Genomic DNA, 57,671 nt, shown 5'->3' on the forward strand with positions numbered 1-57,671 from the left:
TAAATTTTCCTTGGCATAATACTGAGACTGGCTGCGCAAAAATAACGGAGTTGAATACAGACTCGGATGAACGACAACTTGTTCAGCGCCGATTTTTGCACTCCATGCCAGCGATTGCTTATAGATCTCAAAAGAATAATTACGTACAACTTCATAGCGTGCTGAGGCTAGGTTGAGCTCCCATATAGGCGAATGCACGCTGATCGGTCCAGTATGATGCTGAAACCGTTCGAATTCAACGGTCCAATTAATAGGATCGGTCCAATTCGGACCGTCCATTGCAATTTCCAATCCACCCTGCCAACAGTCTAGTAATTCCTTGCTATCGTCAATTCGGTCCATGTAGGGTAGCAGATTAATAAAAATAGCCAATTGAGTGACCTCCCGAATAAATTGTGCTTAAATACCGATTAGGCATGTTCGAGGTTAGCAGCTCGCGACTCGATTTGCTTGCGAATCTCCAGGGCAGGCACCAGATCGTTAACGGTCATCAGCTTAATCCCGCAGCCCAGCGAATAATAAACCTGCTGATCGGTATCAGGGCAATACGACCAAGTCCGTATTCCCATATCGTCAAACTCCTTCACCAGCTCTGGTGTTAATATCTTCATATTAAAACCTACTGACCACATCTTGGAATACGTTCCATTGGGGCCGGGCACAAAATTACTCATCTGGTTGGAAGGGAAGCCCTGTATTTTCAGCTGGTAGACATCATGCAGATAACCCAAAAGCTCAGCATCAAAGCAGACAAACGCACAACGGGCAAGGTAACCATATTCCTTAAGCATGGCAACTGCCTGATCGGCAACCTCCTTGGCATCAGGACTCGTTTTAATTTCGACAAGTAACAACACTTCCGGATAGGCTTTAAGCATCTGGCACATCTCATCGAAGGAAGGAATCTTAAGCCCCTCGAACACGCTGCCGAACCATCCGCCCGCATCCAGTTGCTTCAGTTCAGCCAATGTATAATCACTCACTTTGCCGGAACCATTCGTTGTACGGTCCAGGGTCTCATCGTGAATCACTACTACTTCATGATCCTTGGAAAACCTAAGATCAAATTCCAGCATATCCGCCCCAAATTCCAGTGCCTCCTGGAATGCCAGAAGCGTGTTCTCCGGATATTTGGATTTCCAGCCTCTATGCGCAGAGACAATAAAGGAAGTACTGTTTTCGATTCGATCAACCATTCTGCATCCATCCTAACCTATTTTTTTAGAAGTCGCTCTGCTTCTTTCTTTAAGGTACCCAGAGTGGCCTCAATATCTTTGTCATCGTACATGATCGCCTCAATGCTCTTGAAAAACTCCTGCATAACCTGCGGCCATGCTGCGTTCTTATTCGTGTCAATGGAGTACTGCAGCTGCTCATAGGCCACCTTACGATTCGGTTGTTTGGCCCACTGATCTTTTATTTCCTGAGATTCAACCATTTTTTTGGTGAACGGCAGATAACCGGAATCCAGCACGAACTTCAGGCCGCCCTTCGGGTCTGTCATCAACCAGTTCATAAACTCCCATGCCGCATCTTTATTTTTTGAACCCGACATCATGGAAACGTTGCCTCCCCCGGTAGGGTTCGCATAAACTTGATCCATTGGCAGGTAAGCTGTTACGTAATCAAATTTGACATTATCCATCAAACCGCCGATAGAGCCGGTAGACTGCATCATCATGCCGACCTTACCGCTGATAAACATCTGATTCACGATCGTTCCTGAGTCTTTAGCCGGCGGGTAATACAAAGCCCCGGTGCTTTGTTGCTCTTTGAGGAATTTAAACATTTTGACGCCTTCCCCGTTACTGAATCCGATGGAAGTGCCTTCATCATTAAAAAACTTGCCCTTAGCCTGGGTAATCATGGCCAACATATACCATGTATCATATGGCATTGTATAGCCGTAGCGCTTATACTCACCATTTTCTTTAACGACCAGCGCATTCGCAACCTTTTTTAACTCATCCCATGTTTTTGGTATGGCAAGCCCTTTTTCATCCAGCATCGTTTTGTTGACGTGCAGAATTGGGGTAGAACGGTTAAATGGCAAAGCTACCAGTTTTTTATTATAGATAGAGTCTCCCATTAATCCAGGATTAAATTCTTCTATGTTCAAATTCGACTTCTTCAAATGTGGAGTCAGGTCTTCTAAGACATCGGCATCTGCAAACATTTTGACGAATGCGCGTTCTAGCATAGCGATGTCCGGTGAGGTTTTAGCGGCAACAGCCTGCTGCAGTTTGGTAACCGTTTCATCATAGCCACCCTGATAGGTAGCAACAACCTCGATTTTGGCTTGGGATTCATTGAAGGATTTGACTACTCCTTCAACGTAATCTTTATTTTTTCCACCCATGGAGTGCCAGAACTGCACTTTTGTTTTCTCTCCTCCACCAGTTGGAGCAGCTGCAGGTGCGGCTGCGGGCTGGGTGGCCGCTTTGGGCTCTGTGGACTGCGGCTGATTTCCAGCGCTTGGCTGTGGTTGACTGCTTGAGCAGGCAGCAAGCAAGCCTGACAGCATCGTCGTTGTAAGTACAATCCCCGTTACTTTTTTCTTCATTGTAATACCTCCATTTAATAGATGTGATTAGGATAAAGGGATTAAACTTTTGCTATTTGATCCCTGAATACACGAATGCTTTGACAATTTGCTTGGAGCAAAAAAAGTAAACGATAAGAATCGGCATGACCAAGACGACGTTTCCTGCCATGATGATGTGCCAGTTCGTGACACCTTCTGTCTGTCTCAGCATGGCGATTCCAATCGTAAGCGGACGAACCCAAGTCGAATCCGTCATGACCAGAGGCCAGAAATAATCGTTCCAATGGCCCACAAAACTAAAAAGCGAGATTGTGGCCAATGCCGGCAAAGACATCGGAATCATGATTTTCAGAACAATATTGAACTCGCTAGCGTTATCCAGTCTGGCTGATTCGATGATTTCCTGTGGAATCTGCATGAAAGACTGACGCAGCAGAAAGATCCCAAAGGCGCTGGTCATAAAAGGAATAATTTGCGGCAGGAGCGAATCGATCAACCCCCACTCCGCCAACATTAGATAAACAGGGATGAAGGTAACCTGCCCCGGAATCATGAACGCGAGCAGGATCAAAGCGAACAGGATTTCTCTCCCCACAAATTTGTATTTGGCAAATGAAAATGCGGCCGGGATCATCACACACAATTGCACAAGGATGATGGAAAAGGTAATAATGATCGAATTTTTAGCATAGTTGAGAAAAGGCCCGGCATTCATAGCCACCTCAAAATTGACCCACTGAAGCGCTGCTGGTATCAATGTAGGCGGGAACGTCAATGTTTCCTCAATGGTTTGCAGCGAGGTTGAGATCATCCAGAGAAAGGGAAAAATAAAAATGATGATCATGGCTACTTTCAACAAAAAGCCCAAGGTCCATTTCACGTATTTAAGTTCAAATGTCATCGCTTGCAGTGCTCCTTTCTATTCCTCCGGGCTGCTTATTGATAATGTACTTTTCTGGACAACAACCGGAAGTAGACAAATGTCAGCACCGCAATGATCGCCATCAAGACAACCCCTGTAGCAGAAGCATAACCGATACTATTTGTCCTAAACGCATAAATATAATAAACAATGGTCGCAGTTGAACCGTTCGGACCGCCTCCGGTCATGATATTCACGGTATCAAAAACCTTGAAGGAGCCTATCGTCATAATGATCAATATAAAAAACAACTGCGGTGAGATGAGCGGCAACGTTATTTTGTAAAACACCTTGAACTTGCTTGCGTTATCCAGTGCCGCAGCCTCATAGATGCTGGCCGGTATGCCTTGGAGTGCAGCCACGATAATTAAGGTGTAGTAACCGATATTATGCCATACAGATACGATAATCACCGATATCATAGAGCTATTAGAGCTTTGCAGCCACTTGGATGGCGGTAAACCGACAGCCTTTAACACGAAGTTTAGCAAACCGTGATTAGGCTCCATCAGCAGCATCCACACCATCGCAATAGAGACGATGGAAATGATATGCGGCGTAAAAAGGCTGGCTTGCACAAGCGCATTGAATCTCGTTTTTTTATTAAGCCATACGGCAATCACCAGTGATATAAGCAGCGTCAGCACGACGACCCCTACGGTGTAAACCACTGTGTTCGTGAGAGCCGTATAAAAATCCCCACGACTAAAAATTTGCGTATAATTGTCAGTTCCGATGAATTGACTTTTGTCTTTATTCATTAAGTTGTATTTATAGAAACTTAACTTAATTAAATAGCCAACTGGGTAGACGACAAACAGAATGACGCCGATCATGGCAGGCAGCACCAGGGCATACGGACGAATCGCTTCCCAAATTCTGCTTCTATCCATGACGCTGTCCTCCCAGTACCTTCAAATAGTCAGTGAAACGGTTATCGTTCCTGTCTATGCGATTTTCATCCGCTCCAAAGAAAAATATTTTGGCAGCATCAACCCCGAGGTAGATATGCTGATCGACGGAAAACAAGTCCTCCACGCATTTAATCATGAAGGAATGACGATCACTTTTCACTTGGTAGATCGTTTCGGAGCCAAGCATTTCCCTCGTGGCGATGACCCCACGGATAGTAAAATGAGACTCGCTCGGTTCGACCGACAAGACGGCACTCTCCGGACGGAAACCGAATTTCACCCCATCCACTCCCAAATCGCCTACATTCATCGGTGGCATACCGACAAATTGTGCAGTGAACAAGTTGTTCGGCTGACGATAGATACCATCTGGTGGAGCCTCTTGCTGAATCTTTCCTTTATTCATCAACACGATCGTGTCGGCCATTGACATCGCTTCCACTTGATCGTGAGTAACATAAACAAAGGTTGACCCCAGCTTTTTATGCATTTCAATCAATTCGATCCGCATCTGCACTCTAAGCTTGGCATCCAGATTAGACAATGGCTCATCCATCAGAAATACGGATGGTTTTTTCACCATGGCGCGGGCTAAAGCAACACGCTGACGCTGTCCACCAGATAGGGTAGACGGCTTGCGGTCCAGATATTCATTGAGTCCAACTGTGGCACTGATGCTCTCCACCAGCTGGGTTCTTTCCTCTTTGGGCACTTTATTATTCTTCAATCCGAATTCAATGTTCTCCCTCACCGACATCGTCGGGTAGATCGCATAGTTTTGAAACACCATGGCCACACCTCTTTGGCCTGGTGCAATACGCGTCACATCCTTACCATCGATGAGTACCGATCCCGATGTCTGAGGGTCAAGTCCCGCAATCATCCGTAGCAGCGTCGTTTTCCCACAGCCTGATGGACCTACCAATACAGTGAATTTGCCATCTTCAATCTTTAAACTCAAATCCTTGATGACAACGCTATCACCAAACGACTTTGTCACTTGTACGAATTCAATGGATGCCAAGAGCAATCCTCCTCCTCAAATCAATAGGTTCATTCAGCAATTGCCCATTTTCCTCTCTTCTTAAGACGGTTTTCAAAACTCCCCTGATACATGTGTCTGTACATCATTCATATTTCGAATGATGGGCCATCCAACCGCTCACCTCCCTTAATCACTAAAACCGGTTACTTTTGCCCGTAATAAGCCCCGACACCATGCTTGCGCAAATAATGTTTATCTAATAGCGCTTGATTAAAAACATTCTCACTCTGGTTTAATTGAGTGGTGTGGTAGGCCATTTTGGCGACCTCTTCCAGAACAACAGCATTGTGCAATGCTGAATGGGCATTGTCGCCCCAGCAGAAGGGAGCGTGATGATGCACTAATACCCCCGGCACTTCCATAGGATCTTTTCCGGCAAAGGTTTCGATAATGACATTGCCTGTCTCAGCCTCATAGTCATTTTTGATTTCGGCATCAGTCATAGGCCTTGTGCAGGGTACCGGCCCATAATAATAATCGGCGTGAGTCGTACCCATAGGAGCAATAGACCTCGCAGCTTGTGCCCAAATAGTAGCCCAAGGTGAATGGGTATGAACAATGCCTCCAATATTGGCAAATGCCCGATACAATGCCAAATGCGTCGGAAAGTCGGAAGATGGCCGCAGACTTCCTTCAATCTGCTTTCCCTCCATATCCATAACTACCAAATCAATCGCTTTCATTTTGTCATACGGAACCCCGCTTGGCTTTATGACAATAAGACCTGCTTCTCTATCGATGCCGCTTACATTTCCCCAGGTGAAGGTGACCAGTCCATATTTCGGTAAATCCAAATTTGCTTCCAGCACTTCTTCTTTCAACTGCTTTAACATGCTCATGCTCCCTTTCCTTCACTTCGTACTTTTATAATTTCCTGAGTGAGCATGCAGGAAGGGCTGTAAATGGATCTACCCTATTCGCTGCAGCTCAGGTTAAAAAATCAGGCACTCTGCGCTTTCTGTTGATCAATTACATCATCTATATATCGATCCAGCTCACCTTGGCCAAACAAAAAGTCTAAAATCGTATACCGGTGCCGCAGCTCCTTGGCATGTATGAAGGTTTCCCGCAATATCGCTTCATCCACCCCAATAAATCCGATTTCCCATGGAATGCCCATAGCAGTAATCGCCTGCTTCACTTGTTCAAAGAGCTCAATCTCAGGCTGTAAATACGCCAGCAGCTTCTCGGTAGTCGGTTCGTTCGTTTTCCAGTGCACCCGGTTAGCTTCCATCCATTCCTGTTTTCTCAACTGGGCATCTATCACTTCATTCGCTGATGCTTCATAAAACTTCTGAGTTTCCTGCTTCCACGTTTCAGAAAGTGTATAGGGTACAGGATCCTTAATCGCTTTTAATTGGGAAATGTTTTTATAAAATTCAATGATCCAATGTGTCGCGAATCCAACTTGAATACCGTGCGGCGCATACTCTCGCAAATGCTTGCTTGCAAAGAAATCCCATATGTGTGAGCAATGATGCTCGCTGCCACTAGCCGGACGGGGGCTTCCAGCCATCGCGATGGCAATACCGGATTGAACAAGCCCCATAAACAAAGTGCTCACCGCTTGCACGTCCCTCTTCTGGAGTCCCTCAATATTCTGAATGCTCTCGATTAGAGGCTTACGTATAAGCTCATATGCGTTCTCACAAAAGTACTCCCCATATAAGAAATGACCCAGCTTCCAATCTGAGATTGCCGTAATCTTGGCAATCAGGTCTCCAAATCCGGATTGGATCAATACCCACGGCGCTGAGCTTAGTACACTCGGCTTTGCAAAAATCGCTTCAGGCGTTTGCGCCGACTTCGTTACCTTCAGTCCATTCAATAGCAAGGGAGCAACATCTGATGTAAAGGCATCTCCTGAAGGGGCCGTAGGGATTGAAATGTAGCGAATCCCTTCTTGAAATGTTGTAAATCGCACAATGTCATTAATGACTCCGCCCCCAACAGCAAGCACAACATCCGCTTGGTAGGTTCTTATTTGCCCCGTTACCCTTTCTATTGCCTTCTCATCAGGCAGTAAGCGGGTATTCCCGGTAAACACAAAAGCTTTTGGCGATAAACGATCATGCTCTAAGGTATCAAATACAGCTTGCCCGAGCACTTGGTTAGCATTATCGTCTGCAACAATCAATATTCGTTTCAACTGCTCTTGCTGTAGGTATTGCGATAGCTTAGATAGCATATCTTCGCTTACCTCAATCAGCTTAATAGGAATATCGTGAGCTTTTCCGCATACACACTGTTCACTTGAACTCATCATTGGATCCGTAACTTTCATAGCTGCCTCTCCACCTTCCATCCCGTCCCGTTTTCCGGGTATCACTTTTTTTAAATTTTATGAGTGTTTATGCCAAAGTAAAGCGCTTACACTATTGACTTCTGACCTAATTTTAAATGCGAACTTCAGCTCATTGGTTCTAATCGTTACGGACTTACAGCCAACTTGATGAAGTTCAATGTAAAAAAAGGATAAACCCTCACTAAAAAATAAAATTTACTATCTTTTATTATCTTTTAATTCATATTTAGACTTTATAACATTATTTTTTAGCTGTCAACACGATATTAATTATCTTTTATTATTTTATTGTATCGTTAACTTCGTTTTAGTATGTATTTTATTTTATACGGTAACCTTTCATTGACTCTATCCTGTTGGAATTGATATTATGGATTGGATGTACTAACTACTCAAGTTATGAAGGTGAATGGATTGCCTAAATTGTTCGCTTCCGAAAGAAGAACGAAAATATCCGAATATTTAAATGAACATAAACGCGCAACGACTACTGAGCTCTGCAAGCTGCTCAAAGTAACTCCTGCGACATTGCGATCGGATCTGGATTTCCTGGAATCTGAAGGACTTCTTGAGCGTACGCATGGGGGAGCGACGATGAAAGCAAGTGGGAGGACCGAATACCATTTTGCCACCCGTCAGTTGAATAACCTGGACAAGAAATTATCTATTGCCAAGGCCGCTGCCAAATTGGTTACACCCGGACAATGTATTATTCTTGATGCCAGTTCTACCGCCTTTGAGCTTTCCAAAGTATTAGCCCAAAAGGAAATGCGGCTTACGGTGATCACAAACGGAATTTTTTCCGCAATGGAATTGAGCAACAATCAGCTGATTACCGTCATCTTGATTGGAGGTGTCGTGCGAAGTGGGTCTCCTGTTCTAGAAGGCAAGCTTGGGAGCTCCATCTTGTGTCAGTTTGATATCGATACCATGTTCACATCTGCTACCGGCTTTAGCTATGAAGATGGCCTATCCGATTTTAATGTCTATGAGGTGGAAATCAAAAAATTGATGGCTAAGTTTTCACGCAATGTCGTAGCTCTCCTGGACAGCAGCAAAATCGGCATCAGCTCTATTGCCACATTTGTATCCACCAAAGAACTTAGCACGATCATTACAGACCAATACCCGGATCCCCACCTTTTGGAAAAACTGCAAAAAGCCAAAATCAAAGTGATTTTGACCAAGTAAAAATCCTGTTTAGACAGTTGCTAAACAGGATTTCTGGTTATTTAGAAATCAAGCAGAGAAGCTAAGGATGACTTGTCATCCTTAATTCACTAATCATTTTTGCGATCCACAAAATAACGACAGGTATCGAAATAAAACTCTGCGTTTTTATGAGCATCAAGTGTCATCTTGAACTTTTCAATAGTCCATCCGTCAGACAGACGCTCAGAAGTAAACTGTCTGCTCAAGTGGGATAGAACCGTTAGATCATGAATTACACCAACTTCATGCTAGACAGATCTTGAAATGTTAAATAAGGCCTTGTATACAATCAAACAAGCCTCACCTCTGCTTACAGGTGAAAGATCATCAGGTATAAAGCTCTGCTCTATGCCTTGGTTATTGTGGATATCCAACTCACGTTCAACTAATTGGCGGAATCTCTCACCACTTACAAGCTCTGCAGTCTTGCACATCTCCCGCTCTTGATACAGCTTCCGTGCCGATTCCATCGGATTCAACCTGCCCTTAAGCAAGCTTCCGAATGCAGCTAGCCAAATACTGGCGGTATGCCCATCAAGTAATTCATCCGGTCTTGCATCGTAATCACCAAAGAACCCTTTAGCTCCGAAAAACTGTACAGCCGGAACCCATTCCTGATCCGTGGACATATCAAACTCATTAAAAAAGCTGATCATCACCTGATTTTCCACCAATTTACGAATCAAATGATCTGCATCCAGCTTACCTGGAGCAATTCCCTGTTCAGCTGCCAAAGTGACGGCGAACGCCGCAGATTCCCCCATCTGTATGAATACAGGTTCGAGCCGCAGGGTGCCCCAACCCATATGCGAGCAGGATAAGCAGATCGTTACCAGCAGGTTATCGATATCCTTTGGCAGTAATGAACGATATGGAATTTGTGAAGGCCGCGTAGCTTCAGACAAACATAGCACACCGTCATTCGCGCTCCCCGGCAGCCTATCCACCGTACAATCATGGCAACTTAACGGCCATTCGGCAATACCAACCGAGTCGTAATGAATCGGTGTCCTATTCAGAGCCTCCGCACGAATTGCATCATGCTCCGTGAAAATGTGGCGTCCGACCATTCGCCGGCCCTCTCGCACTAAGATTTCATAGGGAAAGTGCCCATTACTTGCAAACTCATCCTTAGGCAGTCCCCACCGCAAGGCCTCCTGCCGGACATCGGGACGTACGGCCTCATCATTCTGTAGAAAATACAACATCCCTAATGCAAACTCGGCATGCTCACGAATAATTTCCTCCCGGCGTACCCAATCGGCAGTCGGATACTCGAGCTGAGCGCCTAACAGCAACGCATCGTTCCATGTCAACTTGTCATTCGGGATATGACTGCTTAACCGCCAACTGCCGTCGCTTAGCATCAGATGGCTTCTTAGTACAAAGGTTTCTCCGCGGTTATCCTCCGGTTTTTCTACAATTCCCAAGTAAAGGGTTCGATCATAGGAGTCCGGCTTTGAGGGATATACCCGATTATCAGGATTGCATGTCAAACATACACGGAAATTATATGCCTGAAGGGCATTGTCCCCTTCCCCTGTACTTCCGTCCAATATGATTGAATTTCCAGAAAACGGCTCTAGATTTAGTGTCCCTAAAGCCGCATCCCGCGGGAAGGTACCGCTTTCATTTCGGGTAAATATTTTGCCTGCATGCTGCTCGTTGTACTCTCCGCGGCTCTCTCTGCCCACTTTAAATTCCACTCCTGCAGCCGCGGCCAAATCACCTTCATAGCTCGCATCCACGAACGAATCGGCTTCCAGCCGGAGCCAAGCTCCGTCATCAAAGCTCTGGAAAGTCGCGGCTATCAGTTTGCGGCCTGCCCGCTCCACCGATATCGGGAAATAACGATACAATACCGAAATCCGGCTTTCCGCTTCCACCAACCCCGTGAATACATGCTCGGCCACATGCGGCTCAAAGTGCAGCTTCCGTTTAGTATAACAATCCGCAGCTTGTTGAGAATGCTCACCATAGGTTCTCTTATAGTACTCACGCACTTGCTGAATAAACGTTTCATAGATAGGTGCGCGGAACCCGTCGTACAGATTGTCCGTCACACCCAGTCCCGAGCTCATCACGCCGCCCAAGTGGTTCGTAGCATTGACCACAATGACCTTTAACCCTTCCCTGGCACATCTTACAGCACAAGCTATCCCGCTCGGGGTACCACCAACAACAACGACATCTGCTTTTCGAATAATTGGACTCGCCTCCTCCATCCTACTCTACCTAAATATAGCGATAAAACGCAACAGGGTAGAACTGCGCGCAGCAGTCCCACCCCATTGCATTCCCCCATGCTGATACACACCCATTATACCCTGGGTTAATTAATTACAGTAATGGGTTACATAAATATGTTATACAGCCGGATTTCATTCGTACGAACATTTCCTAAGGACATTTAAAACCAATCGGCATAACCCATCTTTCTCAGGTTATCCGCGGATGTCTTCAAGCAATCAAACGGATCACGTCCGTATACGTCATCCTGCTCTACTAGGAAATACTGGGAGCCGCTCTCAAGACCGGCTTCAATAATACCTTTCATATCGAGGTTACCTTCGCCAACCTCGGCAAATTCAACGACATTCGTGAAAGCTTGCATGAACTTACCCATATCCAGACTGCCCGCTAATGCGCTCATATCGATCTGACCGATCCGATAGTCCTTCAAATGTAAGAGGGCGATACGGCCTGCATATTTCTTTATATACGTGATTGGATTTTCCCCACCTCTTTGAATCCAGTGAATATCAAATTCAAAGCCAAGATGCGTTGTGTTGTTTTTGATAATATCCATCAAGTATTCGCCATCATATTTTTGAAACTCGATATGGTGGTTGTGATAATATAATTCGATTCCATGCTCGGCTAATTTGGCTGCGACACCATCTGCTTTTTTGACAAATTCCATGATCTTATCTTTATTCCCAATGGTTGTTAAAGGAAGCATCCCTATACGTAAAAACTTGCAGTCTAAGGTTTTGCAGTCATTTACAATTTTATCAAAATCAGCAGCCAAGGTTTCGCCAGGCATACCGGGCATCATCGGCTCCAGGGCGGCAGAAAGTGAAGCGATTTGAATATCGAAATCTGCACTGGCTCTCTTGAGCTCGGATACATTGTCAGCCGTCATCGGAATTTGTGAAACCTCTACACAGCGATACCCAAGCTCATTTATTTTTCTCATCGTCTCATACACGCCGATTTGCTCCACTTTCCCTTTGAGCATCATCATTTGAACGCCGATTTTACCCTTTTTCATTGAGATACCTCCATTTGTTGTTCTTCTTCAATCTTTTTATTTAATTCTGCGACGTATTGCTCTTCATCGAATGGAATCTCGACTTCTTGACCCAAAAATCCCGATAGATGGATCGCGTTCGCCAGCCTGACTCCATGAATACCCTCGCTGCCTGCTGCAATTAAAGATGTGCCATCATTAATATTGGCAGCAAAGTTTTCCAATACGGCGATATGCTGAGCGCCCCATACACTTTCAAATTCAAGCACTTCTTCGCTGTAGATTTCAGATGCGCTTTGACCCATGAAAATTTTCATCACATCCTGCATGCTCATCGTCGAACTCATTTCAGGCTCGGGCTTCATGAGGCGTTTGATCGTAATCTTCTTACTGTCATCCACGACGATTTTACCCTTGTCACCTAAAATCTCAAAACGGTCTGTACCGAGAACATCATGCGTGCAAGTAATAAATACACCTGTCGCCCCATTCTCGTAATCAAACATCGCGGTAACCTCATCTTCAACGGTAATCGTTCTTTGGTAGCCGTATTTTACATTCGCATATACCTTCTTCGGCATTCCGCAAATCCACTGCAGCAAATCCAATTGATGCGGCGCCTGATTGACAAGCACACCTCCGCCCTCACCTTTCCAGGTTGCTCTCCATTCACTTTGATCATAGTAGCCCTGCGGTCTCCACCAGGTTGTAATCAACCAGTTCGTCCGGCGTATCTCGCCAATTTCATCCTGATCAATCAGCTCTTTCAGCTTCTGGTACAACGGATTTGTCCTCTGATTGAAGAAAATCGCAAAGGTCAGCTCAGGCTTGGTCGCTGCAAAATCGTTTAATTCTTGGACCTGCTTCGTATACACACCTGCCGGCTTTTCCACCAGGGCGTGAATATCTCGTTTGAGTGCCTCGATTCCCATCTCCGGGTGCAAATAATGCGGTACACATGTCACAATAGCATCAACATCTCCGCTCTCCAGCATGTCGATATAGTTGTCATAGAATGGGATGCCCGGATATTTGTCTGCGCACAAAGCTTTTTTGGCTGGGTCAATGTCACAGATTGCACCGATCACCATGCCCTTCACTTTGCCATCTGCCAAAAATCCTGCATATAATCCGCCTTCTGCTCCCAAACCGATAATTCCCATTTTCACGTTTTTCATTAATGTTTCCTCACTCTCTATAGTTGTAATTTCATGTTCAAGCCATGCTTCACAACAGGGTTTGCCTTTTACTTGTCAAATCAATTGTAAGCTGCTTGGATTGCTGCTTGGTTAATGGATAGAAGAAAACTAAAATGATAAATACTACCAAAAATACGATACCAGGCACCAGAGTAGCAATTGTATGAATCCCATCCAGTGCGCTTTGCGTTTGTATCTTGTGAGTGGCATCATAGCCAACTGCCGTTAACGCTACCCCTCCGATACCGCCTGCAATAGCCTGACCGACCTTACGGGAAAATGAATATACAGAGTACACGGTTCCATCTTCGCGCAAGCCTGTTACATATTCATGATAATCAATCACGTCGGTAACGAACGCCCAAACCACCAGATTAAAAAATGCATAACCAAACATACCAACTGCTGAAATCGCAATAAACGAGATAGAGGATAAATGAGGCAAGAAGTATAAAAGTGTATATACCAAACCTGCGATTAACATACCCACAGAGGCTGTTTCCTTTTTGCCGAATTTGGCTACCAACGGTTTGGCTAGCGGAATTGCTATAAATACGGTGCCGATCTGGATAAAACCAACCAAACTTAGTACAGCTGCATGACCAAAAAAATCTTTAAACAAATAGACGTTGACTGCACCCAAGAGCATATTGCACATCATAAAAATAAGAGATGCGGTTAAAATAGCCAGCAGCGGTTTGTTTCTTAACAATCCTTTTAAGGTTCGGCCGAGATGGGATTTGCGATCCTTGATTTCGGGAGTCACAATCCGTTCCGTAGATAATTTGTAACACGCCATATAACAAGAAATGGACAGTATTCCGAAAATAATAGCCCCTAATGTAAACCGGCTTGCGTCTGCCTTATTGTCTACAAACAAGATCAAAGGTCCTGCTACATTAATGATTAAGCTCGCCAACGAGCCGCCCATCGTTCTAAATGTAGATAAGGTTGTACGTTCCACAGGATCACTCGTAATGACAGAGGCCATGGAGCCGTAAGAAATATTGACTGTGCTGTATAAAGTTCCCCATATGAGGTAGGATACAAAAGCATACGCCAGATAAAAGCCGTCTGACATTCCAGGAATTTTTACAAACATCAGGACACCCGAGATGACGAGCGGAAATGACATTCGGAATATCCATGGCTTAAATTTGCCGTGCTTGCCAGCCTTCCTCGAATCCAGAAACCGGCCCCAGGTGACATCTGCCACAGCATCCCATAAGCGTGCTACGAGGAAGAGCATCCCTACCGTCACAGCGCTAATACCAAAAATATCTGTATAATAAACCATCAAGAATGAGCTTACTAAAATAAAGAAGAAATCATTCCCGAAATCGCCAAACAAATAACCCAATTTATCTCTCAAGCCGAATTTCTTAATTTCCACCATCGTATGCATAGATCTCGCGGTTCCCAGATTTACATGCTGCTCCATTGTTCCCCTCCAATATATGAATAACATCATTCCGTAAGTTCGAATGCCAACTTGAAACTGCTTACAAAAAGAGTATAATCAAATTCAAAACTTACGAGAAGGATGTAAATTGCATTATCAGGACTTATTTCACATGTAAAGGATTTGATCATCGTGATCAAGCATTTTCAACTGACGTCTGCAAGTTTAACCCTTTTCCATGTACTTGATATGAATACCATCATATTAACTCCAGAAGGCTCTGTGGAGATGGCGCATATCCACGACCCCTTGCCCAATTTTTTACTCCAGACGCAGCATGAAGACTTTTTAAGACTTAGCTGGCAAAGCAGGCTGGATCCCCTCCAATGCTGCACATACACGAATGTATTTGGACTTACTTATTTATCCAGATTCTTTGAGTTGGAAGAGGAACAACCCGCTGTTTGGGTAATTGGACCTTTTCTCATGCAGATCCCGGATATGGACAAAATTAATGCGCTATTCCGCACAGAACAAAATAAACAAATGGCTATGGGCGAGTTTGTTCGTTCCTTGAAGCTGCTTAGCAATGCCAGAATCCAGAGTGCCGTTAATATCTTGAACCAAGCAGGTTTCATTCAACAGGTTCCTTATCGAAAATTAAACACACAGCATACGTGGGAACGATTAGATGCCAACGACATCCAGCATATTTTGGCGCAGCCCGATGAAATGGATACGAAAGTTATTGAACTCAGATATGAACTAGAGAAAGAACTTATGAGTGCGGTCGAAAACGGGGATAACAAAATGTTGAAGCATCTCCTGAAGGAAACCAAAAATTTATTTGATTTTTCTGACCGTTTTCCCAATCAGCCTGTCAGGGCTATGAAAAACATGTTAATTGTTTTAAACACATTGTTACGTATGGCAGCAGCCAGAGGAAAGGTTCAGCCGTTTTTTCTGCATCACATCTCCGAGAAATTTTCCAAGCAAATTGAACGCTGCGATAGCATCAATTCCCTGAATGCACTGTTCGATGTGATGTATGAGGAGTATTGCGATTTGGTTAACCGTCGTGCCATCTCTGGATATTCCCCCTTGGTACAAAAAGCAGCTCAACACATTCATGTTTACTTCAGTAAACCTTTGATCCTGCAAGAGCTGGCCCATATTTGTCTTGTTCATCCCTCACATTTATCAAGGCAATTCAGAAAGGAAACGGGGATGACACTAACCGATTATCAGAATAGGACAAGAATCGACCAGGCCAAGCTTTTATTAAAAAAGGCTAACACCTCCATTGACTGGATTGCCGGTCAAGTCGGATTTGATGATGCAGGCTATTTCACTCGTATATTTAATAAGCTGGAAGGCATGACCCCGTCCAGATATAGAAAAGAATTTTGAGCCTCACTTTGTAAAAGATAATAAACAAATAGATGCAAGTTAAAACTTTTTCGGGCTGCCCACACGTCTTACTTGTATACAGACATCAAGTAGTCAATAAAGAGAAAGGTATTGCTAATCATGCCCAACAGGAAAACCGAACAATTACTTACTCGCTGCATTACCGATCACAAGGAACATGTATACCGACTGGCCTACAGTTATGTCAAGAATAAAGAGGATGCGCTCGATATTGTTCAGGACTCGATTTACAAAGCTTTGACGTCGATCGAGCTTCTTAACAAGCCTGAAGCCATCAAGAGCTGGTTTTACAGAATTGTGGTGCACACCTCTTTAGATTTTCTGAGGAAACAAAAAAAGGTTCAAATCGCAGATGAAGAAACGATCGAATCCTTCAGCCCCGGAGCGGCAGACATTTATCCCGATATTGATTTGGAAAAAACGTTAGACAATCTTCCCCTTAAGTATCGAAGTGTCATCGTGCTTAGATATTTTGAAGATTTAAAAATTGAGGAAGTCGCTGACATATTAAATGAAAACGTCAATACGATCAAAACCCGGCTCTATCAGGCACTCCAAATATTGAGGGTCACTATGAATGACGAATCTGCCACGGAGGTACAATAATGGATACCCAATTCAAAAAGCTGCAGGATGAATACAAGCAGGTCCCCATTCCTGAGGAACTGGACCTTATCGTCAACCGAGCCTTACGTAAAAGTAGAAAAAAACGGATTCCCTCTAAATGGCTAGCTGGAGTTAGTGCGGCGGCGCTGCTTTTTGTTATCGGAATCAACACCAGCACGACGGTGGCTAATGCTTTTTCCGCAATACCCGGGGTCGAGAGTATAGTCAAGGTGCTCACTTTTAAAGAGTATAAGATTGACGAGCCCAACTATAATGCAGACGTTAAGGTTCCCGCCATTACCAATCTCGATAATAAAGCATTAGAGCTTGAGCTCAACGAAAGATATTTGAAGGAAAACAAACAGCTGTATGATCAGTTTCAGACTGAAATCGAAGAATTAAAGAAAAATGGAGGCGGTCACTTAGGGCTAGATACGGGGTATGAGGTGAAAACGGACAACGATCAACTATTGTCTATCGGCAGATACGTAGTCAATACCGTAGGCTCATCTTCAACAACCATGAAATATGACACGATAGATAAAATGAATCAACTATTATTGAATCTACCGATGTTATTTAAAGATGATCGATATATGAGTGTAATTAGTGATAATATCAAGGAACAAATGAGAGCACAAATGAAGGCAGATGCTAATAAGATCTATTGGATTTCAACTGAAAAAAATGACGTCCCCACAGAGGAATTTATGAGCATTAAAAAGGATCAAAACTTTTATATTAACAATGAGGGTAAATTGGTTATCTCCTTTGATAAATACGAGGTGGCTCCCGGCTACATGGGAATTACAGAATTCATCATTCCAACCGATGTGCTTGCTGACGTTCTGGTTAGTCATCATTATGTTAAATAAGTTATCCAATCCAAAATCTCTTGATGATATTGCCATCATCCATCACAAATTCGGATTCAAACACGCCGCCGTGCTTCAGAATGGTCTTTTCCGAACCGATGTTGTCTTTGTCGCATACTAACAGCACCTTATCCAAGCCCATTGCCTTCGTGATTTGTAAGGTGCGGGCCAATAGAGCACTCGCGTACCCTTTGCGTCTATAAGAGGGTCGTATTCCATAACCAATATGTCCGCCGCTGTTCATGAGCTTCAGATTCAATCGATGACGGATGTTCGCCGCGCCTACGAGAAGGTTGTCCTCATTCATCAGCCAGTAGGTCGAGTGAGGAACCCAATGAGGATTGGTTAACTTCTCCTCGCTATCCTCTGAATATAAGGACTCCAGCATTGCCGTGAAATCGCTGGGGTCCTTTTCGACTACCCAGGGTACGATATCTTCACCGCTGCTTATCCAGTCGTCATAGAACGACAAATAGGCTTCACGGTATTCCATGGAAGGTTTAACCAGTCGAATGGTAGGCATCGCAATCACTCCTGATTCATTTTTTTAATCACATGATCAGCTTGCAGATTTGTTACAGTTTAATATTGTTGGATATTCGCAAAAAAAGATTTGCTGATAAAATTAACATTACCTTCACGAGTGATTAAGGTTAAATTAATTAACCACTGGTATCCTATCAATACCCCTCCTCTTACATTAATGGTCAGACCCACATCATGTATATGATGCGGGTCTGATTTGCGTTTATTACATTTGCCCTATCTATAGGCGTCACCAGCGGCTGCGTACCCCCCCCGATATCACACGTTAAACCATTCGTTATGCCAAAACCGTTATCGCTTACGGTAATTGCTATACCGTCCAGCCTTTGTGTCACTCTTATTGTGACAATTCTCTCTGGATATGATGTATGATACCATGTCAGGTCAAAGCCTGCACGTACATATTGGGCAAAAACCTCCAGACCAAGGCGTTCGCGGATCGAACGGTCAGCTCATAGCTTCTCCCTGCTTCGTCCATGCCCCTATAAATTCAGTATCCCTGTAGGCAAAAAAGCTTTTCAAAATCTCTTCCCGATCGTCGAGGAATAGCTGGTCTGTCACGGTTGTTACGAGCTTTGGAATCCCATATCGCATACCTGAAAGTGCAGAGGCGGAAATCCCGCAGCTGATCAATGCCGAATAACTAAAAGTAAAAAGTCCGTCCAGCTGCTTTTGGCCCTCTTCAGTACGGCTTAAGAAAGCGAACCCAGAGCTAAGGTAAGGATGCGCGTCAAGCACAGGATTGGCCAGCTCTTCCGGAGCTTTGTAGCGGTCGCGCCAGCGGGCAATATGGGTTTCAACAAGACTCAGCTCGGGGCGCAAGGCAGGATCAGTGAGCAAACCCGTGCTAATAATCAGAAAATCGAAGTGGTATGTGCCTTGAGGCGTAGTTACCAATGCCCCCTCACCAATTGCCTCTACATCAAGCCACGGCGCATTCAAATGAACATTAAATCCAGGCCATGAAGCCGCACGTTCAAACGTATCGTTGGTCGGCGGCTGGTTGTGTTTAAAGAAATGGGCAATAGCCGCATATTTATCAGCGTCCGACAAGGCTGGAAAATGCTCGATCATACCGGAAACCTCCATCTGGCGGATCGGGTTGATACGAGGAATCTCCTTGCGGCGGACGAATACATGGGCCTCATCCACACCTTGGGACAATGCGAAATTGGCATTATCAAAGGCCGAAGCTCCACCACCCAAAACAGCCACCTTTTTGCCCTTAAGCGCTTCAAAGTCAATAGCCTCAGAGGTATGAGCGTAAAGATGCCTCGGTAAGTTGTCGGCAATCAGGGGAGGAACATGCCATTCGCCACCCCCTTGAATCCCCGTGGCCAGAATGACCTTGCGCGCCAGCAATGGACTGGATGAGACACCCGCTCCCTCCACATGCAGTCGGTGGATGCCATATTCTGTAGGCTCAATCAGCTTCAGCTTAACCTCATTGATGACGGGCAGATTGAGAATTTTCCGATACCAACGCAAATAATTCATCCAGTCGCCCCGCGGAATCTTGACCAAAGCCTCCCAGCCTTCCGGCCCCACTTGCGCCTCCCACCACGAGCGGAATGTCAGAGAAGGAATTCCAAGATCAATAGAGGTTAGATGCTTAGGCGTGCGCAGCGTCACCATTCGGGCATAAGTTTCCCAAGGCCCTTCCAATCCTTCGGAGTTTTCGTCGATGACCAGAATATTGGATACTCGCTCACGCAAAAGACCGAAGGCCGCACCTAATCCGCTTTGACCCCCGCCGACGATCACTACATCATATACATGTCCATCAGGATGGTTAAGCGGTCGTACCCAATTCGGCCCACCGTAAGCGAGATAGGAAAGATCCATTTTCACCCGTTCGTTCAAAGCCTCTAAGCTCATCATTGATCATTCCTTTCTGTACGACCTAAATTAAATGTAAGGAAAGTTACAACAAAAAGAATTTTTATTCAATTATACACTTATATACGTTATGTTTCATGACATAAAAGTGCTATTGCCCTCATTTTATCGCTTCTAACCTGACATTTCAATTTGATCTACTGTTTATTGTAATTCGATCTAAATTTTAATGAGCTAATTGTTCAAAAAAACAAAGTAAACAAAAAGCCGAGTGCAAAATGCACCCGACCTCACGATCAACCCTATTTCTTCTCCTGTATCCAGCCATCGCCTGACCAGGTTCGGATTAGTATCCAGTCATTCCAGCGTTCCAAGGTCTCAACCTCCTGCGGCTCCAATTGGCCGAGCAGCTCTGCCTCGTTCGCTTTGGGGTATTTATAAATAGCTGACTTTTCCTTCAGGTTGATGCGATTCGGATAACTCTCACTATGTCCATGAAGATAAGACACGTGATTCAGTCGTACCCACCTCGGACCGAGCCATGTTGGTATGCGGTACCAATCCCCCATACGGGCATCCGATGTAACCTTTGCTTCCTTCAATTCCCCGCCAGTAGGAAACGAATCACTGGGGCGATTGTACAGCTGCACCGGCTCAAGCAGTTGAATGTTTTCCTCGACCTTTTCAATCGGGTAGCGCTCCCGCCACAGCTTATACCCTTCTGAAGCCAGAAAAAGGCCGAGCGACTGATTTTTCTCCCATATGTCAGTAAACGTCCACAGGGGCAGCTCGGTTTCTTCTTGATACGGTCCTAGTTCAGCGGTAAAACCGGGTCGCCCAAATTGCACAATAAACCAATCCGTGAAGCCGCCGCCCGAAGGATCCTTTTCCGGTTTGATTTGACTGTATCCTGTCATGGCACTTATCGTGTCGGCCATTTTTTTATCGCGCGCAACATATTCCGAAGCCGTATTGAAATGCCAATATAACACTTCACCTGAGGTGTGATAGGAAAGGGCGATTTCCGGGTCACTCTCGTATGTAAATCGAATCATGCTGAGGGCTTCCGCTGTTTCCACCGACTCTGAGCCCTTATAGTTTTTGAATGTCGGGTACTGGGGAGAATTACGAATGCCCGTCCACATCGCAGGATACTGACGGTTAATATCGATTCCTGTCGCATTGGCTTTCCAGCGTTTAAAATTGTTGCTGCCGCCGTTCATACTGAGCAGGTAAGCATGGTACGATTCAGGAAAAGCATTCAGCCCTTCCTGCTGAAGCGTCACACCATCCGGATTGACCATCGGCACAAACCAGATCGAACACTGATCCAGCAATTGACGAACAGGATAATGTTCATATTTCATATTATGCTCATAGGCATACGCGTAACGGTCTATCATATATAGGATTAGATTTGTCCCCATCCATTCTCTGGCATGCTGAGACCCATCTATGAGGATAGAGGCATCCCCTTTCCCGACTTTTACCGCCTTAATATCCCGGCCAAACCCTGTTGTCCCAATTGACTTTACCTCAATTAATTCAGGATAAGCAGCTGCCAGCTGGTCAATTTGCTGCGTCATCATTTCATACGTGTACACCTGATAGGGATCCACGATCTCCTTGCTCACCGATTGCGCATCCGAAGCTATGACTACCACATTCCCCATCATAAGTAGGATTGCTAGAATAGCTGCCAGCACTTGCAGCAGCTCTCTACTCTTTCTCTCTGTGCCCAAGTCTCTCTCTCCTATTATGTATGATTACTCTTCCAGAGGAAGAATTTACAAAAATGCTTAGTTATTTTAATATATATCCGACAAAAAAACCATATTTCCGGCTGTATTTTACAAGAAAGCTTCAGGAAAATGGTATTTTTTTAATAGTTTCATTAAAATAAAAGCATTGAGAGAGAGTAGACTAGTGGCAGCATTCAGAGCGAAAAGAATTCGACTTCTTCATACTATGCTTTATCCTGCTTTATTCATACACCATTACCCAATACCTTTCATCGGCACCTCCTTCTTCAACAACCTTTTTCCAGCCATTATTTTCGTAGAACTGCATTGCCTTTTGATTCTTCGATACACATTTCAAGGTTACTGGTTTATTCATTTTTTCTATGGCAGAATAAAGTAGTTGACTACCAACACCCTTCCCTGAAAAATCAGGGTGAACAAATAAATTATGAATAAAATTATCCGGCAAGTCGGATTCCCTTGCTGCTCTAATTTTCAAAATTCCACACTCTCTTTCTTCTCATGGAGTTCATCCATCATAGTATAGCCTAATAGGATACACGTCAGTAGGAGATTATTTCCACGCCAGCGATGGAAAGGATGATAGATATGATGGGTAAGATTGTTGGAGGCTGGTTGGTTACAACGGCTGGCTATTTCCTTACGCTATTCGCTATGTTTACACTGTATCCCATAATTTTCAATCAACCCGCTGATCACAATTGGGATCTATCCGGCACTTTTATTGGTGTACCTTTGATTATCGTACCGTATCTGCTTGCAGGACTATATGTAAAAAGGGCTTTTGCCAAAAAACGCTCTGGCGCACTATGGGTCAGCATAATTCCTGTAATTAGTGAGCGTTTATTGATATACTTAATCGGTCATTTATTAATACTTGGTGGAGGCGATGGATCGACCAATGGTATGACAACTATGATGTTCATCCGTGGAGAAGCAGCACCTTACTATACGTATACTTATATCATCTGTGGTGTATTCAGCATTTTGGTTTGCATGATTACGGCTGCAACTCAACCTAAGGTGGAGCTAGAACACTAAGTCATAAAATAAGCCTGGACCTGGGGTCCTGCTGCATTGAACTCGTGCACGACCCAGCTATCCAGTCATAATGGAGGAATCTCAATGAGTCAACGTTATCGAATCACAAGAGCATTACAGGACAATGACAATTCAGCGAAAACCATAACATTAGAAGAGTGCAAACAGTATTTTTCGTCTAAGCCTGATTTTTCCTATACCTCCGTATTTACAGTGACAGGCTCTACCAGCATGTCCATTGAAGGGGATTTTTTCATGTGGAGCTACGGTGATGCAAAGATCCCATTTCGGTACTATCAAGGGGATATTTACGTATCCGGCACCAATGAAGCCGTGATTCCCAAAATGATTGAGGTTGCAGGCGAATTGGGTGCGGATGTAATGGAAGGATAAATTTAAATTCGAGTAAAGAAACGAAGTCGATTTATGAACGGATTTGCATGATTCATTTCTTTTATGGGAATCTTATGGATGAAATGGAGGCGATCTTGTTGAACAAAAGTCAACAAATAGCAAAAATACAACAATTGGCTGAAGGTAAAATCGCGTTTCAAGCCAATATAGACAAGCAGGCTTTTGTAAATAGTCAGGTACAAGAGGATCTCCCGGAAACGCCTGATCAAGACCAAGATAAGCGATAAGCGTTCCACATTTCAATCCGTGTTCGTGACATGACAAGAAGCCATAATTCGGTGAATACCGGACTAAGGCTTCTTTGTTGCTTGAAAACTGGATCATACTGGTAATTGTGTTCGATTAACTTAACAGATCGCTCTCTTCAGGCAAGGTTGATCTCCCTAATCTTATCAATCGGCACCTTAGGCTTGCGCTCCTCCGTCAAGAGCCCATTCACCTCTTGCTGAACGTCGGTAATTTGCGTATAACAATACCCTACGATGTAATCTGTCTGCTTGATAGCTTCGTGAATGCCGCGGAAGCGTTCAAGAAACACTTCTTCCGAACCAACCTGACCGCCGTAGCCCCAGCCTTTGTCAGACTTGAAGGCAATGCCGCCAAATTCGCTGACGATGATCGGCTGTCCCTTGTAGCTGTAGCCGTCGGCAAAAGCGTATTTCCATTGGTTGAAGGTCTTCTCGTTGTTCACGATTTCGTCCTTGTTCGCATAACGTTTAAGGAATCGCTCCTTTGTTTCCACATAATCATGCAGCGTCAATATATCAGATACCGTATGCTCCCAGCCGTCGTTTGTTATGACCGGGCGATTCGGATCGAACGCCTTTGTTAAATAATAGATCGATTCGGTAAATTTCTGCTGCCTTTGATCCTTGAAAATGTTCATGATGCCCCACGATTCGTTGAACGGAACCCACGTGATAATGGAAGGATGATTATACTGCTGACGAACGACCTCCATCCACTCCAATGTAAAGTTTTGAACCGCATTATCATTAAATTCGAAGGTCGCAGCCATCTCGGACCATACAAGTACGCCTTTGACATCACACCAGTACAGGAACCTGGCGTCCTCCACCTTCATGTGCTTACGGACACCGTTATACCCCATCTGCAGAAGGAGATCGATATCCGCGATCAGTGCATCCTCGGAAGGCGGCGTCAAATGGCTGTCCGGCCAATACCCTTGATCCAACAGTAACCGCTGGTAGATCGGAACATTGTTAAGCAGCACCTTGCCTTTCTCAATGGATATTTTTCTCATGCCGAAATAAGAGTAGACATGGTCAATCACGACATCGTCACGGTACAGAATAAACTCAACATCGTACAGATTCGGACGACCTGGGGCCCAGTAGCAACGCTTCCACGGTCCGTTCATTTCGTGAACGAGATCGACCTCCAGCTGCAGCCAAGAGCGGTCAATCATCAAGCTTGCCTGCTTAACCTGACGGCCCTTCATCGTAATAATCGTTTCCAGACGAAGCCTGCTGCCAGAGTGGACTTCGCCTTTGACCTGGTACTCAAAGCGAACGGTTGCGGAATCGACATCCGGCGTGATTTTCACCGAATCGACGTATTCCCGATCTACATACTCCAGCCAAACGGTCTGCCATATACCCGTCGTCTGTACATAGAAGCATTCAAAGTTATCGTCCACCCAACGCTGCTTGCCACGAGGCTGGGTCGTGTCTATACTGTCTTCCACCTTGACCGTCAGCTCGTTGGAAGCTCCGATGGTTACAAAAGGTGCGATATCGAAGGTAAATGCTGAATAGCCACCTTGATGCTTTCCAATGTATTCGCCGTTAATCCATACTTTTGCGATATAATCAACCGCTTGAAAATGCAGCAGAATTCGCTTGCCAGCAGCTTCCAACGGGATGTTCAGCATTCTGTTATACCAGACGTAAGGATGGTGGGCTTCTTCACCAATGCCACTTGCCACCGTCTCGTAAGTGAAAGGAACGATTATCTTATTGTCCCCGCCGAAGCTTCGCTGCCACCCCTTGGATTCACCTTCATTGGCATCATCGAAACCAAAGCTCCACTCACCGTTCAGATCAACCCAGTTATCCCTGACAAACTGAGGTCTCGGATAATTTTTTACATATTTCTTTGTCGTCATTTCGTTCGTTTCGCTCCTCTGTTTATGCTAGTGGCAATCGCCATCCTGTTAGCGCGTTATTTCCAATACGTAGACGGATGATGCCCTTAGTTGACAGCTCACTTGACTTTGCGAAAATTGTATTTCATGGGATACGCAAACAAGGAGATCCGGATTGTGCACACTGTTGATGGATTCATAATCATTCGCTGTTAACTCAAATAAACGGGCTGTGCCTGAGTCTGAGAATCCGGCCAGCTGCACTTCGGTCAACGCTGCTTCGAGACTTCGGTTGACTATAAAGACGGTCAGCTTATCTCCGTTAAGATTCATACAAGCCACGACGTCTAGATCCGGTAGACTATCAAGCTGTGGTTCAGCAGCCACAAGACTATCCACTTTAAAAGTACCACATTCGGTATGACTGTTTACTACATGACCCAAGTCACGGTTTGCATACATTTTTATCGCATGATAAGTCGGTGTGCCATAGACAGTCAAAGACTTTCCGCTCCAGCCTGTCGATTTACCGCGAAACTGATCGGCATAGAAGTCCCCCACCCTGATGCATCCACCCAGCCAGCCATTAACAAGATCGGAGAAGCTGCCAATCTCCACCAGGTCGCTGTTTCGAATAAACTCATTCAAATTCGCCGCATTGGCAACCGCTGCTTCCAGCGTGTGCTCATGAGGAAGACCCTTACGAATGGTATTCGGAGCATACATCGTATTATATTCAGTAATAGCCAATTTCAAATGGGAATACCGTTGATTGGAACTGAACATTTCTCTTAATTGCTGTATGGATGCCCTTGTCCATTCTGGAAAGGAAACCATTGCCTTATAACGCTCATCCTTTGGCGTATGCTCATTCATCCCAAAACGTGAGTACCCATGATATAGATGCAAAGTCAAATAATCGATATGCTCTGCGGCTCGCTCTATGAGAGTCTTGTTCCAATCCATTCGGACGTCTCCGCAAGCCAACAGCTTGATCCCATGATCAACAGCCTTCATGGCTTGGGCAAAGCTAGCATAACGTTCAGCAAACTGCACAGCGCTGCAGTGTCCCACCTGCCAAGGCCCCCATACTTCGTTGCCAATCTCCCAATACCTCACGCCATACGGCTCGATATGTCCGTTGGCCGCTCTTAAGCTTCCCATTGGCGTATCGGCAGCTCCGTTACAATATTCAACCCATTCAGCCGCTTCTGCCGGCGTACCCGAACCATCATTTACGCAAATAAGCGGCTCCACATTCAAAGCACGGCAAAACTGAATAAATTCATCTGTTCCAAAGTATTTATTCGTCCATCCACCCCATGCTTCATTCACTACACAAGGGCGCTCATACACAGGGCCGATTGCCTGCTGCCAATGATAAGCACTAATATAATTCCCGGCAAGCCGCATCATACCGGCGTTTAAATCACGGGTCATATCTATAACTTCCTTACGCACATTGCCTACGCTGTCGGAAGGCAGCAGCGAAATATGATCCAGCCATAACATTCCCGTGGATACGTGTTCCAGCCATCGCTCATGTTCCGTTGGCACATATAGTCTGAACTCCGCATGCTCGCAATCCCGCCCAACCGCGAGACGCGACTCATAATGCTCCCAGTTATGGCTTGTGATATCGATACGCCTCGAACCGAGCACTTCTCCGCTCATGGTATCCACAATCTCTGCAAGCACAAACCTGATTTCAACAGAGGCTCTTGCATACAGAGCCAAATCATAGCCATCCCCATCTTGTTTCACGGCAATGGTCTGGCTTATTCCTGCGTAACCATTATCATCGCTATACATTCGTACCAGCTGACTATGACCCGAATGATGCTTGGCAGCAGGCTCAAGAGCATATAGGGTGCTTTTTCCATTTGTATAAGGACGCCAGCTGCCGGAAAGCCCCCTATAGGTACCATCCACGCTTTCAAAATCCATATCTTTCAACGGATAAGCCAGCATCGCATCCATATGATCACGAATATCTTCCACAAAATGTCCAAAGATGTAAGGATTAATTGTATCGCTGGCGACTTGATCAGCATTCACTTGTATTTTGGCTCTTGCAAGTACCATCCTCTCACAACTTCCTTCCTTTTATTATCCTTTTAGAGAACCTATCATGACGCCCTTAACAAAATGCCGCTGTACAAAAGGATACATGATCAGCACGGGCAAGCTGGATATAATGATGACCACATATTTGATGCTTTCAGCCAGCAGCACCTTCGATTCGAGCCCCACGTTACTGTCCACGGCATCTGCCTGACTGACCATAAGAATTTCACGCAGCACGAGCTGCAGCGGGTACAATTCCTTGGTGCGGATATAGATCAAAGCATTGAAATATGAATTCCAATGACCTACAGCGTAAAACAGGACCATAACAGCTAATATCGGCTTGGAAAGCGGCAGTATGACATGGGTTAACAGCCTCCAATTTGAACAGCCATCAATATGTGCAGCTTCCTGCAGCTCCCACGGAATACTCGTTTGAAAATAGGTTCTCATTACAATTAAATTATAGGTGGCAATTGCACCCGGAATAATGAGCGCCCACATCGTATCTACCATTCCTAAATTTTTGACAATTAAATAGGATGGAATCAGTCCCCCGCTGAAAAACATCGTAAGTGTTACAAAAAACATAATGCCTCCCCGTCCGGGCAGGTCGGGTCTCGAAAGCGGATAGGCAGCCAATGTGGTCATGAGAATATTGATCAACGTGCCTACAAACGTATACAAAATGCTTTTACTATAACCATTCCATATTTTTTCGTTGTGAAATACATTTTGATAGGCTTCCAAGGTAATCTGCTTGGGCAGCAGGTACACCTCGCCATTCAGTACCAATGCAGGATCACTAAAGGAAGCACTCACGATGAAAATTAACGGGTACAGCACGATGACTAAAATAAGTAAGGCTAATGCATTTACGACGGCATTGAATAGGGTTTCATCTGACAACGTTTTTTTCAATTTGTGCTCTTTCAACACATGGTCACTCCTCACCATAAGCTTGTCTCAGCCTTTTTACGGGCAAAGCGATTCACGAGCACCAGCAGCGTCAGGTTGACAATTGAATTAAACAAGCCTATTGCAGCCGTATAGCTGTACTCCCCTTTAAGAATACCTGCGGAGTAGACAAAGGTGGATATGACATCGCTCGATTCCAGGTTCAGATTGTTTTGCAGCAATAAAATTTTCTCAAAACCGACATTCATAAAATGTCCTACATCGAGAATAAGCAGGATGACGATAACGGGCAGTATACCTGGAATGGATACATGCCAAATGCGCTGCAATCGATTCGCTCCATCCATTTTGGCTGCTTCATACAGCTGCGGGTTGACTCCGCTAAGCGCAGCAATATAGATGATCGATTGCCAACCCATATTTTGCCATATGTTAGAACCGATAAAGATTGGCTTGAACCAGGCAGCTATATCCAGAAATCGAACAGGCATCCCGCCAAAGGCTTGAATCACTGTATTAATAGGACCTCCACGCGGAGATAAAAACAACATCAGCATACCCGCCATAACGACGACCGAAATAAAATGGGGAATATAAGTAATGTTTTGCACAATCTTGCTGAATGCTTTGGAGCGGATTTCATTAATTAGCAGCGCCAAAGCAATCGGAATGGGAAAAGCAAACAGCAGGGAAAACAAGTTAATCGAAATGGTGTTCCACAACAGTCTCCAGAAATAGTAAGATTCTACAAAGCGTTCAAAATGATCAAAGCCCACCCATGCACTACCCAGGATCCCCTTGGCCGGACTAAAGTTTTTAAATGCAATTTGCAAACCGTACAAAGGCCCGTAATGAAACACAAGGTACCATACGATAGGAACGAGCAGCATAAGGTAAAGATCGTATCGACTGACTATCGATTTTAAGAGGCTGGAGCGCCTCGATTTGGATCGAGACGCAACGCCTACAGGTTTTGCTGTACTCTTCATCTGTAGCCCTCCAACCATCATGGTGTTCTTATTTTTGCTTTTTGAGGTTATCGTAAGCTTCCTGGTACAGCTTTTGCAGCTCTTCCACGTTCATTTTCTTCAAGGTGGTCTGGAATTCTCCCCACTTATCGAAGCTAAGGGCACCTGCAATAAATTTTGTGCTCTGCTCCTCGTAATATTTATCAATATCGTTACGCAGCACATTTATTTTTTGAGCCGTTGCTTCGTCGAACATGGGAGCTGCATAACGAACCTTAGGCATGAACGGATCGAGCTTCTTTTGAGCTTCCTGAACCTGCGGCGGATTAATGTAGGAAGCGACCTTGTCACTAATCAGATGCGGCGCCCCGCCTCCGGCGTATGGAGTGATTTTGGATTGATTACCTGTCGCCAAAAAAGCATCGGTATAATAAGGAACGCCGTTCCGCAATTCATAATTTTCACCTTGACGGCCGAAGCGCAATAAGGTGGAGCCTTCATCGCTATAGAAATAATCCACCCAGCGCATTGTGGCCTCCGGATTTTTGTTCACCGAGGTGATGGCAAAAGCTCCGAAATCCCGCGGTACCGGTTGCGCCAGCTGCAGCCTGTCGCCATGCGGTCCCTTGACCGGTGCTATGCCGATATATTGATCTGCAACTTTAGTATCCAGCATGGGATTATTCGTCTGATCAAAGAAGAAGCCGGTATTTCCTGACCCTTGCTTGGCCAGATATTGAGCTTCCTTCTGAGTGAATAACTCCTGATCCAGCAGTTTTTCCGAATACAGCTTATTCAAGTACACCAGTAACTCCTTATTCCGATCGCTTCCCATCCAAATATTAACCTTGTCATTCTCCAGGTTAATGTTATAACCCAACTGGAAATCCAAACCAAAAGATCCAGCCATTATAGGCACGATGCTCAAGCCGTTGCGCGCTGTCATCGGAATCTCGTCCTGCTTCCCGTTGCCGTTAGGATCTTTATCCCGGAAAGCTTTCAGCACCTCGTACAGATCATCAGTAGTCTCAGGTTCCTTAAGGTTTAGTTTTTTCAGCCATGCTTGATTCATCCATCTCTTATCGGTTCTGGCTGCGTTGACGGTCACAATACCCGGTATGGCATAGATATGGCCCTCAGGTGTTGTTATGGCTGGACGTATCTCGGGATACGTATCCATTAACTTTTTAAGGTTTGGGGCATAAGAATCAATCAACTTCTCGAGTGGGATTAATTGACCGCCTGAACCATAGCGAGTTGCCTCTAAAGGCGTAAAGCCTGAACGGTACAACACATCAGGGAGTTCATTGGCGGCAAACAACAGGTTTTTTTTCTCAGCAAAACCGTCCGTCGGCGCCTCGATAAATTCCACCTGAATATTGCTCATTTTTTCATAATCCTGAAACACCGGCATTTCCTTAAAGGGCCCGTTGGTTGGCGCTATTCTCGTGAACATTTTCAGCTTAAGCGGTTCTTTGACAATTGGAAATCCGCTTGGACTTACCGTATTTGCCGATTCTGCCTTGGATTTATCATCATTTTTCTTATTCGTATTATCCGGGCTGCAGGCCGTAAGTGTTAAACCAGAAACTACTACAGTAGAAAGCAGTACCGTCCCCCAATTTCTCTTCATTCTTTCGTTCCCCCTATTTTAGTTATTCACCTTCACGCTAAGAAAGCGTTTTCTAAAGGATGCTTTTATTATAGTAAAACTTTTTCTATAAAGGACTCCACATATATGACTTTCCATTCTACTTTTTTGACGGTTTCCGACTATCGATATACACCTGCGGCGTCATACCCATAATGATCTTAAAGACTTTAAAAAAATACGTGTAGTTAGTAAAGCCGACTTGACTGCTAATGTGTTTCATTGAATAGGAACCGGATTCCATCAGCAGGCAGCTGGATTTAATACGCACGCGGTTTAAATACTCCGTGAAGGTCATTTGTGTTTCCTCTTTGAACAGTCTGCTTAGATAGGAAGAATTCAGATTAATGGCACTTGCCGCCATTTCCAGAGAAATGTTCGAAGCATAATGATCCATAATAAATTGAACAGCTTGCGAAATATGACGAGAGTAGGTTCCTCTCCCATGCTGCTTCTTTATAGCGTCAACCATACATGTATAGTAATCCGACAACCACTGCTCAAGCTCGTTAACGCTTCTTAAACGTACAAGCTCACTCCGAGCAGTAATCATCCTGTTATCTTCTATGGTTACATGAGGAAAATGCCTCTTCAGGGACTTTTCCACAATACGAAGCATTTCGCTGACAATAATTTGTACCGGCAAGGAGTAGTAAGGCTGATTCCTGACCGTTGCAAAAATCGATGTGATGACTTGTTGAATTTTTTCCCCGTCCAGCTGCTCCAAAAACAGCTGCAATTGCTTCTGTTCCTCGATAAGCAGTGTATCTCTCTGGGTAGAAGCACTCAATTCCTGAAAAAACTTGTCGTTCATCAGCTGGTTTGCTCTGCTATAGCTGGCGGCAAGCTGTCGCAATCTCCCGCATATCGGTCCAAACGCATACACGCATTGTAAATTTATAAACTTCTCCAGAGCATGGGAAAGGCTGCTCATGGTTTGATTCATTTGGGCTGAAACCGTGTGTTCACTTCTTTCTGGTGAGGAAAATAGGACAATAAAGCGCCCCTCCCCCACATAGGCTGCCATCCGCTTATGAATGTCTCCTACCGCCATCTGCATAACATCTGTGACCTGCTGCACAAACCGGTTCTTTTGCACATCCGTATAAGCCTCTGTCAACAGCAAAAAGGGGACGATTTGTACCGCTGCAGCTACATAATTGACTGAATGGGTAAAGAGCCCATTTTCCTGCGCATAACGCTGCAGCTCTTCCCCTGCCTCTGGTACTTCTCTGGCCAGGTTTGCTGCATATTCGCGGAGAATAATAGGACTTAGACGCTCAATCATTTTCGTTTGAACACTGCGAGCCTCATGCTCCCGTTCATCGTACTGCAAATTTTGAACCGCCTTATTCAATAACGATAAGAGTGCAGCCGCGTTCAAACGATGCTTAAGTAAATAGTCCATCGCCCCGTTCATCAGGCAAGTTCTCACATAATCGTAATCGTCAAAGCTGCTAAGCATAATCATCTTAACCTTTGGAAATCGGTTATGAATAATGCTGCTCAATTCCACACCATTCATGATCGGCATACTCACATCCAGAATCGCGATATGTGGAGCCTGCTGCTCTATGAGGGAAATGGCCGTAGCTCCGTTATGAGCTTCACCACATATTGTAAAACCGTGCTTCTCCCAATCAATCAAGCTTTTCACATCGTTGCGTGCTAATGCCTCATCGTCAACCAGTATAACCTTAAACATATTTCATCCCTCCTGTCACACACTTTCCGTACCTGGCAGCAGTGGAAATCTGATTTCCACCTTGGTATACTTCTCTGGCTCACTGTTAACAAATACGCCGTAAGGCTCCCCGTACAATCGAACTATACGCTCGTGTACATTTCGGACACCCATGCCGCTGAAGCGTGTATAAGTCTCGCCCTTGTTCATGTCAAACAGCGCCTCAATCTGTTCATTTGTCATGCCTTTGCCATTATCCCTGACTTCAAGTCTCAGCTCTTTCTGCTCTTCATATACCCGAATCCATACCAAGCCTCCATGCTCAGCAGAAGCAATTCCATGTATAATGGCGTTCTCTACAATAGGCTGCAGCATTAACTTTAAAACACGGTACTGCAATAACTGTTCATTCTCGATTTCTATATGGACATCAATAGGTTCCACGTATTTGTATTTTTCAATATTTACGTAGCTGCGGACATAGTGAAGTTCCTCCTGCAGCGTAAGAAACTCATTGGAATTGCCCAGCACGCCGCGCATGAGCTCGATCAAGGATTCCGACACCTCTTCAATGTTCGGTACCCCGTTTAATTTGGCCAAATATTTGACCGTATTCAGTGTATTGTACAGAAAATGAGGACGGATTTGAGCTTGCAAAACAGCCATCTCTGCCTCATGCTTCTGCTTCTCGCTCGTCTTTATTCCCTCGAGCAAGCGCTTAAGCTCTTCTACCATACTCTTGAACACCTGGTACAGCTGACCTATTTCATCCTTGGAGCGAATCTCTACGGCCAGCAGCGTCATGTTTCCTTCACTTACATGCATCATCATCGATTTAAGTCTTCGAATATTTCTTGTCATTCTTGAGGAAACCTGCAAAGAACTAAATAAGATAATAATAAATACAACAATAGCTACTTCAGCTAATACATTGCGAATCCGTACCGTTTCACTTAGCAGTGATTCCATAGGAACGAGTGCCAACGTGGACCACCCTGTATAATCCGATTTCCGGCTAATGACAAGGTAAGACTTTTGATTGATCACCTTTTCAACCGTAGCGCCCAAGCCGACCATTTCTTGATTTAGCCTGATGATCGTTTCCTTTTCAAGCAAGCTATTGTTCGGCTGGTATATAAATTCATTGTTCTCGTCTACAACAAACAGCATGCTATCCGAGGTTGGTTTAACGTCATAGATTTTCTTAATAAATTCACTATTGAGGTCGAACATCACGACACCGATTGCTTCCCGGTTATAGCGAATCTGGCGACCGGTGACAATAGAATCATTAGCGCCTGTTTGGTGAAAATAAACATGACGTGAACTATTTTGATTTAAATAGTCCATCATGGGTGTTTTTATAACATTTTTGTCCAACCAAGGGGATCCAACGAAAAAGACCTTTTCGTTCAAGCCAATGACAGCAATTCGCGAGATATATCCTTTATAGGCAATGACAGCGGACATAAACTCCTCGATCCGCTTTTGTTCTTGAAACCACTCATAGCTTGCTTCCTCTGTAGTGCTTAGCAGCGTATTAAGCACTGTTTTATTGGTTATGACAACCGTGTTTAAGTGATCTATTTCCTCCAGTCGGATATTTAAGGATTCGTCCGCTTGCCGTATGCTATCCATCACTGAAGAAAACGCATTGTTCTTAACAGTTTCTCTCATATACAAATAAACAATACTCGTCACAGCAACGATTCCAAGCAGCGTGACCAGACTAAATGCAACAAAGATTTTCCCCTGAATGCTTCTTGTGGGCGAAATCAACTTTTTAACAGAGAAAAACTTCATTAACTGGCAGCTCCCTTCGCTACAAACGCTTTCATGATTTGATCCCAAACAGCCCGTTTTCTGAAGGAAGACGGACTACTTGGCAAATTTATACGCGCCGATCACTTGCTTGTAATCTTTATATTATCGAACATAAAAGAACCCTTGGTACCCGATCGAATGCCTGCCTTGCCGGTTGTAAACGCATTAAAGTCCACATAATCAATGCTGGGCTTGGACTGCTTGTCAAGGAACACCTGAATACGGCTGCCTTGGACACGGACCTGAACATGGTAGGTTTTATTATTTTGTAATTCTAAATCTGTTTTTTGCAGCAGAATGGAATTATAGTTACATTTTTTTAAAGATATTTGACTGCCGGTAAGAGATATATAGTAACCCGTTAAGCTATCGATAACCTGAGCTTTGTGAACCGATTCGTTGCTAACACGAACCAGTAAGCCACCATCGCTGTTCGGCTGTGTACTTAGCCCCAGTGTAATATCCGCTTCCACTGTATAATCGCTCCAGGTAGTTTTTCCTGTAAACGCCATATTGGTTTGATCCGAATCCGACTTCATCCCCCCTTGACCGACGGTCCATCTGTCGTTGTAGGTCCAGTCACTGAACATGCCGTTTGCCAAGTCACCGCCCTTACCAAGAGGATACACCAAATGGACGGGCTTGTCTTCAACCCTGTAAAGATCAAAGCCCATAAGATCGGCCCTGCCCTTAACCAATTTAAGCTTGAGGGTGTGCAAATCAGCCTGGAGAGTGAGGACTCCGCCGCCTTTTACCTTAGTCCATTCCGATACAGCGGGCTCAGACAGAGCAGGCAGGGGAATATCGATATTTCCCAAAAGTTGATCATCCGAATGGACAGCCAATACTGCCGCTTCCTTCTGATTCATCAATCGTACATCCATCCCATAGGTGGCGGCTTCCTTAACATTAATGTTGTACTGCAGCCAGTCTCCTATGTGGTTCAGCTCGACGTAATACGAATTGTCTTTACCTTTGCCAATAAGAGTATGATCATCGGGACGTATAGGATTTGGGGATATCGTATCATTGTTCATATGATACCCTCTGCCCTCGCCTTTCAGGTAATGCACAGCTTCAATACTTCCCGGCAGCGGCTTATAGGCGTCATAGTCACTTGATCCATTAACTTCATTGCTAAAGGCCGTATAATCGGGATGCAGCATCAGTCCCTCATATATATAACCGATTCCGCCTGTGCCCAGACCCTCGAGCTTTAGCTCCAGCTTGTGCATGCCATCGAAATAAACAACGCTCCGCGAGGAATCCTGCTCGATGCGAAGCATATGCAGATTGGACAGATCCAGGTTAGAAGGTAACGCAGTGGTTCCCATAGTGCGTCTCTCCCCATTGATCACCTGAATCAGCTCCAGCTTCATATCTGCAGCATGAACAATAGCCATAGCGTAATGCTTGTCATCCCGGTAACCGAACACGGCTCCAGCGTAAGCCCTCTCATTTTGCCCGGTAATATCTGCTTTGAAATTAAATTCCGCAGTGAAGCTAGCATCCGTCTGCTGCTTGCTCGCTATGATTTGTACGTCTCCATGTGAAAGCATGTTCCAGTTTGCTTCCATACCTACTTTCTGAATCCATGTAGAGAAGTCAGCTTTGCCGGGCGCCCGCTGAGCAAAATGAGTCGGACCCAGCACACCCAATTTATCCCCATTAAAAACCAGCCTATCAAGATTCAGGTACCGGTCATGTCCTACGCCAGGGGCTATGGGATTCTTGTTATTGTGATAAGCGATGTAATACGAATCAAGATCTGGCCCAATGACTGTTGAGCTGTGCCCCAGCCCATGAAAATCGTTGGTGGTGCTAATAATTAAGGGATTGTTATAAGGCGTTGTAAAATCGCCAAGCGGGCCGTTCGTGGAGATGGCGTAGTTCACCCTGTAGCCTGCACTCATAAGGTGATTGCCGGATTCCATCATAAAGTAGGTTCCGTTTCTTTTGAACAGCGTTGGCCCTTCCGTCCAATGATCCATGCTCGTTCCCGTTAAAACCATTTCGGGCCCAAACGTGTAGGGGTCCTTCATTTCTCTCCCGCGAATCCCTTTGGAACCGGCATGATAGAAATACCACTTGCCATCATCGTCAATATAAATCGAGCCGTCAATGCTCATCCCCAGGTTGTCCGTTTGTATAGTGAATGGACCTGTTGGACTGCTGCTCTTCAGGACATAGTGGCCTTTTCCATCGGGGGAAGTCACCATATAGAAGGCCCCGTTCCAATAAATCACCTCCGGGGCGTACGCCATCTTTAAACGGTTGTCCTTAGCCACAATGCCTTCGTAATTCCAGTTCACCAGATCCACTGAACTCCACGCACGGACGTCTGATAGACCGAAATGAGTGCTGGGATACAGATAATACATACCGTTGTATTTCAAAATATATGGATCTCCTGCCGGATAAGATCGTCCGTTGCGGGGATCGTTAGCATATTGCTCCTTGGCTGTCGCCATTAATGTCATACTATTGGTATAGGTATTCAGGTCCTTTAGCTTTTCAATCATTCCCGTACCCTCCATGCTAGCAGCAGTTGTTTGTGTGGTCTCCGTCGACTTGAATAGCAAGATTGCTGAAATCCCTCCCGCGATCAAAAGACACAAGACTGCAAACCTTTTAAAATTCACACGTTCACTCTCCTTTATCCCAATATCATGCACCATACATCAGAAAAAACATGAATCCAATCCGATCAGGAGCTTGATTCATGTTGTTTTCTTATTCAGAACAAGGCTCTATGCGCATCCTTTGTCCGTCTCCCTCGGCTTGAAGAAGCACAATTCCCACACGGGTCCGAAACGGATCGGTTCAATCATTACCAAAAAATGTAGACATCAGATCCACTCTTTACAGTGGAACGGAGTAGATGCTCACATTCTTCATACCTCCGTCAAGGCTGCTTTGCTTCCTTGACCGCCGAAGACATCTATTCCAAATCTTGCTCCATAGCCACCCGCGCTATCATGCGTACTTACTAAAACAAACTGTGTTTACGGTAATTATATCGTGGTTTGCACAACTTCTTAATAGAGAAAGCGGTACATCAGGTGAGGAAAACAGACATAAATACCCCTTTTCATCAAACTCCCATGCTTCATGAGACGATTAGCGGTGGAAAATCCCAATCGCCATATGCCTTCTTCATGTTATCGACGACATGAAAAAACCATGCTATATCATTCTCTTTAGTCAGATACGATGGAGCTCCTTCTTCAATTCCAAACTCCGTTATATCCGTTACGACCGGACCGATATAGGATCTCTTCTTACACAATAATCCGTCTGCCAATGCAATATCTTTTCCATCATTTCTAAGAAATAACTGAATCCACTCATCAATTGCACCACGTTGAGCATATTCCATTGCACATTTAGTACTGCCATATATCTCCTTGATTGAATATAACCTATTTTACACTACTGCTAACAGGGTATAGTGAGATACACAGAGATGTAAGCGAAGAATTCCTACTAACATGTCGATTCATTTAAGGTCGAACCGTTCCCATTCCAACCCACATTCAGATGCAGTCCTTCTGATATAAATGGATAATGTCACAGCTGCACCTATTACTTCGAATATCGCTTTCACCGAAGCCAGCTTAGAGCTTATTGAAGGACAAGAGCAAAAAAACCTTCTCAATGCCCTCCAAGTAAAGGAGTCGCGGAAAGAAGGTTCGAAACTAATCTATTTACAATTGCAAATAATCCTTTGCACTTTTAAATCAGCTCTGCTGTACTACCGATTCCCATGTACGGTCACTTTCTTCACCTGTTGCATTTAAGTTCGGTGTAAAGTGGCCCATAACTTTTGTAATCGATGCGGCGGCTTCAAGTCGCTCCGGATTCGTTAAATCGATCATGGAAACAGATAGCTTCCCTTGATTTAACTCGATCATTCGATAGCCTAGAATGTCAAGGCAAGCAGCTGTCTGTATAAAGCTCCATTGCTCCTTATGAACGATTGAATTGCTATGATTATGCCCGCATATATAGTAACCATGGCCCTTCTTGGCAGATAAAACGGGCCACATCTCATATTCCGAGTGAATTGCATGCATTCGCTTATCTGAAAATTGAGTGGTTCCTTCTATGGGATGATGACCGAATAAAATCATCGTTTTTTCACCGGACTCCTGTATCAGCTTTTTCAGCCAGACCATTTGTCCTTCATCGATTTCACCGCCAAAATCCTTCCAGTCCATTTCTTTAGTTGTATCGAGGAATACAAGTATGGCATCATCCGTATCGACTGCACTATAACGCTGCTGGCCTGTAATCTTCAAAATTTCATCCTTGGGCATCGATACGGTGTCATGATTGCCCAGTATATGAACAAATTTTCTGTTGTGGGCATGGTTTTGAATAGCACCGAAAATAAATTGCAATTCATCTGCTCGGCCTTCATTGGTGAAATCACCGATTGAAATATGGTAGTCCGCTTCAGCATCCAAAAACTCTTCCAGTAACCCGCCAAAAAACTGATCACGAACCATATGAAACTCCGCTTTGCTTTGCATGCAAGGATAATGAAAATCTCCCATAACTGCCAGTTTCATAGTATAGCCCCCAGTTTATTATTGATAATGATGGTGCGGGTAACGAATGAATGATGTTAAAGACATCCTCAGTACTCCATTTGAAAGTATGCCTAAGGCTACAAGAGGACCTTTTGCATGCGCTTTCTTTTGTAATAAACCCAGTACTTGAATCCAATTTCTTTTAACTTATTGCTAACCTGATCCCAATCATCGCCAACCCGCTCCGGTACATGTGCGTCTGACCCAAATGACACATCGACACCATAAAACAAGGCTCGTTCCAGAATCGAATCAGATGGATACCAGCCGCCGCAATCTTTTGTTTTTCCTGAGGTATTGATTTCAATAGAAACATTACATTCGGCGATGACCTGCAACGTTTTGTCAACAGCATCCGTAGGGATATCAGAAAATTCGGGATAAAAACCTTTCATCGCATCAATATGTCCCAGAATTTGAAATATACCACTGCGTGCAGATTGACTTATCAAATCGTAGTAATAATTTTTTTGCGTTAATTTATCTTCGTTGGAAAGTCCATCCCAGCGCCGTTTATTAAAAATACTCGTACCTTCGGTCCAATGAACCGACCCTATAATATAGTCAAAGGGATACTGCGCATACACGTTCCGATACACATCTTCATAATGAGGAAAAAAATCAGATTCAACGCCGAGCAGTACATCGATTTTGCCTTTATATTCCTCTTGTAATCGAAGCACCTCATTAATATAACTAGGAAATTCACTTTTGGCCATTGCGATGTTTGAATGCTCTTGGTCTACGTCACTTCCGAAGAATGGGGAATGATCTGAAATACCCACAACGGTTAAGCCTTGACTAATGGCGGATTCGATATAATCACGGATTACACCTTGAGCATGTCCGCATCTATCATGATGCATATGTAAATCAAATTTAGTCATCTGTCTGTCACTCCATCTATGCGCGATTTTCAACAATTGATTTAAAAAGTTCTAAATGATCCGTAGTAACTAATGCGGACGGGTATGCTTGAAGAACGAGCTTCATATCTTCTGCGGTATCTACAGGCCAAGCAACCAGCTGGCACTTATGATCCTCTATCATTTGATAATACGCTTCTGTCATAAAAGGCAGCTTAACAGCCATATACCTGGCTCTAATCTCCTTCATGAATTCAAATATATGAGGCATGTTTCCGACAAAGGATACACCCAGTTCAATGTCCTTCGATAGCTTTCGCAAATTCATTAAGGCAAAATGATCTAATGAAAGCAGGTATACCTGGTCCATCATATCGGTTTTATGAATAACATCCAGAATGGCTTGCTCTATCCCTTTGTAAAAATTCCCCATCTGCTTCAAGTCAATATTGACAACCATTTTGTTCTTAACGAGTAATAACGCTTCTTCCAAGGTAGGGATTGTCTCTGTTCCACCTACTAGGAATTGCTTCAGCTCTTGAACAGTATAATTTTTGATATAACCTGTACCGTTGGTCAGACGATCTAAGGTCGCATCGTGCATAAGAACAGGTACTCCATCCTTACTCAAATGAACATCCAATTCCAGCTGGGAAAACGACAAGTCACATGCTGCTTGAAAAGAGGCTAATGTGTTTTCATTATACTTTGCCGGGTAACCTTTGTGAGCTATTCCTCTTATTTTCAAAGCTTCAACACCTCTCACATTTATGGACATATGCTCAAAAATGATGAATTTGACCAATTTATTTTAGCACGTAACCTAAATGTTTACAATACTGTTTTCTGACAATTCTAACACAAGCCGAGGCAGACAAAACATGCTTTTCATCTACCTTTTAATTAAAGCAACAAGGAGCCAGTCACCCTGACGCTGCTGGGCACACAGCTGACTATAAGCAATATTGGTTATAAGCTTGACTATGACGATCCACAATTTAATATTTACATCAGCAGTCGAATTCCAGAGGCAAAGATAACATAAGAAAACCTCTATCGAGGCCTTTCAAAGATGAGCGACCGCGGTTCAGAGGTAGGTTTTCTTGAAACATAAGAATCCTTCAGCTCCGCTGAAAACTTAGAAATTCTTATGTTATAAAAAAACCGCCCTTTTGGTTGGCGGCCGTGAAGAAGAATATTTACAAATAATTGGTTAGGGTAGTCTTCAGTACCTCTATTATTTTACTTTGCCATCAATAATTTTCCTTTTTTATTGAGTTTGTTCTCCATACTTCTCTCTCATTGACTGCATGGAGATCTTTATGGTGGTGTTCAACGGCAGCTGATCTTCTTTATTCATAGTCCATTGCAGCAGCTTTCGCTCTAGCGTGGTACGGATCTTCAAGCATGCCGGATCTTCAATGCGGTTGTGAAGCTCATGAGGGTCCTGTCGCAAATCGTATAGCTCACCCTCCCCATTTGCATAGACGCACAGCTTCCATTCATTCGTACGAATGGCCTTGCCTTTACCTATCCACGCATCCAAATACGCGCACCAGACAAAATACCGCTCGTCAAAAGGATGCTGCGGACGCTGCGTAATGTCCGACACTTTCACAGGCTCTCCGTGCTCTCCGCTTTCAATGACAATAAACTCACGGGGGGTATATGGAGGGTTTCCCTGCAGGAATGGCGCAAGGCTTCGTCCCTGGCATCCCGGCGGTATCGGCACACCAGCCAGCTCGAGCAGCGTCGGCATAACGTCAATGAGCTCGACCGGATGCGGCGTGCGTTTCGGACCCGCATACCCTGGGGTCGACATGATAAACGGTACATGATTAAATGAGTCGTAAAAAAAGTTATGCTTTTGAATGATACCGTGCGCTCCCATAGAATCACCATGGTCGGACGTGAAGATGACAATCGTCTGCTCCGTAAGTCCAAGTTCATCCATCTTGGCAAACACCTTGGCCAGAGTATCGTCAATAAACCGGATCATGCCGTAATGTATAGCGCGCACTTGGCGAATTAGCGCTTCGTCGGCCGTATCCATCGCATCCATCAGGTGCGCAACCTTTACCCTCTCCGGCTTGCCCTCCAGGGTATCGACGGGTGGCATCGGTACGTCAGCCGGATCAATCATACTTGCATACGGCTCTGGCGCTTGGTAAGGCGTGTGCGGATCGGGAAATGACAGCCAGGTAAAGAAAGGCTTCTCTTCATCGCGGACATTATCCAGATAATCCAGCATCGTTTCACCCAGCAGAAAGGTCCCACACTTGTTCAAGGGAGCCGGATTGGTGCCGTGGCCAAGCGGACTGTTCCAGCAATGCTTCACGGCCCATTCATGTGCAGCTTTTATGTCAGGATCATCGCGGTACCCGTCCACCAGATGCCCGTGCTCACCAAGCCGAATGTAGTCGAACACTTCGTACAACGTGCTTGGCTGCTCAGGAACTCCTCCCGGATAATACGACTCGTTATTATTCATAAAGGCGTGGTTTTTACCGATGATCGCGGTCTGATAGCCATGCTGCTTCAGCACCTGCGGCAGTGTGACTTCGGCAGGGTTAATAAGCATATGGTTAGCATGAAGGTTCAATGTCGAGCAGTAGCGTCCTGTAAACATAGAGGACCTGGAAGGCGAACACGCTGGATAGTTGCAGAAGGCCTGCTCAAACACGACCCCTCGCTCCGCCAAACCTTCCAATGCCGGTGTTCGCAATGCCGGATTGCCGTACAAGCTCAACGTTTCCGCCGTCTGCTGGTCTGTTTGGATTAACAGAATATTAGGTTTTTTCATACTCCAGTGTCCCTTCGAATTTGGTGATAGAGGTTTATGCTTTTTTAAGTTGTTAGCCCTTAATCGAACCGATCATGACGCCTTGCACAAAATATTTTTGAACAAAAGGATACAACAGCAGAACTGGAATACTGGACACGATGATGACCGAATATTTAATGCTTTCCGCCATCATCACCCGTTCCGTCATGCCCGCTCCGTCGAGACCCATGTTATCCGATTGATTAAGGATGAGAATTTCGCGCAAAATCAACTGAAGTGGAAACAGCTCCCGGTCTTTTAAATAAATCATGGCGTTGAAATACGCATTCCAGTGACCCACGCCGTAAAACAACACCATGACCGCTATAATGGGCATTGATAAGGGAATTACGATGGTCAGCAGCAACCGAAAATTAGATGCCCCATCGATCCAGGCCGATTCCTGAAGCTCGTAGGGTACGCCATTCTGAAAAAAAGTCCGCATGACGATAAGATTGTAGGTTGAGATGGCGCCGGGTATAATCATTGCCCAGACGGTATTGATCATTCCAAGCGATTTAATCAGAAGATAGGTCGGGATCAGTCCCCCGCTGAAAAACATCGTAATCGTGATGATGAACATTAACGCCGTGCGTCCCGGTAAATCTCTTTGCGAGAGCGGATAAGCCGCCAGAATCGTCAGTATGATATTGACGAAAGTACCGATCAATGTATACAGGATCGTGTTGCGAAAACCACTCCAGATCGATTCATTCTCAAACACGTGCAGATAAGGAGTGAAAGTAAACCCTTGAGGCAGCAGCCACACCTTGCCATCAATAACGCTTATCGGATCGCTAAAGGAAGCGCTGACTACAAACAAAAGCGGATACAGTACAAGCAAGAGCACAATCCCGGCGATGGTATAGACGAGTGCATCAAAAATCCGATCATCACGGGAACGAACTGCTTTGGATTCATTAACCACTATTCTAGTCTCCTCCTACCATAAGCTGGATTCCGTTTTTTTGCGTGCCCAAGCGTTTACGACAATGAGCAGCACAAAATCGATCACCGAGTTAAATAGACTGGCTGCAGCCGTATAACTGAACTGGCCTTGCTGAATCCCATTTTTGTAGACGAAGGTCGCCAATATTTCGCCTTTACTCGCGTTAACCGGATTTTGCATCAGCAGCGCCTTCTCGAAGCCCACATCCATCAAATGCCCCATTTGTAAAATAAACATAATCATGATCGTCGGCAATAAGCCCGGTAGTGAAATATGCAGCACCCGCTGAAGCCGGGTCGCCCCGTCCATTTTGGCCGCTTCGTATTGAGTCGGGTCAATGCCGCTTAGTGCAGCCAAATAGATGATGGAGCTCCAGCCCATATGCTGCCACACGTCCGAGGACACGAATATCGTCTGAAACCATTCCGCCTTGCGCATGAACGGGATCGGATCGACACCGAATAGTACGAGCAACTGATTGACTTTCCCTGTTTTCAAATCGAGAAACACATTGAGCATGCCGACGATAACTACCAGGGATAAAAAATGAGGAATATAGGTAACGTTTTGCACCCATTTTTTCAAACTTTTATTATGGATTTCATAAATCACCAGTGCCAGCAAAATGGGAATCGGAAATCCGACCACCAAGGAGTAAAGGCTTAGCGATATTGTATTCCACAGCAGCTCCCAGAAATAAGAAGATTCGAAAAAACGTTCAAAATGCTTGAAGCCCACCCAGGGACTGGAATTAATACCCCGGCTTGCCGAGAAATCCTTAAAAGCAATCTGGATCCCGTACATCGGAAAATATTTGAACACAATATACCAGATGAATGGAATTGCCAGCATAATATAAAATTCATATTTGGATACTATCCGCCTCCAAAGCTGATGTCGCGGTTTATTTCGTACCGTCGATGCTATGATATGCGTGTTCATGAACGGATCACTCCCCACAATCTAGATGGGACAGGATTGCCGGTTGGCACTCCCGTCCCGCAAGACCTCCAATCTCGGCAGACATTTATTTATTCATTGCATCGAAGGCTGCTTGATACGCTTGCTCAAGCTCGTCGACTTTCATCTTTTTCAGTGTTGCCGTATATTCTGTCCACTTATCAAAGCTGGTCTCACCCAAAATAAATTTGATCGCCGACTCCTGAACAAATTTATCAATATCTGCTTTAATCGGTACGACTTTATCGGTAGCTTCTTTATTGAATATAGGCGACCCATACATCACTTTGGAGGTGAATTTCTCCGAAACGGCGGAAACTTCTTTTGTTTTATCGCTTAACACAATGTCATCAACAATGATCGTCGGGAACCCGCCGCCCGGTACAAGGTTGACTTGACCCAATGCGGCCATAAACCCGCGAGGATCGTTCTTAATACTGTCCATGATGACCGGCTTACCATCTTTCATCGTATAGCTCTGTCCTTCAATTCCGTAGTTGAAGAATTGACTCCCCTCTTCGCTGTAAAAGTAATCAACCCAACGGATAGCCGCCTCAGGGTTTTTATTGACACTTGTGATGGCAAAAGTGCCGATAGGCGATGCAAGTGGACTGCCTGTGCTGAGCAGCTGATCGCCATGAGGCCCTTTAATAGGGGCCATACCCGCAAATTGATTTTCGACCTTGCTAAATGGATCGGATGCATAAATAAAGAACATGCCATATAACGCTTGTGACAGATTGCTGCGCCACTTCGGCAGATCCTGGGCATAAAAGTCCGCATAAAGCAGCTTTTCGGCATACAGCTTATTGAGGAACATCAGAAGTTCCTTATATCTGTCGTCACCAACCCATAATTTCACCTTATTGTTATCGATATTGGCGTTGGTCCCAAGTTGACGATCCAAACCGAACGAACCGGCGAACGTGCTAAATACCATACCCGGATCACGCAATCCAAGCGGAATCTCGTCCTTTTTGCCATTTCCGTTCGGGTCTTGATCGCGGAAGGCTCGCAGCACTGTGAACAGCTCATCGACATTTGTTGGCGCTTTCAGATTCAGCTTTGCCAGCCACTCTTGATTAATCCATATTTTATCTCCGCGGCCCGCGGCCTGGAGACGAATTACCGGCAATGAGTAGATGTGGCCATCCGTAGCTGTAACCGTTTTTTTGGCTTCCGGGTATTGATCAAACAGTTTTTTCAGATTAGGCGCATATTTCTCGATAAGACCCTCTAGGGGAATCAGCATTTGTTCCTGCATCCCGTATTTGGAAATATCCGTATTGCTTAAATCCGCCCTCAGGAACAAGTCCGGCAGCTCATTGGAGGCGAACAACAGATTACGTTTCTCTGAGCAGCCTTGCGTTGGTGTTTCCTCATAAACCATTTTAATGCCGCTTTTTTTCTCGTACTCCTTCAGCACCAGTACATCCTTCCATGCCGCTTGGTTGGGATCTTTACAGCCAAATACCCGCATGGATACGTCGGATTTGACGATTGGGAAACCGCTTGCATTTAATGCCGAATTGGCCTTGTCACCTGCAGCTGCTGGTTCTTCCTTAGTAGCTTTGTCTCCAGACGAACAAGCGCTGAGCAGGGAAGATACAGCCAGCACTGCTGCAAGCGTTGTTGTTAGCATTTTCAAATGTCTCATACAATTTCAGCCCCTTTTCTCTTCAACTTTCTAACTGAAATTATTATAGACCGTAGAGGAAGACGTCAGCGTACTACATTTTTATAATAAACATCAAATTATTGCTATATTACTTTCCATACTTGCTCGCATACACGTGAGGCGTTTCTCCGATATGCTCTTTGAACACTTTAATAAAATAGCTATAGCTATTAAAGCCGACCTTTTGATAAATTTCTTTGATCGAGCAGGCTCTCGTACGAATGAGCTGTGTGCTCCGCTCGATCCGGTAAGACGTTAAATATTCGGTGAAGGTCGTTTCGGTCTCCTCTTTAAACAGTCTGCTGAGGTAAGATGGCGTGATATTCAGTTGGTCTGCCGTCTCTTCAAGAGTGACTCCGTGCCGGTAATCCTGCTGGATTCTCTGAATAGCCTGAGCTACATAACGGGAATACCGGACGGACGTTTGGACCAGGCGCAGTTCTGCCAATAGCTTTCCAAATAATAGTTGAAGGTCGCGTTCGAGCTCCATCGCATTTTTCGGAGCTATGGGGCTGGCCTTCATTTCCTGAAAAATCCACTCCGGGTCCAGACCCGCTTTTTGTGCGATTTTGACGGCAAGCTGTATGAGCTCAGCACTGGCACGTGCACTCCCGCGAGGAAAAGCGACCTCATCTGCTGCGCAATTCTTGGCGATAGTCCGCATAATCCGTGACGTTTCTTCGGTATCGCAGGCTTCCGCGGCCGCAAGCAGTTCTTTTTCTTGGCTAATGGAGACGTAGGATACAGGAGTCCCACCCACCCGTAATGCCTTTGGCGTATATCCCTGCAATTCGTCCAGCTTATGCTGCAGGCTGGCATACTGGGCCGATACCAATGCGAGTGAGCGGAACATGCCGGTTTGGACAAAAAGAGCAGCTGAATTAAAATACAGTTCAAGCGATTTCCCCAGCCTTGCTTTTTTCGCTTCAACCCATTGAAGCAGACCGTTTTCGCTTCGCTCATTCTCCTTGGATAGCAGCACACCGAACGATCCCCGCTCCAAATAAACGACGCAGCCCGCTTCCGCTATAATCTGCAAGGACATGTCAGTAACCGAACGGATAAACAAAGTCAGCTCCTGCTCGTTCATCCGCATATGCAGCACATCGAAATTCACCAGCTTCATCAACAGCAGTACATGCACCTGATCATCCCTTCCATAAGGAAGGTCCTTAAAATACTCATAATATTTATTCTGCTCAGCGGGCGTACCAGCACCGATTAACAGTTCTTTAAGATAGCTTTGACTAACCGCAGGACCAGCAGCCTCCCATTTCAAACGCTCCCGCTGGCGGTCGTTTTGCTGCTTAAGCTCAACCTGCAGCTTCGCCTTAACCTTCTCCAGCACATGAATGAGCGTGTCTGCTGAAAGCCGATGCTTCAGTAAATAATCCATGGCACCGTAATGCAAGGATCCTCGAACGTAATCATAGGAATCGTAGCTGCTGAGGGCTATGATTCTTATTTGAGGATAGCGCTCGGATAAGTGGCGAATCAGCTCGATACCGTCCATTCCGGGCATATTCATATCAACAATCATCAAATGAGGGTCTATTTCCCTAACGAGCTGGAGTGCTTCCAATCCGTCTCCCGCTTCAGCGCATAATGTAAAACCGCATCGTTCCCAATCAATAATGGACCTTAGGTGGTTGCGAACAAGCAGCTCGTCATCAACGGCTATGACTTTCAATAACATGGTTTTGCTCCCTTCTCACTTGGGGAATTGTAATTTCTACCGTCGTAAACACCCCGATTTGACTGTATACCGTTAGCCCATAAGGCTCCCCGTAGGTAAGCTGCAGCCGCTCCCTTATATTACTAAGTCCTATGCCCCCAAATTGACCGTGATCTGCATGTCCTTGACGATTACATAGCCTTTCAAGTAGATCAGCAGATATACCGATCCCATCATCCGTTACGCTAAGCCTGAGTTGTTCCGGACCATCGCAATATACTCGAATCGATATGGTGCCTTCCTGATCTGTGGTCGCGAGGCCATGATTCATCGCATTTTCGACTATCGGCTGCACAATCAGCTTCGGGATGAGACAATCTAATGCCTCGTCCTCTACCTTTACGTTCACCGTAATCCGATCTAAAAATTTATATCGCTGGATGCGCACATAACGTTCCACCTGCTCAAGCTCCTCCTGGACCCGAATCATCTCGCGCTTCGGATCGATGGCAAATCGCATCAGCTCAATTAGGGAGCCAGAGATTTCCTCGATATTGGCTGCATGCTGTATCCGTGCCAAATACTTGATCGTATTCAACGTGTTATATAAAAAATGCGGCTTGATCTGAGCCTGTAGTGCCCGATATTCGGCTTCACGCCGCTCGCGCTCCTCAGACTTGACCTTATGCAGCAGCTCCTGAACATGATCCATCATGGAAACGAACATTTCGCTAAGCTGACCGATTTCGTCGTTGTTTTTGATCCGGGGCCTTGCATTGATGTGTCCCTCCCGAACGAGCTTCATGGCGCTATGCAACCGCTTTATATTTTTGGCCATCTGTTTAGAGAGGAAAATGGAGATGAGCAGAACGGCAATGAGCACGACAACGGCCATTGTAATGGTCTGGTTTCTGATGCCGTTCACCTCGCTCAATAACACGCTTAACGGTACCATCGCAATTGTTGACCAGCCGGTATAAGCCGATTGGAACTGCACGACCAAATATGACCTGTTCTCCATCACGAGCTTGCTGCTTTTCCATTGACCAGGGACTGCACCGGAAAGCAGGGAGATTAGCTCCTGATCCTGGAGCTGTGTGCGTATTCTTTCAGATCTGGAATCATAAATAATGGTTCCGCTTTCATTTGTTACTGAAACAACCGTTTCGGATAACGGCTCAATGTCGTAAACCTGCTTGACGAGATTGGGATCGAAATCAACAATACATAGTCCGATTAGATCACCATTTGACAGCACAGGACGTACAAGCATGATCCGCCCGTTGCCGGAGGGATCAAAGAGCAGGTGCCTCCGATTCTCGCGGATGCGCGGGTCCTCCCAAAGCGATTTTACAAATTCTGGATTACCCCTGCGGTTGCCGGTATAGTAAACCAAGTCTCCCTTGCCTATAACGGTGATCTGCTGCACGTAATTTTTGAAGGCGGTCATGGAGCTTAGAAATTCCTCTACTGCTTTCTTTTCCTTAAACCATTCCAGCGTTGGCGCCTCCGTCTGACTCAGGAGACTTTGATGAATTAAATCCCGGATTACTATGGCTTTGGCCATATTATCGACCTCCTCGACCATCGACTGCAGGTTCGTATTCGCCCCCTGGATTCGGTCAGAAATATAGGAAGTCGCGTTACGCTCAATGACCTTGGCTGAGTTGTAGTAAGAGCTATAGGCAATCGGGATGATTGCAAGAAGAACTGCCAATCCGAAAGCGGTGAACATCTTTCCTTGGATCGTTTTCACTAATGACGCCCTCCTATGAAGGTTAGATTGATTGAGAAGTGTGGGGAAAAAATCTTTATAGTAGGTTATTGTATCACAAAAAAATTTCTAGACTATTTTTAATATTGTTGCTGTTGAAAGAATACATTTGATCGCTCAGAAAAAGATAATCAACAAGCCAAAACTACAGTAATACTAAACAGTTACCTGAACGTTCCCTAGAATTCGTGTTCAAAAAAGAAAAAGACAGATGAGAGCTTGTTGAGCTCCTAACTGTCTGATTCATTCCTTGGTCACCACATACTAAACCTAATTCGTCACAGAAATCTCATGTCTAAAATTGCTCTACAATTCGATCCTGTAAACAGCAATAACCCGCTAATTTAGCGGGTTTTTACCATCGAGACGAACCGTTCCACAATATATATCGCCGCGTAATGATCAGGGCTTTTTGTACTTTTATGGAGACAAGGCCAGAGGATCCACAATGATTACCTTCTTGGTTTCAATTCCCGTTATTCCATTAAAAGGATTTTAATTTTCCATATTTTCTGTTAAATGATTGGTCGCTCGACGTAAGGTAAACAATCCCTTCAACCAGACCGATGATAGACGGGATTCCAGTCCAACAAAAAAGTAAATAAACGATGCCCAATCCGATATTATCCAAATAAAAGTGGTGTAGCCCCAAACCTCCAAGTAAAATGGCAAAGATTCCGGCGGTTGTCTTGCTTTTGTTGGAAACATATATGTTGTTATTCATATTGTTCATGTTGTTCATGTTATTGCTATTCATGTTATTTATATTGTTCATGTTCGGGTTATTCATGTTGAGCGCAGCCGACACGGTTTCCAAGATTTCTTTGGCATCCATCGTAGAGTTCGAATTAGTCGTTGTCGTTGTTTGCACGAAGGTATTTGAAGATTGCTGCCGATTTGAAAATTGAGGTTGGCTAACAGAGATGTTTTCACCACAATATTTACACTCTGTTACATTGGGGCCGACTGGAGCTCCACACGCTGGGCAGTTATTTGTGCTCATACGAACATCTCCTCGTTATTTGTATTACCTTACATTTAAAACTTCCCTGTTGACAATAAGTGCTCGGGTTTCATCAATCAGCCTTTGAATATCAACCAAATTTTTTACTAATGTGTTAGGACGCATATATAATTGCAAGTAATCCAAATTGCTCCGGATTGTATTTTCGAGTTCAAGAACAGCGCTGTTTCCAGTAATTCTTCCAAAAGGAGTCGAAGCATGAATTCGCTCTTTTAACGCTTTGAAGGAATGAATAATGGGCAAGATTCCCTCGGCATTTTGTTCTGCAGTAAGCGAGGCTTCAATATACATTAGCTGCATATGGATAGATGTCTTATTCGACTGCTCCAATTCAACCTGATACTCATTCTCTATCTCACGCTTTGAAAAAAATAATAAAACGGAAAGCACACCGATGACAACCGCCAAAGTAAGCAATTCCCAACCTAGGTACCAAACCGTACTTCCAACAATAAACCATACAGAAATGAGATTAGAAATAGCCAAATACATGATCGATACGGTAATAGTCGCTATTGGATAAACAATACCTTTTCCCTTTGACAATAATCTTGGGAAAATTACAGAAGCACTAAAAAAACATAGTCCAATCAACAAAATCATCGACATTAAAGCTAGTTTTACAGGTGCAAGAAACAACAAACCGAAGAACATGCTAATAAAGATCACAATAACCGCAATGTCAAAAACCAGAACTCCCAACAATTTAAGTGATCTGGCTAATGAAAAATTGAAATTACTCATCTTCACTCCTCCAATTTAGTGCCGCAATCTGAACAGAACTTGGTTCCAGGCTTATTGTCGGTATGACATCCGGGACAAGTTTTATGCAGCATCGATTTGCCGCAATTTGAACAAAACTTGGCATTCTCATCCACTGCAGTGCCGCATGAGTAGCAGTCGATTTGAGCCGTTACAAGCTTTTCTCCACAGCTGCAGCAGAATTTAGCTCCTGACTCATTCATTTCCCCGCACTTCTTGCATGGTAGTCCTTTAACGGGATTTTTTATCACATTACCTGCCGTATTGGAAAATAAGTTCCCCATCGCCAGACCCGCTCCGGCACCAAGACCTAAGCCCATACCTGCCGCAGCCATACTTCCTCCACCTTCATTGCCAGCCGCAGTTTCCATGACATCAAATGAGCGTTTAACCTGATAACGATTATCTCCTATAATGTCGAAAGCGGCCTTTTCACCCAATATTTTATTGATCGTATCAAAATCCTCATCTGGAAAATTAATCGACGACAAATTGAAATTAACGATTTGAATTCCATAGCGTTCGAACTCACCAGAAAGACTTTCTAGAGAGGTCTCTGATATCTCCTCCAATCGCGGGGCTATTTCAAGGACAGATATCTTTTGGTTAATAATGGTATCTGCGATAATTGTTTTTACCTTCGTCATAGTAACACCTTTGAAAAAGTTCATGATTGTATCATATTTAACGATCTGATCATCGCCAACAGCACCGATAAGCTCTGTTAAAAATACACGGTAATCCGTAATTTTGATTCCAAATTGTCCGAACGCGCGAACTCTCATCCTAACTGAATATTTGGGGTCGATTAAACTGATCGGATCATTTGTTCCCCAGAAAACATCAAGCTTCACGGTTTTATTTATAAAAAACACTTCTGCCGTGAAAGGAGTCCTACCACCAAAAGGAATATTAATCAAGGATTGCAAAATGGGGATATTGGGGGCGTTAAGCGTATAGGTTCCTGCGGAAAAATAGTCGAGTGCTTTGCCGCCTTTAACAAACACAGCTATTTGACCTTCACCAACAATAAGCTGCGTCCCATAAACAAAGCTTTCACCAGGATACCGATAAACCAGCCAGTTACGGTTGGCTATTCCATTAAATTTTATGACATCAATAATTGCCAAAATTATATCACTCCTACTTTGCCGCTTCCAAACTTTGTCTCCTAATTGTATTACACCTTACCTCTTTTAATCAATTATTAATTTCATTAAATGTAAGATGTTAGTATTTGAAATACAACTATTTGTCCTGTTGCTTCAGCAAAATTCCATGCAAAAAAGGCCAGTCCGCTGAATAGGAACTGACCCTTTTGTAACGATTCGGTTTGGGTTAAGGCTTGCTGTTAGGCGAATGGACCTGTAGAGCATAAGTAGCTTTATCGGTTCTAACAAATACATTAATATCGTCGGCCTGCAGCGGATCGGAGACCAGCTTGAAATGTCCGCTGCTATCCACATGTACCGTATAGGTTTGGAGAAGCTTCCCATCCCCAGCCAAATTGACTACTTTATCCAGTTGGATCGGCACGTCTTTACCTTCGTAATTTTTAAGCGTTCCCTCCACCGTGATCGTATTACCCTTATTATAGGTCGCGGTGATTGTTCCATTCACAGCTACATTCCGCTGCTCTGCCACCTGCGGAATTGCCGGTGTCTGGGCTGCAGCCGGTTTGCTGCCTTCGGCGGGCTGAGTAGGCTTAACAGGAAGTACAGCATTCAATGATGGCAGCTGGTCCTTGGGACTAGGGACAGTCGGACGGGACTTCAACTCCTTCATCAGCGGACGCATATTTTTAATGAATTGCAGTGCTTCCGCTCGCGTCAAATTATCATTCCCCAAGTACCCCTCAATACTGCGCCCGCTTTTGCCGGTTGAGTACCCTTTTGCGAGTAAATATTGAATAGCGTCATTGCCGGAATAGTAGTAACCGTCTGCCCCCGTAATCAACTCAGCTACAGCTAAACGACTCATTGCTTTATCTCTGAGCTTGTCATCCGGATATCCTTGAAGTGAACCGTTTAATGATTTGGCATATAGATACCAAGGCTCGGCCCAATGCTTACCTTCAGTATCCTTGCCTGTTTCTTTCTTGACACCATAAGCCCGAAACAGCATGGCCGCAAATTCGGCTTCTGACACATCATGATCAGGCCGAAAGGTTCCATCCTCAAACCCATTGATCATGTTTTGTTGAACCGCCCACCGAATTGTGTCTGCGGCCCAATACGTCGCGTCCACATCCTTGAACGGCAAAGGACTGGAATTTGGCTGAGAGCCTGTGCCAATGTTAGATGCCTGGACGTCTACTTTGATTTTGGCCCTCAAGCCTTGATAGCTGACTTCGATTTCAGCACCCTCTATAGCAGAAATCGCCGTAATTCGTCCCCCTTCCACTTTGACTTGATCCGGATTCGAGGAACTCCATTGAGCTTTATCACTTACATCTTCCGTTGTACGATCATCGTTAAGCAATGCAGCCTTAGCACGAACCGACTCCTCCACCTTGAGCGTCAGCGATTGCGGGTCAGCCGACAAACTAAGGAATCCGGATTGCTTCGTTATGAAAGACCATGTTTTATTGATTGGTGCCGTTATGTTATTGTGAACCACATCAGCCTCAATATGTACGGTATAGGTCATACTTCCCTCAAGCGGGTCCTTCGGAATCAGAAAAATAAAGTTTTTGTCCCCGGAGGCCAGGTTCGATTCGTCAGTATGGTAATAAGGAATTTCATTGCCGTTCTTATCCTTAATGCTAGCTGATTTAAATACCAAATTCCCGGCGAGAGGCCCATTCGAGATGGAAATCGGATATCCAACAACTGTGTTTTCTTTGGCATGCGGCCTTAGCGGATTCGGAAATTCAGCTGCAAACCAGCTCCGCGGAACATCCGTTTGATTCGGATACGGATAGTAGACCTGAGACAGACTGTATTTATCCTCATCCACATTCGTACTGCCCGGATTAATGACTGTACTAAGTCCTGGACCCTCTACGTTAATGCCGACTCCTACTTCTGAATAATTCGGATCCAATAGTACGATCCGGTGATAAGGGGCATCGAGCAGCGATCGAACCGCAGCATTATTGTCATTGGCCATGAAGGCAATGGTTTCTCCCGATTGAATGAAAGCTCCCCATTGGGAATTAATGTAACCGAAAGCCAGCATCCGCTCCTGCGGCGAAATCCCGGTAAAGCCCGTTTGTCCCGCCAGCTCATTATGAGCATCAAGGCCCATTGCGAGAATTTGCTGTTGACTGAAGGAATTCAAATAATTGCTGTGCGCCTGCGAGGCTTTGTCGAGCTTGTCATTCTGCTGAAGCGGTTGGACTCCAACAGCTTGTCTCATTTCATTCAGATATCGGATCGCTGATTCCTTCTGTTGGTTAATAACAGACAGGTTTTTGCCGCTGAATGGATCCGTATTATTACTGACGAACACAGTAGCCGTAGCTTGTATCGTACCGAAGACGGCTGTAATTGTTGTTTTCCCCTGCTTAAGGGCCGTGATGCCGCTCGGGCCTACAGTGGCGATGTCAGGGTCAGATGAGGAATACGTCGCCTTATCCGTAACGACAATCGTATGGTAATTGTAACCACCCTTCAACGTAAAGGTACGAACCTCACCTGTATGTAAAGAATAATTGGGCGTATCGAACGACAGATTCATCGGACTGAACACCTCAAAGGTCTTCGTGCCTGACACTCCGCCATACACAGCAGTGATAATCGTACTGCCGAATAGATTACCGGTAGTGGTCCCATCGGTCGTCATCGTCCCTACGTTCGGGTTGCTCGAAGAGTAGCTGGCAGATGCCGTAACGTCCTTCTCCGTACCATCGTCCATTGTTGCTAGCACCTTGTATCGCACCGGAATGCTATAAGGCAGTCCACCCGCACCATAATATTGGTTGTTAACGGGATTTTCCTCAATCCGAATGTACGTAACATTAGCAGCCACGGCGTGCGAGGATGAGACAATAAGTCCGAAACAAACGAATAGGATCATAAAGCTTTTCATAAATGTTCTCAATGTTTTTCCCCTCTTTTTGAAATCATGTCATAAATAAGTTAATCGGTTCAAAGGGTTTCAATTATTAGTGCTGCTCACTTACTATCTATGATCCCATTCACTGAGCGTATCTTTGAATGATTCGCCGCCGCATGATGATAAGCTTGTTTGGAAAGAACTTAATTTCCTTGTGAATATCCAATGCTGTGGATATGTTCATATCTTCACATAAAGTTATGCACAGCAAGACTTTGGTGCCTGTGCGTATTGTGGATAAACCTGTGTACAATTAATCCGGCAGCATCTATTGAAGTTATCTTTTCTTGCAGATTATAATAGCGTCTTCGACTCCTAGTGCTGTTAACGTCGACACAATTTGTGCGTGATTACATACCATACCTATAAGATTGTTGGTATGATTAAACGTTGGAGTTGGTGACATTCATATGATCTATACAGCTCTTGGAGATTCCATTACATTTGGAGAAAATGCTTCCTCTTTGGCAAAAGCATATCCCCATTTAACTGTGTCTATCTTAAATTCAAGCTCGTGTAAGGTTCGTGGGCTGGTTTTGGCTCGGCCTGGTTGGAGCAGCTATGATCTATTGGATGCTGTGATATGGCGGGGAGACTCTATAATCAGTCGTTCTGCTGTAGTTTCAGTATGGATCGGAGGAGTGGATTTAGCTAATGCGGCACTATTTTCATTTAAAACCAAGCAACCATTAGCTGCCAAACAATTTGTGGCCAACTATAGGCGAAATTTAAGTGGCATTCTTACTCGAATAAAAAAAGGAAGCCGCGCCCGAGTCATTTGCTGCACGCAATATAATCCGTTTCCAAACAGCCCTCTTGCGGTTGAATGGGTGGACGGATTAAATCGTACGATTAACGAGCTCGCCCGTAGTTACGATGCAGCTGTAGCTCCCGCTCATGCATGGTTTGAAGGAAAACAGGCAGATCTTATATATGGATATCAAAATGGAAAGATCGAAGACGCGCTGAGCGGATTTTTGCCTATTCATCCGAATGATCGGGGGCATCGAGTTATCGCAACGAAATTGGCTCCATATCTGATCCTCCAGAAGTAGTTTGCAATGGTGTATGCTGACTGAACCTGTTATCAGTGATTGCTTACCCAGAAATCTGTATAATGCGAAAAAGCACCGGCCGAATGGTCAGTGTTTTTTGCTTTTTGTGGAGATGAGCAAGCGTGTGGCAAATCGACAATTCGCCGCCGCGCAATGCTAGGACTTTTGGTGAGGCGGCTTAGTTTTGACTCTCGATTTGAATGTTCATGTAACTATTTCCGTTAACGCAACCTATACAATTTGCTTTTGGTGGAAAAGGTAGTGTGATATTGAAAACTGCGGGAAAAATGAGTCCAAGGTTGGAAAACAGTTCCTACCGTTTTTAGAGCTTCCCTTCAGCAAGCCAAGGTAAAAATCCATCCAGATATCGCTCTGTTGCCGGCATGAAATAGGAGCCAAAATGGTGTTCAGGGTCCAAGGTTGTGACTATTAACGTCCCTGGTGTACTCACCTTGTCTACATATAGAATGGCTCCATGATCTTCGGTAGCAATTAAAATGTCCACGCCTTCAGGAGGCCAGTACACCCCATGCTGGTGCCAGGTTGCATCTTCCAGCGTTATGTAAGTAAACAAATCATGTTCAGGCTGGGTAAGCACGAGTCCGCTTGATTGCTCCTTATCCAGCCACCACCAGAAGTTGGTCGGCCTATGCTCCCATTTCTGCCCGGCAAACCAGCTTGTAGGCTGTGGGCCATGGATAACAACCGCACCTCCCCGCTCCAAAAAGGCATCGATCTTGGCTTTAGATTGGACAACCAGTCCTTGATGTAATTGCGAAGGAACGAACAATACATCGATCCCATCAAGCGAATGCTGGGCAAAATCCGGCAGGTAGATGATTTCACTTAAATAACGGCGGTATTTGGGCTCGTTCAAGCAGCGGAAATGCTGTGAGTTTCCGCTGTATAATGCAGCAAT

General features: G+C 44.8%; 47 protein-coding genes and 1 pseudogene (2 of these 48 only partly in view). 8 read left to right on the forward strand and 40 right to left on the reverse strand.

What is annotated here, in order from left to right; all coding sequences use genetic code 11:
• From NST47_RS36605 to NST47_RS36640, 8 genes are all read right to left on the reverse strand, one after another.
• Positions 1-372, reverse strand: partial view of a sugar phosphate isomerase/epimerase family protein gene (locus NST47_RS36605; RefSeq protein WP_341159491.1) — the beginning only. 408 nt of this gene lie to the left of the window's left edge; the window shows 372 of its 780 coding nt (coding positions 1-372); the start codon lies at positions 370-372; the stop codon falls past the left edge of the window.
• Between the two features lie 38 nt (positions 373-410).
• On the reverse strand, positions 411-1,196 hold the full coding sequence (locus NST47_RS36610) for a glycerophosphodiester phosphodiesterase family protein (RefSeq protein WP_341159492.1): 786 nt from the start codon (positions 1,194-1,196) through the stop codon (positions 411-413).
• Positions 1,197-1,213: 17 nt separating this feature from the next.
• Positions 1,214-2,563 carry an ABC transporter substrate-binding protein gene (locus NST47_RS36615; RefSeq protein WP_341159493.1) on the reverse strand — a complete coding sequence of 450 codons (1,350 nt, stop codon included), beginning with the start codon at positions 2,561-2,563 and terminating at the stop codon, positions 1,214-1,216.
• A gap of 52 nt (positions 2,564-2,615) precedes the next feature.
• Complete coding sequence (locus NST47_RS36620; RefSeq protein WP_341159494.1) at positions 2,616-3,446, reverse strand: carbohydrate ABC transporter permease; 831 nt, start codon at positions 3,444-3,446, stop codon at positions 2,616-2,618.
• Positions 3,447-3,481: 35 nt separating this feature from the next.
• Positions 3,482-4,360, reverse strand: a complete 879-nt coding sequence (locus NST47_RS36625) for a carbohydrate ABC transporter permease (protein ID WP_341159495.1) — start codon at positions 4,358-4,360, stop codon at positions 3,482-3,484.
• Positions 4,353-5,405 carry an ABC transporter ATP-binding protein gene (locus NST47_RS36630; protein WP_341159496.1) on the reverse strand — a complete coding sequence of 351 codons (1,053 nt, stop codon included), beginning with the start codon at positions 5,403-5,405 and terminating at the stop codon, positions 4,353-4,355. The genes NST47_RS36625 and NST47_RS36630 overlap by 8 nt, the downstream gene beginning before the upstream one ends.
• A 164-nt stretch (positions 5,406-5,569) precedes the next feature.
• Positions 5,570-6,259 (reverse strand): L-ribulose-5-phosphate 4-epimerase, encoded by a 690-nt coding sequence (gene araD / locus NST47_RS36635; protein WP_341159497.1) that lies wholly within the window; start codon positions 6,257-6,259, stop codon positions 5,570-5,572.
• A 107-nt stretch (positions 6,260-6,366) separates the two neighbouring features.
• Complete coding sequence (locus tag NST47_RS36640) at positions 6,367-7,710, reverse strand: sn-glycerol-1-phosphate dehydrogenase (RefSeq protein WP_341159498.1); 1,344 nt, start codon at positions 7,708-7,710, stop codon at positions 6,367-6,369.
• Between the two features lie 420 nt (positions 7,711-8,130).
• Between NST47_RS36640 and NST47_RS36645 the strand changes: the two genes are divergently transcribed.
• The gene (locus NST47_RS36645) at positions 8,131-8,922 is read left to right on the forward strand and encodes a DeoR/GlpR family DNA-binding transcription regulator (protein ID WP_341159499.1); all 792 of its coding nucleotides are present in this window, start codon (positions 8,131-8,133) and stop codon (positions 8,920-8,922) included.
• Between the two features lie 89 nt (positions 8,923-9,011).
• Here the strand turns inward: NST47_RS36645 and NST47_RS36650 are convergent, their stop codons facing one another.
• The 5 genes from NST47_RS36650 to NST47_RS36670 all read right to left on the reverse strand — a co-directional run bounded on the left by NST47_RS36650 (position 9,012) and on the right by NST47_RS36670 (position 14,836).
• Positions 9,012-9,149 carry a hypothetical protein gene (locus tag NST47_RS36650; protein WP_341159500.1) on the reverse strand — a complete coding sequence of 46 codons (138 nt, stop codon included), beginning with the start codon at positions 9,147-9,149 and terminating at the stop codon, positions 9,012-9,014.
• A gap of 42 nt (positions 9,150-9,191) precedes the next feature.
• A complete protein-coding gene (locus NST47_RS36655; protein WP_341159501.1) occupies positions 9,192-11,168 on the reverse strand; it encodes an FAD-dependent oxidoreductase in 1,977 nt (658 codons plus the stop codon).
• A gap of 185 nt (positions 11,169-11,353) precedes the next feature.
• Complete coding sequence (locus NST47_RS36660) at positions 11,354-12,217, reverse strand: sugar phosphate isomerase/epimerase family protein (RefSeq protein WP_341159502.1); 864 nt, start codon at positions 12,215-12,217, stop codon at positions 11,354-11,356.
• Positions 12,214-13,374 carry a Gfo/Idh/MocA family protein gene (locus tag NST47_RS36665; RefSeq protein ID WP_341159503.1) on the reverse strand — a complete coding sequence of 387 codons (1,161 nt, stop codon included), beginning with the start codon at positions 13,372-13,374 and terminating at the stop codon, positions 12,214-12,216. The genes NST47_RS36660 and NST47_RS36665 overlap by 4 nt, the downstream gene beginning before the upstream one ends.
• Before the next feature lie 49 nt (positions 13,375-13,423).
• Positions 13,424-14,836 (reverse strand): MFS transporter, encoded by a 1,413-nt coding sequence (locus NST47_RS36670; RefSeq protein WP_341159504.1) that lies wholly within the window; start codon positions 14,834-14,836, stop codon positions 13,424-13,426.
• A gap of 153 nt (positions 14,837-14,989) precedes the next feature.
• On the opposite strand from NST47_RS36670, the gene NST47_RS36675 reads away from it, so the two are divergent.
• The 3 genes from NST47_RS36675 to NST47_RS36685 all read left to right on the forward strand — a co-directional run bounded on the left by NST47_RS36675 (position 14,990) and on the right by NST47_RS36685 (position 17,709).
• Positions 14,990-16,207 carry a helix-turn-helix transcriptional regulator gene (locus NST47_RS36675; RefSeq protein WP_341159505.1) on the forward strand — a complete coding sequence of 406 codons (1,218 nt, stop codon included), beginning with the start codon at positions 14,990-14,992 and terminating at the stop codon, positions 16,205-16,207.
• 120 nt (positions 16,208-16,327) lie between these two features.
• On the forward strand, positions 16,328-16,834 hold the full coding sequence (locus NST47_RS36680) for a sigma-70 family RNA polymerase sigma factor (RefSeq protein WP_341159506.1): 507 nt from the start codon (positions 16,328-16,330) through the stop codon (positions 16,832-16,834).
• Positions 16,834-17,709, forward strand: a complete 876-nt coding sequence (locus tag NST47_RS36685; protein WP_341159507.1) for a DUF3298 and DUF4163 domain-containing protein — start codon at positions 16,834-16,836, stop codon at positions 17,707-17,709. Before NST47_RS36680 ends, NST47_RS36685 begins: the two co-directional genes overlap by 1 nt.
• A 1-nt stretch (position 17,710) precedes the next feature.
• Here NST47_RS36685 and NST47_RS36690 read toward each other — a convergent pair whose 3' ends face one another.
• The 4 genes and pseudogenes from NST47_RS36690 to NST47_RS36705 form a co-directional block, all read right to left on the reverse strand.
• The gene (locus NST47_RS36690) at positions 17,711-18,232 is read right to left on the reverse strand and encodes a GNAT family N-acetyltransferase (RefSeq protein WP_341159508.1); all 522 of its coding nucleotides are present in this window, start codon (positions 18,230-18,232) and stop codon (positions 17,711-17,713) included.
• A 470-nt stretch (positions 18,233-18,702) separates the two neighbouring features.
• The gene (locus NST47_RS36695; protein WP_341159509.1) at positions 18,703-20,133 is read right to left on the reverse strand and encodes an NAD(P)/FAD-dependent oxidoreductase; all 1,431 of its coding nucleotides are present in this window, start codon (positions 20,131-20,133) and stop codon (positions 18,703-18,705) included.
• A gap of 263 nt (positions 20,134-20,396) precedes the next feature.
• Entirely contained in the window at positions 20,397-21,836 is a 1,440-nt protein-coding gene (locus NST47_RS36700) for a M14 family zinc carboxypeptidase (protein WP_341159510.1), read from the reverse strand.
• Between the two features lie 241 nt (positions 21,837-22,077).
• Positions 22,078-22,305: pseudogene (locus NST47_RS36705) on the reverse strand (GNAT family N-acetyltransferase); the annotation flags it as partial.
• A 143-nt stretch (positions 22,306-22,448) separates the two neighbouring features.
• Here NST47_RS36705 and NST47_RS36710 point away from each other — a divergent pair.
• The 3 genes from NST47_RS36710 to NST47_RS36720 all read left to right on the forward strand — a co-directional run bounded on the left by NST47_RS36710 (position 22,449) and on the right by NST47_RS36720 (position 23,539).
• Positions 22,449-22,898, forward strand: a complete 450-nt coding sequence (locus NST47_RS36710) for a hypothetical protein (protein ID WP_341159511.1) — start codon at positions 22,449-22,451, stop codon at positions 22,896-22,898.
• An 84-nt stretch (positions 22,899-22,982) separates the two neighbouring features.
• Entirely contained in the window at positions 22,983-23,291 is a 309-nt protein-coding gene (locus NST47_RS36715) for a hypothetical protein (RefSeq protein ID WP_341159512.1), read from the forward strand.
• 98 nt (positions 23,292-23,389) lie between these two features.
• Positions 23,390-23,539: a hypothetical protein gene (locus tag NST47_RS36720; RefSeq protein WP_341159513.1), complete on the forward strand. Its 150-nt coding sequence runs from the start codon at positions 23,390-23,392 to the stop codon at positions 23,537-23,539.
• A 137-nt stretch (positions 23,540-23,676) separates the two neighbouring features.
• Here NST47_RS36720 and NST47_RS36725 read toward each other — a convergent pair whose 3' ends face one another.
• The 22 genes from NST47_RS36725 to NST47_RS36830 form a co-directional block, all read right to left on the reverse strand.
• Positions 23,677-25,440, reverse strand: a complete 1,764-nt coding sequence (locus NST47_RS36725) for a glycoside hydrolase family 2 protein (protein WP_341159514.1) — start codon at positions 25,438-25,440, stop codon at positions 23,677-23,679.
• A 48-nt stretch (positions 25,441-25,488) separates the two neighbouring features.
• Complete coding sequence (locus tag NST47_RS36730) at positions 25,489-27,504, reverse strand: alpha-L-arabinofuranosidase C-terminal domain-containing protein (protein WP_341159515.1); 2,016 nt, start codon at positions 27,502-27,504, stop codon at positions 25,489-25,491.
• Positions 27,505-27,528: 24 nt separating this feature from the next.
• The gene (locus tag NST47_RS36735) at positions 27,529-28,422 is read right to left on the reverse strand and encodes a carbohydrate ABC transporter permease (protein WP_341159516.1); all 894 of its coding nucleotides are present in this window, start codon (positions 28,420-28,422) and stop codon (positions 27,529-27,531) included.
• Between the two features lie 14 nt (positions 28,423-28,436).
• On the reverse strand, positions 28,437-29,393 hold the full coding sequence (locus NST47_RS36740) for an ABC transporter permease (RefSeq protein ID WP_341159517.1): 957 nt from the start codon (positions 29,391-29,393) through the stop codon (positions 28,437-28,439).
• A gap of 28 nt (positions 29,394-29,421) precedes the next feature.
• Entirely contained in the window at positions 29,422-31,005 is a 1,584-nt protein-coding gene (locus NST47_RS36745) for an extracellular solute-binding protein (protein WP_341159518.1), read from the reverse strand.
• 118 nt (positions 31,006-31,123) lie between these two features.
• The gene (locus NST47_RS36750) at positions 31,124-32,728 is read right to left on the reverse strand and encodes a response regulator transcription factor (protein WP_341159519.1); all 1,605 of its coding nucleotides are present in this window, start codon (positions 32,726-32,728) and stop codon (positions 31,124-31,126) included.
• Positions 32,729-32,743: 15 nt separating this feature from the next.
• A complete protein-coding gene (locus NST47_RS36755; RefSeq protein WP_341159520.1) occupies positions 32,744-34,510 on the reverse strand; it encodes a cache domain-containing sensor histidine kinase in 1,767 nt (588 codons plus the stop codon).
• Between the two features lie 101 nt (positions 34,511-34,611).
• Positions 34,612-37,053 carry a family 43 glycosylhydrolase gene (locus NST47_RS36760; RefSeq protein WP_341159521.1) on the reverse strand — a complete coding sequence of 814 codons (2,442 nt, stop codon included), beginning with the start codon at positions 37,051-37,053 and terminating at the stop codon, positions 34,612-34,614.
• A gap of 587 nt (positions 37,054-37,640) precedes the next feature.
• On the reverse strand, positions 37,641-37,910 hold the full coding sequence (locus tag NST47_RS36765) for a hypothetical protein (protein WP_341159522.1): 270 nt from the start codon (positions 37,908-37,910) through the stop codon (positions 37,641-37,643).
• 361 nt (positions 37,911-38,271) lie between these two features.
• On the reverse strand, positions 38,272-39,105 hold the full coding sequence (locus NST47_RS36770; RefSeq protein ID WP_341159523.1) for a metallophosphoesterase family protein: 834 nt from the start codon (positions 39,103-39,105) through the stop codon (positions 38,272-38,274).
• Positions 39,106-39,203: 98 nt separating this feature from the next.
• Positions 39,204-40,013, reverse strand: coding sequence for a histidinol-phosphatase (locus NST47_RS36775; protein ID WP_341159524.1), 810 nt, complete (start codon positions 40,011-40,013; stop codon positions 39,204-39,206).
• Between the two features lie 16 nt (positions 40,014-40,029).
• Positions 40,030-40,740, reverse strand: a complete 711-nt coding sequence (locus NST47_RS36780) for a glycerophosphodiester phosphodiesterase (protein WP_341159525.1) — start codon at positions 40,738-40,740, stop codon at positions 40,030-40,032.
• A gap of 522 nt (positions 40,741-41,262) precedes the next feature.
• Positions 41,263-42,795: a sulfatase family protein gene (locus NST47_RS36785; protein ID WP_341159526.1), complete on the reverse strand. Its 1,533-nt coding sequence runs from the start codon at positions 42,793-42,795 to the stop codon at positions 41,263-41,265.
• Positions 42,796-42,847: 52 nt separating this feature from the next.
• Entirely contained in the window at positions 42,848-43,744 is an 897-nt protein-coding gene (locus NST47_RS36790; RefSeq protein ID WP_341159527.1) for a carbohydrate ABC transporter permease, read from the reverse strand.
• A 15-nt stretch (positions 43,745-43,759) separates the two neighbouring features.
• The gene (locus NST47_RS36795; RefSeq protein WP_341159528.1) at positions 43,760-44,707 is read right to left on the reverse strand and encodes an ABC transporter permease; all 948 of its coding nucleotides are present in this window, start codon (positions 44,705-44,707) and stop codon (positions 43,760-43,762) included.
• An 85-nt stretch (positions 44,708-44,792) separates the two neighbouring features.
• Entirely contained in the window at positions 44,793-46,382 is a 1,590-nt protein-coding gene (locus NST47_RS36800; protein ID WP_341159529.1) for an extracellular solute-binding protein, read from the reverse strand.
• A 109-nt stretch (positions 46,383-46,491) separates the two neighbouring features.
• Complete coding sequence (locus tag NST47_RS36805) at positions 46,492-48,099, reverse strand: response regulator transcription factor (RefSeq protein WP_341159530.1); 1,608 nt, start codon at positions 48,097-48,099, stop codon at positions 46,492-46,494.
• Positions 48,074-49,834 (reverse strand): sensor histidine kinase, encoded by a 1,761-nt coding sequence (locus tag NST47_RS36810; protein WP_341159531.1) that lies wholly within the window; start codon positions 49,832-49,834, stop codon positions 48,074-48,076. Before NST47_RS36810 ends, NST47_RS36805 begins: the two co-directional genes overlap by 26 nt.
• 502 nt (positions 49,835-50,336) lie before the next feature.
• Positions 50,337-50,855, reverse strand: a complete 519-nt coding sequence (locus NST47_RS37280; protein ID WP_445667432.1) for an NINE protein — start codon at positions 50,853-50,855, stop codon at positions 50,337-50,339.
• A 24-nt stretch (positions 50,856-50,879) separates the two neighbouring features.
• The gene (locus NST47_RS36820; RefSeq protein WP_341159532.1) at positions 50,880-51,620 is read right to left on the reverse strand and encodes a hypothetical protein; all 741 of its coding nucleotides are present in this window, start codon (positions 51,618-51,620) and stop codon (positions 50,880-50,882) included.
• A gap of 2 nt (positions 51,621-51,622) precedes the next feature.
• Complete coding sequence (locus NST47_RS36825) at positions 51,623-52,768, reverse strand: SPFH domain-containing protein (RefSeq protein WP_341159533.1); 1,146 nt, start codon at positions 52,766-52,768, stop codon at positions 51,623-51,625.
• Positions 52,769-52,976: 208 nt separating this feature from the next.
• Positions 52,977-55,682, reverse strand: a complete 2,706-nt coding sequence (locus tag NST47_RS36830; protein WP_341159534.1) for an S-layer homology domain-containing protein — start codon at positions 55,680-55,682, stop codon at positions 52,977-52,979.
• A gap of 425 nt (positions 55,683-56,107) precedes the next feature.
• Between NST47_RS36830 and NST47_RS36835 the strand changes: the two genes are divergently transcribed.
• Entirely contained in the window at positions 56,108-56,752 is a 645-nt protein-coding gene (locus NST47_RS36835; protein WP_341159535.1) for an SGNH/GDSL hydrolase family protein, read from the forward strand.
• A 322-nt stretch (positions 56,753-57,074) separates the two neighbouring features.
• Here the strand turns inward: NST47_RS36835 and NST47_RS36840 are convergent, their stop codons facing one another.
• Positions 57,075-57,671 carry the 3' portion of a hypothetical protein gene (locus tag NST47_RS36840; protein ID WP_341159536.1) on the reverse strand. It continues 9 nt past the right edge of the window, so only the last 597 of its 606 coding nucleotides appear in the window; its start codon lies off the right edge, out of view — the gene reads right to left on this strand; it ends in the stop codon at positions 57,075-57,077.

Origin of the sequence: Paenibacillus sp. FSL H8-0034, from assembly GCF_038000305.1 — a bacterium.
Classification (GTDB): Bacteria; Bacillota; Bacilli; order Paenibacillales; family NBRC-103111; genus Paenibacillus_S.

Excerpts from the sequence above, each read along its gene's own strand:
- NST47_RS36610 (WP_341159492.1), bottom strand. The coding sequence starts at position 1,196 with ATGGTTGATCGAATCGAAAACAGTACTTCCTTTATTGTCTCTGCGCAT.
- NST47_RS36615 (WP_341159493.1), bottom strand. The coding sequence starts at position 2,563 with ATGAAGAAAAAAGTAACGGGGATTGTACTTACAACGACGATGCTGTCA.
- NST47_RS36620 (WP_341159494.1), bottom strand. The coding sequence starts at position 3,446 with ATGACATTTGAACTTAAATACGTGAAATGGACCTTGGGCTTTTTGTTG.
- NST47_RS36625 (WP_341159495.1), bottom strand. The coding sequence starts at position 4,360 with ATGGATAGAAGCAGAATTTGGGAAGCGATTCGTCCGTATGCCCTGGTG.
- araD (WP_341159497.1), bottom strand. The coding sequence starts at position 6,259 with ATGTTAAAGCAGTTGAAAGAAGAAGTGCTGGAAGCAAATTTGGATTTA.
- NST47_RS36640 (WP_341159498.1), bottom strand. The coding sequence starts at position 7,710 with ATGAAAGTTACGGATCCAATGATGAGTTCAAGTGAACAGTGTGTATGC.
- NST47_RS36645 (WP_341159499.1), top strand. The coding sequence starts at position 8,131 with ATGAAGGTGAATGGATTGCCTAAATTGTTCGCTTCCGAAAGAAGAACG.
- NST47_RS36655 (WP_341159501.1), bottom strand. The coding sequence starts at position 11,168 with ATGGAGGAGGCGAGTCCAATTATTCGAAAAGCAGATGTCGTTGTTGTT.
- NST47_RS36660 (WP_341159502.1), bottom strand. The coding sequence starts at position 12,217 with ATGAAAAAGGGTAAAATCGGCGTTCAAATGATGATGCTCAAAGGGAAA.
- NST47_RS36665 (WP_341159503.1), bottom strand. The coding sequence starts at position 13,374 with ATGAAAAACGTGAAAATGGGAATTATCGGTTTGGGAGCAGAAGGCGGA.
- NST47_RS36670 (WP_341159504.1), bottom strand. The coding sequence starts at position 14,836 with ATGGAGCAGCATGTAAATCTGGGAACCGCGAGATCTATGCATACGATG.
- NST47_RS36680 (WP_341159506.1), top strand. The coding sequence starts at position 16,328 with ATGCCCAACAGGAAAACCGAACAATTACTTACTCGCTGCATTACCGAT.
- NST47_RS36685 (WP_341159507.1), top strand. The coding sequence starts at position 16,834 with ATGGATACCCAATTCAAAAAGCTGCAGGATGAATACAAGCAGGTCCCC.
- NST47_RS36690 (WP_341159508.1), bottom strand. The coding sequence starts at position 18,232 with ATGCCTACCATTCGACTGGTTAAACCTTCCATGGAATACCGTGAAGCC.
- NST47_RS36695 (WP_341159509.1), bottom strand. The coding sequence starts at position 20,133 with ATGAGCTTAGAGGCTTTGAACGAACGGGTGAAAATGGATCTTTCCTAT.
- NST47_RS36710 (WP_341159511.1), top strand. The coding sequence starts at position 22,449 with ATGGGTAAGATTGTTGGAGGCTGGTTGGTTACAACGGCTGGCTATTTC.
- NST47_RS36715 (WP_341159512.1), top strand. The coding sequence starts at position 22,983 with ATGAGTCAACGTTATCGAATCACAAGAGCATTACAGGACAATGACAAT.
- NST47_RS36725 (WP_341159514.1), bottom strand. The coding sequence starts at position 25,440 with ATGACGACAAAGAAATATGTAAAAAATTATCCGAGACCTCAGTTTGTC.
- NST47_RS36730 (WP_341159515.1), bottom strand. The coding sequence starts at position 27,504 with ATGGTACTTGCAAGAGCCAAAATACAAGTGAATGCTGATCAAGTCGCC.
- NST47_RS36740 (WP_341159517.1), bottom strand. The coding sequence starts at position 29,393 with ATGAAGAGTACAGCAAAACCTGTAGGCGTTGCGTCTCGATCCAAATCG.
- NST47_RS36745 (WP_341159518.1), bottom strand. The coding sequence starts at position 31,005 with ATGAAGAGAAATTGGGGGACGGTACTGCTTTCTACTGTAGTAGTTTCT.
- NST47_RS36750 (WP_341159519.1), bottom strand. The coding sequence starts at position 32,728 with ATGTTTAAGGTTATACTGGTTGACGATGAGGCATTAGCACGCAACGAT.
- NST47_RS36755 (WP_341159520.1), bottom strand. The coding sequence starts at position 34,510 with ATGAAGTTTTTCTCTGTTAAAAAGTTGATTTCGCCCACAAGAAGCATT.
- NST47_RS36760 (WP_341159521.1), bottom strand. The coding sequence starts at position 37,053 with ATGATTGAAAAGCTAAAGGACCTGAATACCTATACCAATAGTATGACA.
- NST47_RS36765 (WP_341159522.1), bottom strand. The coding sequence starts at position 37,910 with ATGGAATATGCTCAACGTGGTGCAATTGATGAGTGGATTCAGTTATTT.
- NST47_RS36770 (WP_341159523.1), bottom strand. The coding sequence starts at position 39,105 with ATGAAACTGGCAGTTATGGGAGATTTTCATTATCCTTGCATGCAAAGC.
- NST47_RS36775 (WP_341159524.1), bottom strand. The coding sequence starts at position 40,013 with ATGACTAAATTTGATTTACATATGCATCATGATAGATGCGGACATGCT.
- NST47_RS36785 (WP_341159526.1), bottom strand. The coding sequence starts at position 42,795 with ATGAAAAAACCTAATATTCTGTTAATCCAAACAGACCAGCAGACGGCG.
- NST47_RS36795 (WP_341159528.1), bottom strand. The coding sequence starts at position 44,707 with ATGAACACGCATATCATAGCATCGACGGTACGAAATAAACCGCGACAT.
- NST47_RS36800 (WP_341159529.1), bottom strand. The coding sequence starts at position 46,382 with ATGAGACATTTGAAAATGCTAACAACAACGCTTGCAGCAGTGCTGGCT.
- NST47_RS36805 (WP_341159530.1), bottom strand. The coding sequence starts at position 48,099 with ATGTTATTGAAAGTCATAGCCGTTGATGACGAGCTGCTTGTTCGCAAC.
- NST47_RS37280 (WP_445667432.1), bottom strand. The coding sequence starts at position 50,855 with ATGAGCACAAATAACTGCCCAGCGTGTGGAGCTCCAGTCGGCCCCAAT.
- NST47_RS36820 (WP_341159532.1), bottom strand. The coding sequence starts at position 51,620 with ATGAGTAATTTCAATTTTTCATTAGCCAGATCACTTAAATTGTTGGGA.
- NST47_RS36835 (WP_341159535.1), top strand. The coding sequence starts at position 56,108 with ATGATCTATACAGCTCTTGGAGATTCCATTACATTTGGAGAAAATGCT.